The following is a 57,671-nucleotide window of genomic DNA, read 5'->3' on the forward strand; positions in this document are numbered from 1 at the left end:
GATGGCAATAAATAAGACTTAAAAAATTTTTCTAACATTCCTTTTCTTATTTCTGATGAATCTTTTGCTTTTTAAAGTACTTGCTGGTCTAAGCTTTAAGGTGACAATGAGTGAAAAAACTATCTTGTACCACCCTTGTTTTCATTATATGATTGACAAAAAATTGGAAAAGGTAAGAAATATTAATCATTATATTTTCTAGGTAGGACGTTTGTTCTACCTATTTTTATTTAGGAAAAAGTGCTGTTCAGGTGCAGTTATTGTTTTTTTAGAAATAATTTTCTTTTTGCTTCTTTGTTTGTATAAAATAATCTTACAAAGTTTTCTTTGGAGATTGTTAGGAAAAGGAGTAGGATATGAAATTTGGGAAACGGCATTATCGTCCTCAGGTAGACCAGATGGACTGCGGTGTGGCTTCATTAGCCATGATCTTTGGTTATTATGGAAGTTATTATTCTCTGGCTTACTTGCGAGAATTGGCCAAGACGACCATGGATGGGACTACAGCTTTAGGCTTAGTCAAGGTTGCAGAGGAAATTGGTTTTGAGACGCGAGCAATAAAGGCGGACATGAGCTTGTTTGATTTGCCGGATGTAACCTTTCCTTTTGTGGCTCATGCGCTTAAGGAAGGAAAATTGCTCCATTATTATGTGGTGACTGGGCAGGATAAGGACAGCATTCATATTGCCGATCCAGATCCTGGGGTAAAATTGACCAAGCTGCCACGTGAGCGTTTTGCGGAAGAATGGACGGGAGTGACTCTGTTTATGGCACCTAGTCCAGACTATAAGCCTCATAAGGATCAGAAGAATGGCCTGCTATCTTTTATCCCTATATTAGTGAAGCAGCGTGGTTTGATTGCCAATATAGTTTTGGCAACACTCTTGGTCACCTTGATTAACATTGTGGGTTCTTATTATTTGCAATCTATCATTGATACCTATGTTCCAGATCAGATGCGTTCGACGCTGGGGATTATTTCTATTGGGCTGGTCATCGTCTATATTCTCCAGCAGATCTTGTCTTATGCTCAGGAATATCTCTTACTTGTTTTGGGGCAACGCTTGTCGATTGACGTGATTTTATCCTATATCAAGCATGTTTTTCACCTGCCTATGTCCTTTTTTGCGACACGTCGTACAGGGGAAATCGTGTCTCGTTTCACGGATGCTAACAGTATTATCGATGCTCTGGCTTCGACTATTCTGTCAATTTTTTTGGATGTATCTACTGTCTTGATTATTTCAGTAGTTCTATTTTCGCAGAATAGCAATCTTTTTTTCATGAGTTTACTAGCTCTTCCTATCTACACAGTGATTATCTTTGCTTTTATGAAGCCCTTTGAAAAGATGAATCGGGATACCATGGAAGCCAATGCAGTTCTGTCTTCTTCTATCATTGAGGACATCAATGGCATTGAGACCATCAAGTCCTTAACTAGTGAAAGCTCCCGTTATCAAAAGATTGACAAGGAATTTGTGGATTATCTGAAAAAATCCTTTACCTATAGTCGAGCAGAGAGTCAGCAAAAGGCTCTGAAAAAAGTTGCCCATCTCTTGCTCAATGTCGGCATTCTATGGATGGGGGCTGTTCTGGTTATGGATGGCAAGATGAGTTTGGGGCAGTTGATTACCTATAATACCTTGCTGGTTTACTTTACCAATCCTTTGGAAAATATCATCAATCTGCAAACCAAACTTCAGACAGCGCAGGTTGCCAATAACCGTCTGAATGAGGTTTATCTGGTAGCTTCTGAGTTTGAGGAGAAGAAAACAGTTGAGGATTTGAGCTTTCTAGAAGGAGATATGGATTTCAAGCAGGTTCACTACAAATATGGCTATGGTCGAGATGTCTTATCGGATATCAATTTGACTATTCCGCAGGGTTCTAAGGTGGCTTTTGTGGGGATTTCGGGGTCAGGTAAGACGACCTTGGCCAAGATGATGGTTAATTTTTACGACCCAAGTCAGGGAGATATTAGTCTGGGTGGTGTCAATCTCAATCAGATTGATAAAAAAGCTCTGCGCCAGTATATCAACTACCTGCCTCAGCAACCCTATGTTTTCAATGGGACGATTTTGGAGAATCTTCTCCTTGGAGCTAAGGAGGGGACGACCCAGGAGGATATCTTGAGAGCAGTGGAGTTGGCTGAGATTCGGGAGGATATCGAGCGGATGCCACTGAATTACCAGACAGAATTGACTTCGGATGGAGCGGGCATTTCAGGTGGGCAACGTCAGAGAATTGCTTTGGCGCGTGCTCTCTTGACCGATGCGCCTGTCTTGATTTTGGATGAGGCGACCAGCAGTTTGGATATTTTGACCGAGAAGCGAATTGTCGATAATCTCATGGCTTTAGACAAGACCTTGATTTTCATCGCCCACCGCTTGACCATTGCTGAGCGGACAGAGAAGGTTGTCGTTTTGGATCAGGGCAAGATTGTCGAAGAAGGCACACATGCAGATTTGTTGGCTCAGGGTGGCTTTTACGCCCATCTAGTGAATAGTTAGAGAGGAAAAAAGATGCAATCAGAATTTTTAGAAAGTGCTGAGTTTTACAATCGTCGTTACCATAATTTTTCTAGTCGGGTGATTGTACCCATGTCTCTTCTACTTGTATTTTTGCTTGGCTTTGCAACTTTTGCAGAGAAGGAGATGAGTTTGTCTACTAGAGCTACTATCGAACCTGCTCGTATCATTGCCACCATTCAGTCTAGTAGTAATAGTAAGATTGTTGCCAACCATTTGGCTGAAAATAAGTTTGTCAAGCAAGGGGATCTTCTCGTTCAATACCAAGAGGGAGCAGAAGCAGTTCAGGCTGAGAATTATGCTAGTCAGTTGGACATGCTCAAGGATCAGAAGGTTCAACTGGAGTATTTAAAAGCAAGCCTTCAAGCAGGAAGTGATCAATTTCCTGAAGCAGATAAATTTGGCTATCAGCATAGTTTTTTAGATTATCTAAATCAAGCTGCTAGTCTGCGAAGTCAGGTTGAGCAACAAAATGCTAGTATATCATCTCAAAATGCAGCAGCCAGTGGTAGTCAGGCAGAGTTAGGTAATCTCATCGGTGAAACCCAGTCCAAAATTAAAGAATATCAGCAAGCCAAGTCTGCTATTCAAGCTGATGGAGTCTTAGAGAGTGATCATCCAGCTTATGCCATTTATCAATCTTATCAGTCAACAAAAGAGCAGGGATCGGAAGCCAAACAGCAGGCCTTGTCTCAGCTAGATGCTCAAATCACTCAGTTGGAGTTAACTCTTGCAGGTTATCGAGTACAGTATGCAGGTTCAGGAGCACAGCAAGCTTATGCCTCTGGATTGGGAAGTCAGTTGGAGTCATTAAAATCTCAGCAACTAGCCAAGGTAGGCCAGGAATTAACGCTCTTGGATCAGAAAATTCTTGAAGCGGAGTCGGGTAAAAAGATTCAAGGAAATCTTTTAGACAAGGGGAAAATTACAGCAACAGAAGATGGTGTTCTACATTTGAATCCTGAGCATAGTCGATCTACCATCATTCCAGAAGGAACTATCCTCGCTCACCTTTTTCCGCAGTTGGCTAGAGAGAGAAAAGCAAAACTAACAGCTTATATCAGTTCTAAGGAAGTGGCTGGTCTCAAGCATGGAAATGAGGTACGATTTACAACGGTAACGGATGCCAATAAGCAGCTAGTATTGACATCCAAGATTACGAATATCGATACCAGTGCGACTCAGACAGAAAAGGGCAATTTCTTTAAATTAGAGGCAGAGACGGATTTGAATGCTGAACAAGCAGAAAAACTTCGTTATGGACTTGAAGGTCGTTTGACTATGATTACAGGTAGGAAGAGTTTTTTACGCTACTATCTTGATCGTTTTTTGAAACAAGAATAAAGTTCTCATTCTAACTCAAATCAATCTTAGAAAATCGCAAATGAAAAATCATTTGCGATTTTTCTGTACTTTTTCAGATATAATATCAAATATAGTTCGTGAAATATTTGATTTTTAGTGTATGTTGTGTTAGAATGATGTAAAGTAATACGAAAGGCGAACAAGAAAATGTCCAGTAAACTTATTTATACGGGAAAAGCTAAAGATATCTATACTACAGAAGACGAAAATGTGATTAAGTCGGTCTACAAGGACCAGGCAACCATGCTAAATGGAGCTCGCAAAGAGACCATTGAGGGTAAAGGTGTGCTGAATAATCAGATTTCGTCTCTTATTTTTGAAAAATTGAATGCTGCTGGAGTGGCGACACACTTTATCGAACGTATTTCTGACACAGAACAACTCAATAAGAAGGTGACCATCATTCCTTTGGAGGTTGTTCTTCGTAACGTGACTGCAGGTTCTTTCTCAAAACGTTTTGGCGTGGAAGAAGGTTTGGACTTAGAAACTCCAATCGTTGAATTTTACTACAAGAACGATGATTTGGATGATCCATTCATCAATGATGAGCATGTGAAGTTCTTGGATATTGCCAATGATGAGCAAATTGCTTATATCAAGGGAGAAACACGTCGTATCAATGAATTGTTGAAAGATTGGTTTGCACAAATTGGTCTTCGTTTGATTGACTTCAAATTGGAATTCGGTTTTGATAAGGATGGCAAAATTATCTTGGCAGATGAATTTTCACCAGATAACTGCCGCCTTTGGGATGCTGAAGGGCACCATATGGATAAGGATGTTTTCCGTAGAGATCTGGGCAGTTTAACAGATGTTTATCAGGTTGTTTTGGAGAAGTTGCAGGGATTGAAGTAACCTGTTTGAAACGAAAAACCTTCGTCTTTAAAGAAAAGGGACTCAAGCTGAAAAGGTCTACTAGACCTTTTCACTCCGTAGAGATCTGGGCAGTTTAACGGATGTATATAAGGTTGTGCTGGAGAAATTACAAGGATTGAAGTAAAGTTTTACTTGATCTTCACTACAATCTTTAAGTAGAAATAGATAAAGGAACTAAAATGGATAAACGTATTTTCGTTGAGAAAAAAGCTGATTTTCGTGTCAAATCTGACTCTTTAGTAAAAGAATTACAGCATAATCTTCAGTTGAAAACCTTGAATGATTTTCGGATTGTTCAGGTTTACGATGTCTTTAATTTAGCAGAGGATTTGTTTGCGCGTGCGGAAAAACATATCTTCTCTGAGCAGGTGACCGATACTGTTTTGGATGAAGCTGCGGTTCAGGCTGATCTTGAGAAGGTTGCTTTCTTTGCTATCGAAAGTTTGCCTGGTCAATTTGACCAACGTGCGGCATCTTCACAGGAAGCTTTGCTTTTACTTGGTAGTTCAAATGATGTAACAGTGAACACAGCACAACTTTACTTGGTCAATAAGGATATTGATGCGAATGAATTGGAAGCTGTCAAAAACTACCTCTTGAACCCAGTGGACTCTCGTTTCAAAGATATCACTGTTGGCATTGCTAAACAGGAATTCTCTGAGTCTGATAAGACCATTCCAAACTTGGATTTCTTTGAAACTTATACAGCAGAAGATTTTGCACAGTATAAGGCAGAGCAAGGATTGGCCATGGAAGTGGATGACCTTCTCTTCATCCAAGATTACTTCAAGTCTATTGGACGTGTGCCAACTGAAACTGAGCTTAAGGTCTTGGATACTTACTGGTCTGACCACTGCCGTCACACAACTTTCGAGACTGAGTTGAAAAACATCGACTTCTCAGCTTCTAAATTCCAAAAACAATTGCAAGCGACTTATGACAAGTATATTGCCATGCGTGATGAGTTGGGACGTACGGAAAAACCTCAAACCTTGATGGATATGGCGACTATTTTTGGTCGTTATGAGCGTGCCAATGGTCGTTTGGACGACATGGAAGTGTCAGATGAAATCAATGCTTGCTCGGTTGAAATTGAAGTGGATGTCAATGGTGTGAAAGAACCTTGGCTCCTCATGTTCAAAAACGAAACCCACAACCACCCAACGGAAATTGAGCCATTTGGTGGGGCTGCTACCTGTATCGGTGGTGCTATTCGTGACCCATTGTCAGGTCGTTCTTACGTTTACCAAGCCATGCGAATCTCGGGTGCTGGTGATATTACAGTACCGATTGCTGAAACTCGTGCTGGGAAATTGCCACAACAAGTCATTTCTAAAACAGCTGCTCATGGTTATTCTTCATATGGTAACCAGATTGGGCTTGCGACGACCTATGTTCGTGAGTATTTCCACCCAGGTTTCGTTGCTAAACGTATGGAGTTGGGCGCTGTTGTCGGTGCGGCTCCCAAGGGTAATGTTGTTCGTGAAAAACCGGAAGCGGGCGATGTGATTATCCTTCTCGGTGGTAAGACAGGACGTGATGGTGTCGGTGGTGCGACAGGTTCTTCTAAAGTTCAAACGGTTGAGTCTGTAGAGACTGCTGGTGCTGAGGTTCAAAAAGGGAATGCCATCGAAGAACGTAAGATTCAACGCCTCTTCCGTAATGGTGAGGTCACTCGTCTTATCAAAAAATCAAATGATTTTGGAGCAGGTGGTGTCTGTGTAGCTATCGGTGAATTGGCAGACGGTCTTGAAATCGACCTCAACAAGGTGCCTCTTAAATACCAAGGCTTGAATGGTACAGAAATTGCCATCTCTGAATCACAAGAACGGATGGCGGTCGTGGTTCGTCCAGAAGACGTAGATGCCTTCGTTGCGGAATGTAACAAAGAAAATATTGATGCTGTTGTTGTTGCGACAGTGACTGAAAAACCAAATCTAGTTATGCACTGGAATGGAGAAACCATTGTCGACTTGGAGCGTCGTTTCCTTGATACCAATGGTGTGCGCGTGGTCGTCGATGCCAAGGTTGTGGACAAGGATGTTAAACTCCCAGAAGAACGACAAACAAGTGCTGAAACTCTTGAAGCAGACACCCTTGCGGTTCTATCTGACCTCAACCATGCGAGTCAAAAAGGTTTGCAGACCATCTTTGACTGTTCAGTCGGTCGTTCTACGGTCAACCACCCACTTGGTGGTCGTTACCAACTCACACCGACTGAGGCATCTGTACAAAAATTGCCAGTTCAACATGGTGTGACTCATACTGCGTCAGTCATGGCTCAAGGGTTCAACCCTTATGTAGCAGAATGGTCACCTTACCACGGTGCTGCCTATGCAGTTATCGAAGCGACTGCTCGTTTGGTTGCGACTGGTGCAAACTGGTCCAAGGCTCGTTTCTCTTACCAAGAGTACTTTGAGCGCATGGACAAGCAAGCTGAGCGTTTTGGTCAGCCAGTAGCTGCTCTTCTAGGTTCTATCGAAGCACAAATTCAACTTGGTTTGCCATCTATCGGTGGTAAGGACTCTATGTCTGGTACCTTTGAAGAATTGACGGTGCCACCAACCTTGGTTGCCTTTGGGGTGACGACGGCAGATAGCCGTAAGGTTCTTTCTCCTGAGTTCAAGACTGCTGGTGAAAACATCTACTACATCCCAGGACAAGCCCTCTCAGCAGAGATTGATTTTGACTTGATTAAGAAAAATTTTGCTCGGTTTGAAGACATCCAAACTGGCCACAAAGTGACAGCTGCATCAGCGGTCAAATATGGTGGTGTCCTTGAAGCTCTTGCCCTTGCAAGCTTTGGGAACCATATCGGTGCAGAGGTGATCTTGCCTGAACTTGAAACGGCCTTGACAGCTCAATTGGGTGGCTTTGTCTTCACATCTCCGGAAGAGATTTCAGGTGTTGCCAAGATTGGACAAACAGCAGCTGACTTTACACTTACTGTCAACGATGTAACGCTTGATGGACACAAACTTGACAGTGCCTTCCAAGGTAAATTGGAAGAAGTTTACCCAACGGAATTTGCACAAGCAACTGAGTTGGAAGAAGTTCCTGCTGTGGCATCAGATGCTGTCATCAAAGCTAAAGAAACAGTTGAGACACCAGTGGTTTACATCCCAGTGTTCCCAGGTACTAACTCTGAATACGATTCAGCTAAGGCCTTTGAAAAAGAAGGTGCGAAAGTCAACTTAGTACCATTTGTCACATTGAATGAAGAGGCTATTGTCAAGTCTGTTGACACAATGGTTGACAATATCGGAAAAGCCAACATTATCTTCTTTGCAGGTGGCTTCTCAGCCGCTGACGAACCTGATGGATCAGCTAAATTCATCGTTAATATCTTGCTTAACGAAAAAGTACGTGCAGCTATCGATAGCTTCATCGAAGGTGGTGGTTTGATTATCGGTATCTGTAACGGATTCCAAGCTCTTGTCAAATCTGGTCTTCTTCCATATGGTAACTTTGAAGATGCAAACAGTACTAGTCCAACTCTCTTCTACAATGATGCCAACCAACACGTGGCTAAGATGGTGGAAACACGGATTGCCAATACCAACTCACCATGGCTTGCTGGCGTGAAAGTTGGTGACATCCATGCCATCCCAGTATCACACGGTGAAGGTAAGTTTGTCGTGACAGCTGAGGAATTTGCAGAACTTCGTGACAATGGTCAAATCTTTACCCAATACGTTGACTTCGAAGGCAAACCAAGCATGGATTCAAAATACAATCCTAACGGTTCTGTCAATGCGATTGAAGGGATCACAAGTAAGAACGGTCAAATCATTGGTAAGATGGGACACTCAGAACGTTTCGAAGACGGTCTTTTCCAAAATATTCCAGGAAATAAAGACCAATATCTCTTTGCATCAGCTGTTAAATACTTTACTGGAAAATAGACTTTGCAGATTTTCTAATAGATAACCATCAGTAAATGTAAAATCAAGTAGATCTAACTTACGACAATTGCAAATGATTTATTGTTGCGAGTGAAACGAGCTTCTGCCGTATCATTCCGCTCTAGTATCGTTAAGGAATGATACACAAATAAAAATTAGGTATATAAAATGACATACGAAGTAAAATCTCTTAATGAAGAATGTGGTGTTTTTGGTATCTGGGGTCACCCAGACGCTGCCAAATTGACCTATTTTGGACTCCATAGTCTTCAGCACCGTGGTCAGGAGGGTGCAGGAATCCTCTCCAATGACCAAGGGAAATTGAAGCGTCATCGTGATATGGGGCTTTTATCAGAAGTCTTCAAAAATCCTGCGAATTTAGATAAATTGACAGGAACTGGAGCTATTGGACACGTGCGTTATGCGACTGCGGGAGAAGCTTCTGTAGACAATATCCAACCTTTCCTTTTCCGCTTTCATGATATGCAGTTTGGTTTGGCTCATAATGGGAATCTGACCAATGCAGAATCGCTCAAGCAAGAATTGGAACAAAGAGGAGCGATTTTCAGTTCAACCTCTGACTCTGAAATCTTGGCTCACCTTATTCGCCGTAGCCACAATCCAAACTTGATGGGTAAAATCAAGGAAGCACTCAGTCTTGTTAAAGGTGGTTTTGCTTATCTTTTGATGTTTGAAGATAAGTTAATTGCAGCGCTTGACCCAAATGGCTTCCGACCTCTGTCTATCGGGAAAATGGCCAACGGAGCGGTGGTGGTTTCCTCTGAAACCTGTGCTTTTGAGGTTATTGGTGCTGAATGGATTCGTGATTTGAAGCCAGGTGAGATTGTGATCATTGATGACAAGGGAATCCAGTATGATAGCTATACGGATGATACTCAGTTGGCGATTTGTTCTATGGAGTATATCTATTTTGCCCGCCCTGATTCTAATATCCACGGTGTCAATGTTCATACGGCACGTAAACGTATGGGTGCCCAATTGGCGCGTGAATTCAAGCATGAAGCAGATATCGTGGTCGGTGTGCCCAATTCTTCCCTCAGCGCAGCCATGGGATTTGCGGAAGAGTCTGGTTTGCCAAACGAAATGGGTCTTATCAAGAACCAATACACCCAACGTACCTTTATCCAACCAACTCAAGAATTGCGAGAGCAAGGGGTGCGGATGAAACTCTCTGCTGTTTCTGGCGTTGTCAAAGGCAAGCGTGTGGTTATGATTGATGACTCTATTGTACGTGGGACGACCTCTCGTCGTATCGTCCAGCTTTTAAAGGAAGCAGGGGCGACTGAGGTTCACGTTGCAATTGGAAGCCCAGCGCTAGCTTATCCATGTTTCTACGGGATTGATATCCAGACACGTCAGGAGCTGATTGCGGCTAATCATACGGTCGAAGAAACTCGCCAAATCATTGGTGCGGACAGTCTGACTTATCTTTCTGTTGAGGGGTTGATTGATTCAATTGGTATTGAAACAGATGCGCCAAATGGTGGTCTCTGTGTCGCTTACTTTGACGGTGACTACCCAACACCTCTCTACGATTATGAAGAAGACTATCGTAGAAGTTTGGAAGAAAAGATCAGTTTTTACAAATAGACAATAGATCCTCCATTAAAGAAAAGGAAAAATAAAATGGCAAATAAAAATGCGTACGCTCAATCTGGTGTGGATGTTGAAGCGGGTTATGAAGTTGTTGAACGGATTAAAAAGCACGTGGCTCGTACGGAGCGTGCAGGTGTCATGGGAGCTCTGGGTGGCTTTGGTGGTATGTTTGACCTTTCAAAGACTGGGGTTAAAGAACCCGTCTTGATTTCAGGAACTGACGGTGTCGGAACCAAGCTCATGTTGGCTATCAAATACGACAAGCACGATACTATTGGTCAGGACTGTGTGGCCATGTGTGTCAATGATATCATCGCTGCAGGTGCGGAACCCCTCTATTTCCTCGACTATGTGGCGACAGGGAAGAATGAACCAGCTAAACTAGAACAAGTAGTCGCTGGTGTGGCAGAAGGTTGTGTGCAGGCAGGCGCTGCCCTCATTGGTGGGGAAACGGCTGAAATGCCTGGCATGTACGGCGAAGATGACTATGACTTGGCTGGTTTTGCGGTCGGTGTGGCTGAAAAATCTCAAATCATTGACGGTTCAAAGGTGGCAGAAGGAGATGTTCTTCTCGGACTTGCTTCAAGTGGGATTCACTCAAATGGTTACTCCCTCGTTCGCCGTGTCTTTGCCAACTACACAGGTGAGGAAATCTTGCCAGAATTGGAAGGCAAGCAACTCAAGGAAGTTCTTCTTGAGCCGACTCGTATCTATGTCAAGGCTGTCTTACCACTCATCAAGGAAGAGTTGATCAACGGCATTGCCCACATCACAGGCGGTGGCTTTATTGAGAATGTCCCTCGCATGTTTGCAGCTGACTTGGCTGCTGAGATTGAAGAAGACAAGGTTCCAGTGCTTCCAATTTTCAAAGCCCTTGAAAAATACGGTGAAATCAAACATGAAGAAATGTTTGAAATCTTCAATATGGGCGTAGGGATCATACTGGCAGTTAGCCCTGAAAATGTAAGTCGTGTCAAGGAATTGCTGGATGAACCAGTCTATGAAATTGGTCGCATCGTCAAGAAAGAAAACGAAAGTGTCATCATCAAATGAAAAAAATAGCGGTTTTTGCCTCTGGTAATGGCTCGAATTTTCAGGTGATTGCCGAAGAGTTTCCAGTGGAGTTTGTCTTTTCAGACCATCGTGATGCCTATGTGCTTGAGCGTGCAGACAAGCTCGGTGTTCTGTCCTATGCTTTTGAACTCAAGGAGTTTGAGAGCAAGGCAGACTACGAAGCAGCCATTGTCGAACTCTTGGAAGAGCACCAGATTGACTTGGTTTGTCTAGCAGGCTACATGAAAATTGTTGGGCCTACTTTATTGGCAGCTTATGAAGGCAGGACTATCAACATTCATCCAGCCTACTTGCCAGAATTTCCAGGAGCTCATGGGATTGAGGATGCTTGGAATGCTGGCGTTGCTGAGAGCGGCGTGACCATTCATTGGGTGGATTCAGGTGTGGATACAGGCAAGGTTATCAAACAAGTGCGTGTGCCACGGTTAGCTGATGATACCATTGACAGTTTTGAAGAACGGATTCATGAAGCGGAATATCAGCTCTATCCAGAAGTGTTGGAATGTTTGGGAGTAGGGAGAAGATAAGAAGTAAATCAAGTTTTGATTGCGCAATCTTGCTAGGAGAAAAAATGATTGAACTGAAATTAGTAGATGAGAGCAGTTTTCAAGCAGTGCTGGATTTGAAAATATCTGAAGCTGACGAACGAGCACGTTTCGTGGCTCCAAATGTACGCTCTTTAGCTGACGCATGGCTCTATCGAGAGAATGGGGATGTGTTTCCAATGGCAATTTATTGGAATGAGCTTGTAGTTGGTTTTCTCCTGTTGGAAATAGATAAGGATGAAGCGGAATACTTTATCTGGCGGATAATGATTGGCCAGCAGTACCAAGGAAGAGGTTATGGACGAAAAGCCGTGGAATTTCTGATCAAAAAGGCTCAGATGGATAGCACTTGCAATCATATTATCGCAGATTATGTGGTTGGAAATGAAAAAATGAAGCACCTGTTGACTAGTCTGGGTTTTAAGGAAACAGGATTCATAGAAGAAAATAATGAAGTCGCTATGCGCTTGGACCTAAAGAAAGAGGAATAGAATGACGAAAAAAGCTTTAATCAGTGTCTCAAACAAAGAGGGCATTGTTGAATTTGCCCAAGAACTTAAAAAAACTCGGTTGGGACATCATCTCAACAGGTGGAACCAAGGTTGCCCTTGATAATGCTGGGGTGAGCACAATTGCCATTGATGATTCATATGATATCTTTGATTTAAAATTGGAGTCAGTGATTGTTGAAGACGGCTTCAAACGGAGGTATTTGTAATGTTAGAATCTAAAAAAACAACTCGATATGTATTTTATGCCTATCTGATGTTATTAACTTGGGGGATCTTATTTAAGTTTGAAACTAATCCTGAATTTATAGCATTTTTCTTAGCTCCAAGGTACATCAATTGGATTCCATTTTCAGAACCACTAATAGTAGATGGAAAAATTGTTTTTGCTGAAATGTTATTTAATCTGATTTCCTTTATTCCATTAGGTGTTTGTTTCCCTCTGATAAAAACTAATTTATCTAGTTTAAGAATAGTCGGGACAGGTTTCTTGATTAGTCTATTGTTTGAGTGCTCACAGTATATTTTGGCAATAGGTATAACAGATATAACGGATTTGGCTTTAAATACGCTAGGTGTCTGTGTAGGCTTGCTGATTTACCAAATGTTTATAAGAGTGTTCAAATCGCAGACTAGGAAATGGGTCAATATCTTAGGTATGCTTAGCCTTGGTTTTGTTTATCTTGTTTTACTGTTACTGCATTTAATTGGTGTTTAACTAATGATTAAAAAGGAGAATATAATGACTAAACGCGCTTTAATCAGCGTCTCAGACAAAGCGGGCATTGTTGAATTTGCCCAAGAACTCAAAAAACTTGGTTGGGAAATTATCTCGACAGGTGGGACCAAGGTTGCTCTTGACCATGCCGGGGTGGAGACCATTGCCATTGATGATGTGACTGGTTTTCCAGAGATGATGGACGGTCGTGTCAAGACTCTCCATCCAAATATTCACGGTGGACTTTTGGCTCGTCGTGACTTGGATAGTCACTTGGAAGCAGCTAAGGATAATAACATCGAGCTTATCGATCTTGTTGTAGTTAACCTTTACCCATTCAAGGAAACGATTCTCAAACCAGATGTGACTTACGCTGATGCAGTGGAAAATATTGACATCGGTGGGCCATCTATGCTTCGTTCAGCAGCCAAAAACCATGCCAGTGTAACAGTTGTGGTAGACCCAGTGGATTACACTGTGGTTCTTGACGAATTGTCAGCAAATGGTGAAACTACTTATGAAACTCGCCAACGTTTGGCAGCCAAGGTTTTCCGTCACACAGCGGCTTATGATGCTTTGATAGCAGAGTATTTTACAGCTCGGGTCGGCGAAAGCAAGCCTGAAAAACTGACCTTGACTTATGACCTCAAGCAAGCTATGCGTTACGGGGAAAATCCTCAGCAGGATGCGGACTTCTACCAAAAAGCCTTGCCGACAGACTACTCGATTGCTTCAGCCAAACAGCTCAACGGGAAGGAATTATCTTTTAACAATATCCGTGATGCGGATGCTGCCATTCGTATTATTCGTGATTTCAAAGACCGTCCAACCGTTGTGGCTCTCAAACACATGAACCCATGTGGAATCGGTCAGGCTGATGACATCGAGACTGCTTGGGACTACGCTTATGAGTCTGATCCAGTGTCTATCTTTGGTGGGATTGTCGTTCTCAACCGTGAGGTGGATGCTGCGACAGCTGAGAAGATGCACGGCGTTTTCCTTGAAATTATCATCGCACCGAGCTATACCGATGAAGCGCTAGCCATTTTGACCAACAAAAAGAAAAACTTGCGTATCCTTGCCTTGCCATTTGATGCTCAAGAGGCTAGCGAAGTGGAAGCAGAATATACAGGTGTTGTCGGTGGACTTCTGGTGCAAAACCAAGACGTTGTCAAAGAAAGTCCAGCTGACTGGCAAGTGGTGACCAAACGCCAACCAACAGAGACAGAAACGACAGCTCTTGAGTTCGCTTGGAAGGCTATCAAGTATGTCAAATCAAACGGAATTATCGTGACCAACGACCACATGACACTGGGTGTTGGTCCAGGTCAAACTAACCGTGTGTCTTCCGTACGTATTGCCATTGACCAAGCCAAAGACCGCCTTGACGGCGCTGTGCTTGCTTCTGATGCCTTCTTCCCATTTGCGGATAATGTGGAAGAAATCGCCAAAGCAGGTATCAAGGCTATCATCCAGCCAGGTGGGTCCGTCCGTGATCAGGAATCCATCGAAGCTGCTGACAAATACGGCTTGACTATGGTCTTCACAGGAGTGAGACATTTTAGACATTAAGAACGTTAAAGGGAAGAAAACAGTTTCTTTCCTTTTTTTGCTTTAAAAGCGAAACGAAACAAGATTAAAACGAACGTTTATGGTATAATATTAGTAAATAATTCGAAAAAGAGGTTGAAAGATGAAGCTGTTAGTTGTCGGCTCGGGTGGTCGTGAACATGCCATTGCTAAGAAGTTGCTTGAGTCAAAAGACGTTGAAAAAGTCTTTGTAGCTCCTGGGAATGATGGTATGACTCTGGATGGTCTGGAATTGGTAAATATCTCTATTTCCGAACATTCTAAATTGATTGAGTTTGCAAAAGCCAACGATATAGCTTGGTCATTTATTGGGCCAGATGACGCCCTTGCGGCTGGTATCGTGGATGATTTTAATAAGGCTGGTCTCAAAGCCTTTGGTCCGACAAGATTGGCAGCTGAGCTGGAGTGGTCCAAGGATTTTGCCAAGGAAATCATGGTCAAATACGGCGTTCCGACAGCAGCCTATGGCACATTCTCAGATTTCGAGGAAGCCAAGGTCTATATCGAAAAGCAGGGGGCACCAATCGTAGTTAAAGCAGATGGTTTGGCCCTTGGGAAGGGTGTCGTCGTTGCGGAGACAGTTGAGCAAGCCGTCGAAGCCGCTCATGAGATGCTTTTGGACAATAAATTTGGCGACTCAGGTGCGCGTGTGGTTATTGAGGAATTCCTTCAAGGAGAGGAATTTTCACTCTTTGCCTTTGTCAATGGTGATAAGTTCTCCATTATGCCAACGGCTCAGGACCACAAACGTGCCTACGATGGAGACAAAGGGCCTAACACGGGTGGTATGGGTGCCTATGCGCCAGTTCCACACTTGCCACAGAGTGTAGTTGATACAGCGGTTGACACCATTGTCAAGCCAGTCCTCGAAGGGATGATTAAAGAAGGTCGCCCTTATCTGGGAGTTCTTTACGCAGGGCTTATCTTGACAGCTGATGGACCTAAGGTCATCGAGTTCAACGCTCGTTTCGGAGATCCTGAAACTCAGATTATTCTGCCTCGTTTGACATCTGATTTTGCACAAAATATCACGGATATTCTGGATGGTAAGGAGCCAAATATCACTTGGACGGATAAGGGTGTGACTCTGGGTGTGGTTGTCGCATCCAAGGGATACCCGCTAGAATATGAAAAGGGTGTTGAATTGCCAGCCAATACAGAAGGCGACATCATCACCTACTATGCAGGGGCTAAGTTTGCGGAAAATAGCAGAGCACTGCTATCAAACGGCGGACGTGTCTATATGCTGGTTACCACAGCAGATACCGTTAAAGAAGCCCAAGACACTATCTACCAAGAACTTGCCCAACAACAAACAGAAGGCCTCTTTTACCGAACCGATATCGGAAGAAAGGCAATTAGATAAAGGTATAAAAAAGCGACGTAGTCGCAAAACACGATAATGGTCGCCGTGGTGAAAAGACCAGAACAATTTTTATTCTGGTCGGGGGAAACTTTGAGACCCTAGGCTCAAAGTTTAGGAATGAAACCGAAGATTTGCTTCCGTCCCCACCACCTAAGACCATTATCAAAAAAGAAGAAAAAGGAAAAATTATGACTAAACCAATTATTTCCATCATCATGGGCTCAAAATCCGACTGGGCAACCATGCAAAAAGCCGCCGAAGTACTAGACCGCTTCGGTGTAGCCTACGAAAAGAAAGTTGTCTCTGCCCACCGCACACCTGACCTCATGTTCAAGCATGCCGAAGAAGCGCGTAGTCGTGGTATCAAGGTCATCATCGCAGGTGCAGGTGGCGCAGCCCATTTGCCAGGTATGGTTGCTGCTAAAACAACCCTTCCAGTCATTGGGGTGCCCGTTAAATCACGTGCTCTTAGTGGCGTGGACTCGCTTTACTCGATTGTCCAGATGCCGGGTGGCGTACCTGTTGCGACAATGGCTATTGGTGAAGCTGGTGCGACAAATGCGGCTCTCTTTGCCCTCCGTCTCCTTTCAGTAGAGGATCAGTCTATCGCGACAGCATTGGCAGATTTCGCAGAAGAACAAGGAAAAATCGCAGAGGAGTCGACGAATGAGCTCATCTAAAACAATCGGAATTATCGGTGGCGGCCAGCTAGGTCAAATGATGGCCATTTCTGCTATCTACATGGGCCATAAGGTTATCGCGCTGGATCCTGCGGCGGATTGCCCGGCCTCTCGCGTGGCGGAGATCATCGTGGCTCCTTATAATGACGTGGATGCTCTGCGTCAGTTGGCTGAGCGTTGCGATGTCCTCACCTATGAGTTTGAAAATGTCGATGCCGATGGTTTGGATGCTGTCATCAAGGAGGGACAACTCCCTCAAGGGACTGACCTACTTCGTATCTCCCAAAACCGTATCTTTGAGAAGGACTTTCTTTCTAACAAGGCCAAAGTCACCGTTGCTCCTTACAAGGTTGTGACCTCAAGCCAAGATTTGGTAGATATTGACCTGTTGAAAAACTATGTCCTCAAGACGGCGACCGGTGGCTACGATGGGCATGGACAAAAGGTTATTAGTTCAGAATCAGACTTGGCAGAAGCCTATACACTAGCTGATTCAGCAGACTGTGTCTTGGAAGAATTTGTCAATTTCGACCTTGAAATTTCTGTCATCGTGTCAGGAAATGGCAAGGACGTGACAGTTTTCCCGGTTCAGGAAAATATCCATCGCAACAACATCCTATCTAAGACCATTGTGCCAGCTCGTATTTCTGATGATCTAGCTGAGAAAGCCAAAGCCATGGCTGTACGAATTGCAGAACAGCTTAACTTGTCTGGAACTCTTTGCGTGGAAATGTTTGCGACTGCTGATGACATCATTGTCAATGAAATTGCGCCACGTCCACACAATTCTGGTCACTACTCGATTGAAGCCTGTGACTTTTCACAATTTGATACGCATATCTTAGGTGTTCTTGGAGCAGCATTACCAGCTATCAAACTGCATGCACCAGCCGTTATGCTCAATGTTCTCGGCCAGCATGTCGAGGCCGCTGAAAAATATGTCACAGAAAATCCAAGCGCCCACCTTCACATGTATGGTAAAATAGAAGCAAAGCACAACCGCAAGATGGGACATGTGACTTTGTTTAGTGATATGCCGAATAGTGTGGTTGAGTTTGGGGAAGGGATAGATTTTTAGAGATAAATATGAAATTTGAGGTGGAATTATTAACTAAAAATATTAGCATTGTCAAACTTGATGAATTATTTCGTAGTTCAGAGATAATTAGTATTATTTCTAGTAACCACAGTGAAGTTGGTGATAAGAATGTGGAGGAGTATTCAATTGACTATAAGTGTTCTTACGAAAATGACGAATTTACGATAAATATCCAACAATGTAGAAGTGGAATAGTCGAAATTTCACTTAGTTATGAATATAGTAATTATAAATTGAAGTCGGCAAAAAAATTTGATAAGTTTCTTTCAAAGTTTAGAGAATTTTTAGGAAAAAATCATTTGAAGTATTCAATTCTATCTAATAGTTTGTCTATGTATTTTTCGAATAGGCTTTATCCTAAATTTCAAGTATATGAATCATTATTACGGAAAATTTTTGTATTAGCTTTGTCTCCACTCGAGGACGAGGATATCATAAGAATTATCAAGGGACAGACTAATGATAAATTAGATTTATCAAAAATTCATACAATAGAGTATATTGAAAGACTGCAGATAGCTGAACTCCATGCATTAATATTTGAAATAAATATAAATCCAGTTAATGACTTAACTATTCATTTTAAAGATTTTCAAAATAAAAATGAATATATTCTGAAAGAAATGATAAGAAATTCGCTTCCAATCACTATATGGGAAAAACATTTTATACCATTCACTAATAGTGAAGAAGTTGATGTACTCAAAAATAACTACGATAGAATAAGAGAGTACAGAAATGATGTTATGCATTTTCACACACTAACCTATAGGCGTTACAAAAAAATAGATTTGTTGTTGTCAGATGTAATTAAAGAATTAGAAGAGCTTGAATATAGTATGCTCGAGAAATGGGATTTTGAAGCAACTAGAAAACTTACAAATGATATTTTTGATCAAGAGTTTCTGGCTAGCTTATCATCTTTATCTAAAACAGTATCAGAAGTAATAAGACCAGCAATGGATAGGTTTTATGCTAACAATCTTGCTTTTAATAATGCGGTCAAATCTATGATGGAAGTGTTCCATAATATTCAAATACCTAAAATAGATTCTGGAATATTAAAGTCTATTCAAGGGCTATCTGATACTATTGGGCATTTAGATTTACCAAGCCCACTTAATGAACCTGATAGTGAAGAGAAGGATGAAGAATAGGTCTATCAATTTTGAAGCACAAAATTCTCTAATTTGGCTATTATTTCATCTCATCTAATAGTTTGATGTTCCTTAGTAAAGAGGTTGGTGTAAAAATTAAAAATTGCTATTATAAAGAAAAGATACAGGGAGTAGATTTTTAATGGAAAATAATTTTTTAGATTTTAGATTGGTAAATAATTTGTTGTTGCCATCAATTAATTATGTATCTAAAAATGATTTGAAAAAAAGAGATTTTTTAAGCATTTTATATGGAATTCTTTTTTTAATATTTGCATGTATATTTTTAGTTGTAGTTTATCAGCAGATAAAATCGTTTATTTTACAGCTAGCAGTAGAGTTTGCTAATCTATACTTTATAATAGATGCAATATTTTCAGGGAAGAGAGAGTTTTTACAATATGTACCATCAACTCAGAATGCAGATTCTCTCAAATTATTTTCTGAAATAATTTTTGATGAGTTAGTTTTGCTTTTTAAGATGTTGTTTCCAATGATAATTTCACTGGTTACAATGTTCTTGTTTAAGAAACAAAATTTTGAGTCGAAAGTATTTATTGCAATCTCAATAATTCTAATTTATACTCTAATCTTTGGAGTTTATTTTCAAGCAGCGTTAATTATTGTTTTATTTGGTATTTTAATTATTTTTCATCCTATTGGAAATGGTAAATATTATACTGTTGTGCAATATTTAAATTATTTTGAAGAAATTCTTTACAATTGGTGGGGGAGTCGCACAAAAAATAAAAAGAGTATAAAGAAAATCATATTTTTAATTATTCTTTTCATAACTATGAGTTATTGTCTGTTTAGATTATTTCCAGCCTTAGGGGTAGATTTTTCTTTACTTCTAACTTTATTAGTAGTATTTATTATATGGGTCTATACTGGAAGTGCTAGCAAAGAAATGAAATTATTAAAAAAATATTTATTTATAGTATATTTTTTGGATTTACTTTAATTGGGAATTTAGAAATCGGTTCTGATGTTTTAAAAATACCAGTATTATTTATTACTTTATTCTTTGCATTAGATCGGATTATTGCATTGTCAAAAGAAATGAAGGAAATAATTGTTGAAAAAAGTATATTGTATTATTATGAATACGAAACTATAGACAAATTACTTTTAATAAAAGAACTAATAAATATTGATATTTTACATGAAGTAGACGTGACTGAACTAGAATTGGCAAAACAAATAGCTATTAGAATTAAACTGGGTCTTTACCAAGAAGTTTTAAAATTATCAGATATTTATAAGAACAGAGAGTTTAAAAACTATCGTCAATTTGTAGAAGGAAATATTTTTTTCCTAACTTTTGATGAAACAACTTTTGATGATGCAGATTCTTTAAAATCTTTAAAAGAAAGACTGTCCAATATACTTGAATTAGAAGGACAAAATATTTTTTTACCAGAGTTATATGAAATATATGCAATAGTATTATTTAAATTAGATCAATTCAATGATGCTATAGAATATTTTAATGAAAACATAATGTATCTGAGCGAAGAATCGAGGTTAATGTACATTAAAGCATGTGAACAAGTTGAAGATATTAAACAAGCTGAATATATACGCCGAAATTACTAATGATGGAATTAAAGGAGAAACAACATGATCGACCGTTACTCTCGCCCTGAGATGGCGAACATTTGGAGTGAAGAAAATAAATACCGTGCTTGGCTTGAGGTGGAAATCTTGGCTGACGAGGCATGGGCTGAGTTGGGAGAAATCCCTAAGGAAGATGTGGCTTTAATTCGCGAAAAAGCGGACTTTGACATCGACCGTATTTTGGAAATTGAGCAGGAGACTCGCCACGATGTGGTGGCTTTCACGCGTGCGGTTTCTGAAACGCTTGGCGAAGAGCGCAAGTGGGTCCATTACGGCTTGACATCAACTGACGTGGTGGATACGGCCTATGGTTACCTTTACAAGCAGGCCAACGACATCATCCGTCGTGACCTTGAAAACTTCGCCAACATCATCGCTGATAAGGCTAAGGAGCACAAGTTCACCATCATGATGGGTCGTACCCACGGTGTGCACGCTGAGCCGACAACTTTTGGTCTTAAATTGGCGACTTGGTACAGCGAAATGAAGCGCAATATCGAGCGTTTCGAGCATGCGGCTGCTGGTGTGGAAGCTGGTAAGATTTCTGGTGCGGTTGGGAACTTTGCCAATATCCCGCCATTCGTTGAGCAATATGTATGCGACAAATTGGGTATCCGTGCCCAAGAAATCTCTACACAGGTCCTTCCTCGCGACCTTCACGCTGAGTACTTTGCAGTTCTTGCTAGCATCGCAACTTCTATCGAACGCATGGCAACGGAAATCCGTGGTTTGCAAAAATCAGAACAACGCGAAGTAGAAGAATTCTTTGCCAAAGGGCAAAAAGGTTCATCTGCTATGCCTCACAAACGTAACCCTATCGGTTCTGAGAATATGACTGGGCTTGCACGTGTTATCCGTGGTCACATGATTACAGCCTATGAAAACGTCGCTCTCTGGCACGAACGTGATATCTCTCACTCATCAGCTGAGCGCATCATCACACCAGATACGACCATTCTGATCGACTACATGCTTAACCGTTTTGGAAACATCGTCAAGAACTTGACGGTCTTCCCAGAAAACATGATCCGCAACATGAACTCGACTTTTGGTCTTATCTTTAGCCAACGTGCTATGTTGACCTTGATTGAAAAAGGCATGACCCGTGAGCAAGCTTATGACCTTGTTCAACCAAAAACAGCCTACTCTTGGGACAATCAAGTAGACTTTAAACCTCTTCTCGAAGCAGATCCAGAGGTGACTTCACGTTTGACACAAGAGGAAATTGATGAAATCTTCAACCCTCTTTACTACACCAAACGAGTGGATGATATCTTTGAGCGCCTCGGGCTTGGTGACTAATATTTTGTAATAGACCCACAAGCAAAATAGTTTTTATATCTAATGCAAAAAGCGAGACTTAAGTCCCGCTTTTTATCTTATATCAAAAGATTCATCTTTAATCTTTTTTCTTGCTAAGTCCGTAAGCTGTAAGAGCTGACATAAGACCAGTAGCAATTAACCATTCTGAACCTTGAGTTCCTGTTTCAGGTAGTTTTTTCTCTTTTGCTACAGGAGCTGGACCTTGAGGAAGAGCTTTATTTTCCTTAGCAGGAACAGTTGCTGGAGCTGGCTCGCTTGGGATTTCTAGTGTTGGTTTTTCTTCGGCGATGGCAGCTTGTCCATGTTCATCACCAGCATGAGTGACAGGGTTCCCCACTTCAATCACTTGAGTAACAGGTTCTTGCGCTACGACACTTGTAACCAATGTTCTAACTTCAGTTCCGTCTGCAGCCGTAGTTACAGAATAGAAATGACTACGACGACCGTTTACACCTTCAGTCACGATACGAGATTGTCCTTTAGGTAACTGATTAGTTTCACGAGTGATGGTTGTAAATGGAATTTCTTCATTTTGGATGTCAACTCTTGGTTTGTTTTCAGCGATAGTAGCTTGTCCTTTTTCATCACCAAGGTGAGTAACAGGGTTCCCCACCTCTACCACTTGGGTGATAGGTTCTAGGCTTATTTCACTGCTTACTAGAGTTTTAACTTCAGTTCCATCTGTAGCCGTAGTTACAGAATAGAAATGACTACGACGACCGTTTACACCTTTGATCACGATACGAGATTGTCCTTTAGGTAATTGATTAGTTTCGCGAGTGATGGTTGTGAATGGAATTTCTTCATTTTGGATGTCAACTCTCGGTTTTTCTTCAGCGATAGTTGCTTGCCTATGTTCATCACCAAGGTGAGTAACAGGGTTCCCCACCTCTACCACTTGGGTGATAGGTTCTAGGCTTACTTCACTGCTTACTAAAGTCTTAACTTCAGAACCATCAGCAGCAGTAGTCACAGAATAGAAATGTGTACGACGACCGTTCACACCTTCAGTCACGATACGAGATTGTCCTTTAGGCAGTTGGTCTGTTTCGCGAGTGATAGTAGTGAATGGAATTTCTTCCTCCTCAATCACGACACGAGGTTTTGCATCTGCCACAGGAGCAACTCCTTCTTCGTCGCCGACATGAGTGACAGGGTTGCCAACTTCTACCACTTGAGCGACAGGTTCTACTGTTACCTTAGAATCAAGGAGAGTTTCATGTGCTTCACCATTTTCAGTCGCGACAGAAAGGTAATTTGTACGTTCTCCTTTGACACCGACAGTGATGACTTTTTCTTGTCCTGCTGGAAGGTTAGGATTGTCTTTCTTAACGATTTCAAAAGGAATTTCTTCTGTCTTAACGAGAAGCTCTGGTCGGTTTTCAACAGCAGCAGGAGTTTCGCTTTCATCAAGACTTCCTGAGTGAGTGGCAGCTGGCTTAAGCCCTAGTCTAGCTGCTTTAAGATTAGCTACGAGGGCATCCAACTCAGCTTGTTTATTACGGTTAAGATTGTAGTTCAGAGCATCTTTAGCAGCTTTGAGAGCGTCGAGGCTTTCTGTGCTATATCCTTCTAAGTTTTCAGGGATTTGAGCAAGTTCTTCGCGTAGCGCTTTGTAGTCAGCACGGAAGTAGTCCTTGTTGTGGTCTGCAAAAGCAGTCATGAGTTCAAAGATTTCTTCTTCCTTGTATTCAGCGCTTGGTCTATCAGCCCAGATAGCTAACATACTACCAACAGTAGGTAGGTCAACTTCAGGGTATTTAGTTGATGCTAGTTGGTTAAATGGAGTTTTTTCAGTATTTTCAATAGCTTTCTTGAGGAAGCCACCACCATCTTCTGGTTTTTGACCGAGAATGTAGTACCAATCTCCATTAGTATTAAGGAATTTGTACCCCTTACTTGCTAGGTATTGAGGAGATGCAAGGTTGTAACCCCACCAGCCTTTAGACCAGTAAGAGATGATAACGTCTTTATCAAACTCAACATCATCCTTGTCTTCGTAGTAGAAGCCATCGTTAAAGGCCATTGGTTGCAAGCCTTTTTCTTTAGCCATGGCAGCTAGGCTATTAGAGTATTCAGCAAATTTGCCGTAGAGACCATACCACTTGAGGTAGTACCACCCTTGAGCATTGGTAGCATCGTTAGCATACTCATCTGTACCATAGTTGAAAATCTTAGTCTTGCCTGCAAAGAAGTCCATGTACTTGCCGATAAGGGCTTTTGTAAAGTTCATTGCTTCTTCGTTTTCAAGGTCCATAGTTGTTTTTGAAACCTTGTCAAAGTTAGCTTGAGGGTTTGCGATGCCTAATTTTTCCATAGCGACAAGCATAGCATCCATGTGGCCAGGACTGTTGATAGCAGGGATAATTCCAATGCCTCTATCCTTAGCATATTGGATAAGCTCAGTGATTTCAGCCTGGTTCAGAGTTGTTCCATTTGGATCGTCGTAGTAAGATTTTGTTCCTTCAATGATGGCATTTTTCACATCGTCACTAGCATAGGTCTTGCCGTTTGCAGTGATAGTCATGTCATCCAGTAGGAAGCGAAGTCCATCATTTCCAAGGAGGAGATGGATGTCAGAGTAACCAAGTTCGCTAGCCTTGTCAACGATACGTTTCAGCTGGTCTAGTGTGAAGTATTTACGTCCAGCATCGATAGAGATAACCTTGTTTTTCTCAAGTTTTTCAACTTCACGTTTGGCATCTTCTTCTTTTTGAGCTTCTGGTGTGAAGGTTAAGTTGCTAACAGCTTCTTGGAGTTTTGCAATCGCTTGATCAATAGTATCTTGTTGAGCACGGCTGAGGTTGCTATCGAGAGAACGGATAGCTTTTTCAGCTTCTTTAACGGCTGCAATACTTTCTTCTGTGTAGCGAGTAAGGTCTGTTGGAACTTCTTTCAAAGCTTGTTCAGCAGACTCGTAATCAGCAGCAAAGTATTCAGCATTTGAGTTTGCGAATTGACGCATGAGTTTGAAGAGACGAGATGGAGAGTAGCGAGCAGATGGAGTATCAGCCCAAGCAGCTACCATACCACCGATAATAGGAACGTCAGCTCCTTCAGTTTTTGGTACAGAAGTAATCGGTGTGCTCTTAATACCGTTCAATCCTTGATCTAGGTTATACCACCCTTGTCCGTCAGCATTACGGCCGAGAACGTAGTACCATGCATCATTAGTGTTAAGGATTTCGTGTCCTTTTTCAGCTAGTAATTTAGAAGAAGCGACATCGTAACCGCCCCAGCCACCAGTCCACATAGAGACGATGATGTCCTTGTCAAAGGTACCAAAACTTGTATCGCTATTATAGTAGATACCGTCGTTGAAGGCCATTGGTTTTAGACCGTGAGATTTGACGATACGAGCTAGGTCATTAGCATAGGCGATGAATTTGTCATAGCCCTTGTCTGGGAATCCATCTTCTGGATACCATTTATAGGCTTGAAGAACGCTCCATCCTTTAGCATCAGTAGCATCGTTAGCGTACTCATCCAAACCGATGTTGAAGATTTCAGATTTACCAGCAAAGTAGCTTGCATACTTGTCAATCAAAGCTTTTGTGAAGGCAACTGCTTTTTCATTGTCAAGGTCGACAGTACGTGCTGATTCTTTGCCAAAGTAGTTGAAGTTAGGTTTTTCAATACCAAGTTCTTTCATGGCATTGAGGATAGCATCCATGTGACCAGGACTGTTAACTGTTGGGATAAGGCCGATACCTTTATCTTTAGCATAGTTAATCAAGTCGGTCATTTGGCTTTCAGTTAGATGATTGCCGTTTGGATCGTTGTAGTAGGCATTTGTTCCGTTTTCAACAGCGCGTTTGACATCGTCGCTAGCATAAGTCTTGTCACCAACAGTTAGAGACATATCGTCAAGCATGAAGCGCAAGCCATCATTTCCAACCAAAAGGTGAAGATCAGTATAGCCATAGTGTTTTGCCTTGTCGATGATTTCTTTCAGTTGATCTGGAGAAAAGTATTTTCGCCCTGCATCGATTGAAACGATTTTCTTTTTAGCTAGTTTTTCATTGACTTGAGCTGCTTTCTCTGTAGCGACTACAGGAGCTTCAACTTTAGCAACTTCTTTGTTTTCTGCCTTTTCTGGTCCTGGCTGCTTAGCTTCTTCAGTTACTTCTGGTTTTGCTGGAGTTTCTTCGGTTGTAACAGTTTTTTCTACGATAGGTGCAGGAGTAGCTTCAACTTTTGGTGCTTCAGTGTTTGTTACAGGTGTCACTGGAGCTGCAGGAGCTACGGCTTCTGGTGTAGGACTAGTTTCAAGTTTTTCTTCGCTGGCCTGTGGAGACGATTCTCCTGCGGCTTGGATAGTAGGTTGATTCTCTGTTGTAGTAGGTACGACTCCATCAGCGGCAACAGCTTGCGCATGAAAGGCAAAGCCGATCAAGACAGAAGCGGCTCCGATTGCGTATTTACGAATAGAGAAACGCTGTTTATTTTCTGGTTTCATTAAATAACCTCCTAATTTATTGTTTTGGTAGCGTTTTCACAAACTGATTCCATTGTATTATCTGAATCTAGTAAAGTCAAGTATTTTAATAAAATACCTATAAAAAATATAAGAAGTTATTTAATTTGAACTGCTTTTCAATTTTTGCTCTGTTTTTAGTAAAATTTCTCCAAATTATAGTTTAAAGCCATTTGATATTTCCTACTAAAAGCTGGCGTGCTATAATGAAAAACAGAAAAGCCTGAAACAATTGTCTCAGACTTTTTAATGTTTAGTGATCGCGATCACATGAGATAAATTTAATCTTATAGAAATCAGAACGTTTGTAAGTTTCAATGTATTCCAACACTTGGCCAGTTGACTCAAGTTTAGTTGTCTTGGTTTGGAGAACAGTTGGGAACTGAGAGTCGACTCCTAGGATAGAAGCAGCATGTTCTGGAGTTGGAAATACAATTTCATTGATTTCTTCAAAATGCTCGTCATTCATGTGAATGTGGTAGTCCAATTTGAAACGATTATAGATAGAACTATAGTATTCAAGATTTGGATAATTTGCATTGATGTATTGTTCAGGGATATAAGATGTGTGGTAGATATAAGTAACACCGTTAGACTCACGGACACGTTCGATTTTGTAATAAAATTGATCGCCACGCAATCCTAATTTTTCTAAGTAGTTAAGATCGTTACCGCGTTCAATGGAAAGAACAGTGACTTTATCGTCCTTGGTTTCAAAAATTTCTACATCAGAAAATTCTACGAGTTTGTGCTTGCGAGCGCGAGCCACAAAGGTTCCCTTTCCTTGTTGGCGGACAATATAACCGTCTTTAGCAAGGTCGTTTAAGGCGCGAACAACAGTGATCGAACTTACGTCATACATTGCAATCAATTCTGCTTCAGTGTAGAACTTGTCGCCACTTGCAAATTGACCTGAAATGATTTTGTTTTTCAATTCATCTTTGATATATTGATACTTTGGAATTGCCATATTTTCACCTCATTTTTTCCTTCTCCATCTTCGATTTTATCATAAATGGTTTGAAAATGATAGTAAATAATGTAAAAAAATAAAATAATATTCTAAGTGATTGACTTACATATTATTTACGGTTATAAACTTATATATTTATGCTATCTGGATCGAAAATATTTAAGAAAAAAATTTTTTTTTACAAGAATTTTAGAAAACAATTCAGTAAAAAAAAGAAAAATTTTAAATAATTTTTGAAAAATCTATTGACAAGATGGATTCATTAGTTTATCATTTAATATAACAACAAATGAAAGCGCAAACGGAAAAGTATGGGGTGGTAAAATGACAAGGTTTAAAATTGAGGATGATTTTTACCTAGATGGGAAACCATTCAAAATTTTATCTGGTGCCATTCATTATTTTAGAATTCCTGAAGAAGACTGGTATCATTCATTGTACAATCTCAAGGCTTTAGGTTTTAACACTGTTGAAACATATGTCGCTTGGAATTTGCATGAGCCAACTGAAGGAAACTTCAATTTTGAAGGCAATCTTAATATTGACAAATTTCTTCAGACAGCTCAGGATTTAGGCTTGTATGCTATTGTACGACCATCTCCTTTCATCTGTGCAGAGTGGGAATTCGGTGGTTTACCAGCATGGCTTTTAAATAAAGACATGCGAATCCGTTCTTCTGATCCAGCCTTTGTTGAAATGGTAGGACGTTACTACGATCATTTACTTCCACGTCTTGTTTCAAGATTGTTGGATAATGGTGGTAACATCCTCATGATGCAGGTTGAAAACGAGTACGGTTCATACGGTGAGGACAAAACCTACTTGCGTGAGATTCGCCGATTGATGGAAGAACGTTCAGTGACTTGTCCGCTCTTTACATCTGATGGTCCATGGCGAGCAACTCTGAAAGCTGGTACCTTGATTGAAGATGATCTCTTTGTGACAGGGAACTTTGGTTCAAAAGCAAACTTTAACTTCTCGCAAATGCAAGAGTTCTTTGATGAGTATGGCAAGAAATGGCCACTCATGTGTATGGAATTCTGGGATGGATGGTTTAACCGATGGAAAGAACCAGTCATCACGCGTGAGCCAGAGGAGTTAGCAGAAGCCGTACATGAGGTACTAGAGCAAGGCTCTATCAACCTTTACATGTTCCACGGTGGAACCAACTTTGGTTTTATGAATGGTTGTTCAGCTCGAGGAACTATTGATTTACCACAAGTAACATCTTATGATTATGACGCTCTCCTTAATGAAGCTGGGAATCCAACTGCTAAATACATGGCAGTTAAGGAAATGATGGCAACTTACTATCCTGAGTATCCACAATTAGAACCGCTTTACAAAGAGAGTATGGAAGTTGAAAACATTCCACTGGTTGAGAAAGTTTCTCTATTTGAAACCTTGGATAGCCTAACAAGTCCAACTGAAAGTCTCTATCCTAAGAAAATGGAAGAGTTGGGACAGAGCTACGGTTATCTACTCTATCGTACAGAAGCTAGTTGGGATGCAGAAGAAGAACGCATCCGTATCATTGACGGTCGAGACAGAGCTCAGCTATTTGTAGATGGTAAATGGGTTGCAACTCAGTACCAGACAGAAATTGGTGAAGACATCTTCTATCAAGGAGAAAAGAAAGCGCTCTCTCGTTTTGATGTCCTGGTAGAAAATATGGGGCGTGTCAATTACGGGCATAAGTTCCTAGCAGATACACAACGAAAAGGGATTCGTACAGGTGTCTGCAAAGATCTACACTTCATGTTGAACTGGGAACACTATCCGCTTCCATTAGATAATCCTGAAAAGATTGATTTCTCAAAAGGATGGACAGAAGGACAACCTGCCTTTTACGCCTATGACTTTGAAGTTGAGGCTCCGAAGGACACCTACTTAGAACTATCTGAGTTTGGTAAAGGGATTGCCTATGTCAATGGCCATCATCTCGGACGTTTCTGGAATGTTGGTCCAACCTTATCGCTTTATATTCCGCACAGCTATCTCAAGGAAGGTGCTAACCGCATTATTATCTTTGAAACTGAAGGGGAGTATAAAGATCACATACACTTAACTCGTAAACCTACACTAAAACATATAAAGGGGGAAAATTTATGACAATTGTAGGATGCCGTATTGATGGACGTTTGATCCACGGACAAGTAGCAAACCTTTGGTCTGCTAAACTGAATGTTTCACGTATCATGGTCGTTGACAATGAAGTTGTTAACAACGATGTTGAAAAGAGCGGCTTGAAACTTGCAACACCACCAGGTGTAAAACTTAGTATTTTGCCAGTTGAAAAAGCTGCAGCCAATATCCTTGCTGGAAAATATGATAGCCAACGTTTGTTTATCGTTGCTCGTAAACCAGACCGCTTCCTTGGATTAGTGGAAGCAGGGGTACCGCTTGAAGCAGTCAATGTTGGTAATATGTCTCAAACACCAGAAACACGTTCTATCACACGTTCAATCAACGTTGTAGATAAAGACGTAGAAGATTTCCACAAATTGGCGGAAAAAGGTGTTAAACTTACTGCTCAAATGGTTCCAAATGATCCAGTTTCAGACTTTTTGAGCTTATTAAAATAGGAAAAAATTTTTAGGAGGTCATTGTTATGATACAATGGTGGCAAATTTTACTTCTCACTCTGTACTCAGCTTATCAAATCTGTGATGAGTTGACGATCGTTTCTTCTGCAGGTTCCCCTGTATTCGCTGGTTTCATTACTGGTTTGATCATGGGAGATTTGACAACTGGTTTGTTTATCGGTGGTAGCTTGCAGTTGTTTGTCCTTGGGGTAGGTACCTTCGGTGGTGCTTCTCGTATCGACGCAACTTCTGGTGCGGTTCTTGCGACAGCTTTCTCAGTTTCACAAGGTATCGAAACTGACCTTGCGATCACTACAATCGCTGTACCAGTAGCGGCACTTTTGACTTACTTCGACGTACTTGGTCGTATGACTACTACATTCTTCGCACACCGTATTGATGCTGCGATCGAACGCTTTGACTATAAAGCTATCGAACGTAACTACCTTCTTGGTGCGCTTCCATGGGCTGCTTCTCGTGCCCTTCCAGTATTCTTCGCGCTTGCTTTCGGTGGAGAATTCGTACAAGGTGTTGTAAACCTTGTTAAAGAATACCAATGGGTTGCAGACGGTTTGACTCTTGCAGGTCGTATGCTTCCAGGTCTTGGATTCGCTATCTTGCTTCGTTACCTTCCAGTTAAACGTAACCTTCACTACCTTGCTATGGGATTCGGTTTGACAGCTATGTTGACTGTACTTTACTCATACGTAACAGGTCTTGGTGGAGCAGTTGCTGGTATCATTGGCACTCTTCCTGCTGACGTTGCTGAAAAAATTGGCTTTGCAAACAACTTCAAAGGATTGTCTATGATCGGTATCTCTATCGTGGGTATCTTCCTTGCAGTTGTTCACTTCAAGAACAGCCAAAAAGTTGCTGTAGCAGCACCTTCTACACCATCAGAAAGTGGGGAAATTGAAGATGACGAATTCTAATTACAAATTAACAAAAGAAGATTTTAATCAAATTAACAAACGTAGCTTGTTCACTTTCCAATTGGGATGGAACTACGAGCGTATGCAAGCATCAGGTTACCTTTACATGATCTTGCCACAATTGCGTAAAATGTATGGAGATGGAACTCCTGAGTTGAAAGAAATGATGAAAGTTCATACTCAATTCTTCAACACTTCACCATTCTTCCACACAATCATCGCTGGTTTTGACCTTGCTATGGAAGAAAAAGATGGCGTTGGCTCAAAAGATGCGGTTAACGGTATCAAGACAGGTTTGATGGGACCATTCGCTCCTCTTGGAGATACAATCTTTGGTTCACTTGTACCTGCTATCATGGGATCTATCGCTGCAACAATGGCTATCGCTGGTCAACCTTGGGGTATCTTCCTTTGGATCGCAGTTGCAGTAGCGTATGACATCTTCCGTTGGAAACAATTGGAATTTGCATACAAAGAAGGGGTTAACCTTATCAACAACATGCAAAGCACTTTGACAGCTTTGATTGAAGCTGCATCTGTACTTGGTGTGTTCATGATGGGTGCTCTTGTAGCAACAATGATCAACTTTGAAATTTCATACAAATTGCCAATCGGTGAGAAAATGATTGACTTCCAAGATATCTTGAACTCAATCTTCCCACGCTTGCTTCCAGCAATCTTCACAGCATTCATCTTCTGGTTGCTTGGTAAGAAAGGTATGAACTCAACTAAAGCAATCGGTATCATCATTGCTCTTGCAGTTGGACTTTCATTCATCGGTAAATTTGTACTTGGAATGGGCGCATAATTTATGAGTAAATCATTGATTTTAGTGAGCCATGGACGTTTTTGTGAAGAACTAAAAGGTAGCACAGAAATGATTATGGGTCCACAGGATAACATTCATGCGGTAGCTCTTCTTCCAGAAGATGGACCAGAAGATTTCACTGCGAAATTTGAAGCTGCTGTCGAAGGTTTGGATGATTTCCTAGTCTTTGCTGACCTCCTTGGTGGAACACCATGTAACGTGGTGAGCCGCTTGATTATGGAAGGTCGTGACATCGAACTTTATGCAGGAATGAATCTTCCAATGGTGATTGAATTTATCAATGCAAGCCTAACTGGCGCTGATGCAGATTATAAAAATCGTGCTTCAGAGAGCATTGTCAAAGTTAATGATCTATTGGCTGGCTTCGATGACGATGAAGACGAATAAGGTGTAATAACAGAAATACTGTTAGAACATATTTCATAGAATATAAATGGGAATGGGGCTTACTCCCATTCCCATATTTTAAATAAAAAACAATATAATAATAGATTAGAGGGACTCAATGCTAGATTATACAAAAGAAGAATTGCTTGAGTTGGGGGCAGAAATCACAACTCGCGAAATTTACCAACAACCAGACGTTTGGAAAGAAGCTTTTGAAGCTTATCAAGCACGACGAGATGAAATTGCAGCCTTTTTACAAGGAATTGCTGACAAACATGACTACATCAAGGTTATCCTGACTGGTGCTGGAACTTCTGCTTATGTAGGTGATACTCTCGTTCCTTACTTCAAGGAAGTTTATGATGAACGTAAATGGAATTTTAATGCTATTGCGACAACTGATATCGTAGCAAACCCACAAACTTATTTGAAAAAAGATGTGGCGACTGTTTTGGTATCATTCGCGCGTAGCGGGAACTCACCTGAGAGTGTGGCAACAGTTGACTTGGCCAAGGCTTTGGTTGATGAACTTTATCAAGTAACTATCACATGTGCGGCTGAAGGGAAATTGGCTCTCCAAGCGCATGGTGATGACCGCAACCTCTTGTTGCTACAACCAGCTGCGTCTAATGATGCTGGCTTTGCTATGACTTCAAGCTTCACTTCAATGATGTTGACAGCACTTTTGGTATTTGATCCAACAGACTTTGCTGTTAAAGCTGAACGTTTTGAAGTGCTATCTAGTTTAGCTCGCAAAGTTCTTGACAATGTGGCAGATGTCAAAGAGTTGGTTGACCTAGACTTTAACCGAGTGATTTATCTAGGTGCAGGTCCATTCTTTGGTCTGTCTCATGAAGCTCAGCTTAAAATTTTGGAATTGACTGCTGGTCAAGTAGCGACTATGTATGAAAGCCCAGTTGGCTTCCGTCATGGTCCAAAATCTTTGATCAATGAAAATACAGTTGTTTTGGTATTTGGTTCAACCACAGACTACACTCGCAAGTATGATTTGGACTTGGTACGTGAAGTTGCAGGGGATCAAATCGCTCGTCGCGTAGTGCTTTTGAGTGATCAAGCCTTTGGACTTGAAAATGTGAAGGAAGTAGCACTTGGATGCGGTGGGGTTCTGAATGATGTTTACCGTGTCTTCCCTTACATCGTTTATGGTCAACTGTTCTCGCTCTTAACTTCGCTTAAAGTTGGTAATAGACCAGATACGCCATCACCTACTGGTACTGTAAACCGTGTCGTTCAAGGTGTTATTATTCACGAGTTTGAAAAATAAGGAGTTATTTATGAGTAAATTAACATTAAGCCCAAATAAACTTGCTTGCATGCAAAAACTCTCAGACGAGAATGGTATCATCTCAGCTCTTGCTTTTGACCAACGTGGTGCTTTGAAACGCCTCATGGCTCAATACCAAACAGAAGAGCCAACAGTAGCTCAAATGGAAGAACTTAAAGTGTTAGTTGCGGATGAATTGACAAAATACGCTTCATCAATGCTTCTTGACCCTGAGTATGGACTTCCAGCTACAAAAGCTCTTGATCCAAAAGCTGGTCTTCTCCTTGCTTATGAAAAAACTGGATACGACACAACAAGCACAAAACGTTTGCCAGACTGCTTGGATGTTTGGTCTGCAAAACGCATCAAGGAACAAGGTGCAGATGCTGTTAAGTTCTTGCTTTACTATGACGTAGATAGCTCTGACGAACTTAACCAACAAAAACAAGCCTACATTGAACGTATTGGTTCTGAGTGTGTAGCTGAAGACATTCCATTCTTCCTTGAAATTTTGGCTTACGATGAAAAGATTGCTGACGCAGGTTCTGCAGAATACGCTAAAGTAAAACCACACAAAGTTATCGGTGCTATGAAGGTCTTCTCAGACCCACGTTTCAACATTGATGTCTTGAAAGTGGAAGTTCCAGTTAACGTGAAATACGTTGAAGGATTTGGCGATGGTGAAATCGTTCATACACGTGAAGAATCAGCTGCTTTCTTCAAAGCTCAAGACGAAGCTACTAACCTTCCATACATCTACTTGAGTGCAGGTGTATCAGCTAAGCTCTTCCAAGAAACACTTGTCTTTGCCCACGAATCAGGCGCAAACTTCAACGGCGTTCTTTGTGGACGTGCAACATGGGCTGGATCTGTTGAAGCTTACATCAAAGATGGAGAAGCAGCAGCTCGCGAATGGCTTTGTACAACTGGATTTGAAAACATTGATGAACTCAATAAAGTACTTCAAACAACAGCTACTTCATGGACTGAACGTGTAGAAGCATAGATCAGAAATAGAAGAAACGACTTTTGTTAATAAAATATCTATGGTTTCTTGACAAAGGTGTCTGTAAATCATAAAATGAAACCATAGAAAGTGAATGCGCTTTCTATGGTTTGTTTACTTAATTGAATTAGAAAAAGGAGAGAAGGATGAAAGCATACACAGAACGTGTATTTGGGAAAGTTGATGGCAAGGATGTCCTCGCTTACCGTTTTGAAACGGAGGCAGGATACCAACTGGAAATCATGACTTATGGAGCAACAATTTTACGCTATGTAACTCCAGATAAGACTGGCAATTTTGCCAATGTTATCCTAGGTTTTGACGATTTTGAAAGCTATGTGGGAAATAGCCCTAAACATGGAGCAAGTGTAGGTCCAGTGGCAGGTCGTATTGCAGGAGCAACATTTGAACTCAATGGTAAGACCTATGATCTTGAAGTCAACAATGCTAGCAACTGTAACCACAGTGGCTCAACTGGTTGGGATTCTAACTTGTTTGAGCTAGTCGAAGTGAGTGACCATGGTTTGACTCTTTACACAGAAAGAACAGATGGGACTGGAGGTTTCCCTGGAAATCTTAAGATCTGGATTAGCTACAACTTGGAAGAAAGTGGTGCCTACGAAGTTAGCTACAAGGTGACGACAGACCAGGATACCTTGGTCAATCCAACCAACCATAGCTATTTTAACCTGTCAGGCGATTTCACTCAGACTGTTGACCGCCATGTCTTCCAATTGAACACTGAAGGCATCTATCCAATCGCTCCAGACGGCGTGCCAGCTAAAACACCGGATGCTAATCGTGATGTGGTCAAGCATATCTACAATGGAGCTTTGCTTAAGGATATTTTTGCAGACGAAGATGAACAAATCAAACTCGTATCTGGTTTGGACCATCCATTTGCTCTTCCTGCAGGACATGACAATGCTGGTTTCCTCTATGACCAAGGTTCAGGTCGCTTCCTGCTCTTCAAGACAGAGGCTCCTTGCTTTGTGGTCTACACAGCAAACTTTGTGGATGAGAGTGTCATCATCGCTGGTCAGTCAATGATTCAGCACAATGGGATTGCTCTTGAAGCGCAAGCTTTACCAGATGCTATTCATAGCGACCTTAAAGACCAAGTCATCCTCAAAGCAGGTGAAACATTCACCAGCAAAACTCGTTATGAGCTTGTTGTGAAATAATGATTGTTTTCTGAGTAAACCTATACTTTAACCGTTAGTTATTTACTAGCTGTTAGAATCTAGGTTTTTTGATTCTTGAAAAATAAGGAAATAATCTCAAGTTTAGAAGATAATTCTATATATCAAATATTCTTACTGAATAAAGATGATTGACTTATATTGATAGTTGAATGTGTCAATAATATCTAATAGATATATTTATATGATAGCTCTTTTGCTAAAAATAATGTATAATTAAAATGGAATAAATCTAGACTTTTGACTAAAAAATACTAGATTTTCATAAAGATTTTTTTGGGAAAACTCTCTATAGAGACTCGTGTTCTTGGTCAAAGTTATAAGGGGAAGATTAGCAATGGTATCAGTATCTGGAAAATTCTGTATATTTTCACATAAAAATAAGCAACATCAGCGCTTTTTTCAACTTTTACCCGATGGTCAAATCAAGGATATTGGTGGAACCGGTCAGAGGAGTTGACTACTGAGAGGCTGGATAAAATCATGAGTAAAGATATCTCAGCTTTCATCAGAGAATTTTTCCGCAAACTATAGAAAGCTAGTAGTGAATTGGGAATCCTACTGAAGAACCGTTTTTCATAACTTTGGAAAAGTATAAAGAGAAATATAAAAATGACAGAAAAATTAGTATAATTGTATCAGTTTACAACGTTGAAAACTACTTACGACAATGTCTAGATAGTATTCTCAATCAAACCTATCAAGATCTAGGGAAAAACTGTGCTGCCCTTAGATATTGTAGCCCATCAAGCAGAACTCTTTGATAAAGTAATCGCCCATGAAGAACCTCAAAAATGGTAGATGAAATTCGACAGATTTTATTAGTTAATAGAAAAAGAAAATAAACGTTAGATAAAAGGGATTGAAAAATGAAGAAAGCAATCGTACTTGGAGCAGATAATGGATATATGGATAAGGTGGAAACTACTATCAAGTCTGTTTGTGCTTATAACGATAATATAAAATTTTATGTTTTTAATGACGATCTACCTTCGGAATGGTTTCGTATTATGAATCAGCGATTGAAAGCTATTCATTCAGAAATTGTAAATGTAAAGATTTCTAATAATCATCTCCGAAAATATCGTTTACCAACGGCGCATTTATCATACGCAGCTTATTTTCGCTTTTTTATTCCAGACATACTGAAGGAAGATAAGGTTTTATATCTTGATTCGGATATTATTGTCAATGGAGATTTAACACCCCTTTTTGCAATAGATCTAGGTGATGGCCCAGTCGCAGCAGTTAGAGATGAATTGCAGCAAACAAATTTCAATTCAGGCGTTTTATTGATAAATAATGCCCATTGGAGAGAGCATGCGATTTCAACAAAATTGTTTGAATTAGCAGATCAGTACCATGAAGTTGAGTTTGGTGATCAAGGAATTTTAAACCGATTTTTTGTAGGGCAATGGAAAGAGCTAGACGTCAATTACAATTTTATGGTTGGAATGGATACTATTGCGACACGTTTTCAAAAAGATGAATGGTATGTAAAAGCGAATCAATATGAATCAGAGGTTTCTGTTATTCATTATACAGACGAAAAACCATGGTCAGCTGTATATAATAATCGCTTGGGAGATAAGTGGTGGTTCTTCTATGCTTTAGATTGGTCAGATATTATCTTACGGAAAGAGATTATCAAACATGGTTTAGATGAGCTTACAGAAAAAGAAAAATATCATACTGCAATCTTTACAAATGCTTGCGAGATGGAGCACTTGGAGTTTTTGATAAAAGCACTACCTGAGGTTCATTTTCATATTTTGGCTCATACAACTTTTGCCTCCCAAGTGGTCGATTTACAACGATATTTAAATGTGTCCATTTATCCACAGTTCAATCCTTATAATTTTGAAAATGTTCTTAGCAAAATCGATTTTTATTTGGATATCAATCATTTTAACGAAATTATGAATATCACTCAGGAGATTCATAAATTAGGGAAACCGATCTTTGCTTTTGATAATACCAGTAAGGACCCAACAGGAGGAAGTCAGATTTTTTCTTCACAAACTCCTGAAGCGATGGTAGTGGCGATTAAAGCTTACCTCAATTCGTTAGATAAATGAGAAAGTTTTAGTAGATAATCTAATCATTCGCTAGTTCACTTCTTTTATGGAGTCCATGCTTTGATGCTTGTGATTAGAGTTTAGTTTGGAGTTAAAGAATGCTTTACACTTTTAATCTTATGGTGGGTTTAGAACCAAATGGTGTAGATGTTGCTCAAGCATATCGTGGGAAGGTTTTTCGCGACTTGGACCTTCCTGCCAGTTTTGTTTTTACACAGGTCCCTCCTCGATTTAAATGGGACTATTACCTTTCTTTGGGTCATCTTGAGGAAGAAATCCTATTAGCACATATGTTGTTGACAGATCAGCGTGATATGAGCTTGGGGATCCGTATAGATGATATGAAGCAGCTCTTACACCTGACTGCTGAATATAAGGAAAATAATTGTGAAGTGATTTTTCAAGAACAAGATGGTGTGACTACCATTCTACATAAAAACAGTCTAAAACCGGATTATGTGGATTATGTAGATTATTATGTATTTGGTCGTTTACTTCGTAGAGAACATTATGGTAAGAAAAAGCTGTTCACAGAATTTTTTACAGCAGTGGATGCTGGATTTGGTATAGTAGCTAGAGTTGTTCGCCGACTGTTTCATAATAGAGATGGTTCCATAGCCTTTGAAGAGATTAAGAAAGAACCAGGTGAGGATACTGAAGCAGTTTATCGGTGTGGATCGGAGTGGTTCTATAGTGAGTCTGAATTTTTAGAGCGAGCCTTATCAGAGTTGCAGTTTAGTAAAGAGGATCATGTATTTATTGATCGTCTAGAGAATCTTCCCTTCACATCACCTCTTTTACGTTTAAAAGGAGAAGCAAGATTATCCTGTGTTGTGCACTCTATTCATTATTGGGGAGATCAGATCAATTCTGAATACTATCACCTTTTTCAATATGCCGAGGAATTTGATGATATTTTAGTATCAACGCAATCACAGAAGGATGAATTGGAAAAACATTTAGCATTACTAGGGAAAACTGGTCAAGTTCGCGTTCTTCCAGTAGCTGCCCTAGAACAGTTGCAATTAGCTGATGAACGAAAACCTTATTCTGTGATGATTGCCGTGCGGTTTGAACGCCGAAAACGGTTAGACTTAGCAATCAAAGCCATCGTTGCTTTTCATGAAATTTTTCCAGACGTCAACTTAGATATCTATGGGCAAGGGATGCTATGGCAGGATATTGAAGCAGAGATTGCCAATCTAGGAGCACAAAATTATATCCATCTTAAGGGGCATCAGACAATTTCAAACCGTTTCAAAGAGTATGAACTTTATTTGGCTACCTCGGAATGGGAAACTTTTGGTATAACTTTATTAGAAGCAATTGGTTCTGGACAAGCTCTTGTTGGTTTAGATGTACCATATGGAAATCAGACCTTTATTCAAGAGGGTAAAAATGGTTATTTAGTTCCTTTTGCTGCTCGTTCGGATGAGGAAATTGTGGTTGATTTAACAAAAGCTTTAGAGAAAGCCTTCAAACAAATCAAACAGCTGAGGGAAGGATCTTACCGCTTGGCTGAAGAATATTTATCAGACCGCATAATAAAACAATGGTATGAATTTTTGACTAGAGAATGGAAATAAAAAAGAAATGATGTATTATTATCTGACAAGGGAATGGTCTTCAGATGACGATCGCCTAAAAAAAGATTTAGAACTTATGGGGAAGAATCTGAAATCATTAACGATTAACAATATTTTTACTAGTTTTTTTTCTAATCATGAAAGTTCAAATCCCTTACACATGACTCAACTTCCCTTACCTCGATTTTGGGAGGTTCTTTCTACAGGTGATATCGTAGCGGAAGGAAATAAAAAAGGGAAGATTTACTGCTATCCTCAGTGGCCACAAATGGTGGAGGTAGTCGAATGGTATGATAACAAAGGTATTTGTTGTGCAAAAGATCATTATGATTTATCGGGAACTTGTTTTCAGAGAGAAATTTGGAGTGGTGGAAAAAAAGAGATAGACATTTATGGTCAGGAAAATCAAGAGCAACTCTATCTTTTTTCATCTCATAATCGTGCACTTTATCGAGAAGCAAACGGTCGGGAACAGGGCCTTTCTTCAATTGATGAAGCAAGAAAACTGATTTTAGATAAACAATTATCTACATGTGATTGTTTAGTATTATCAGATATAAACTTGCTTAGGGATATGCCTAACCTCTCATCTAATCAGATAATGTTTTATATAAGAGAAGAGTTATCTGTCGAAGATATTTCGTATTTAAAAGATCGTTGTGGGAAACTACTGACTCGAGATTTGAAATTAAAGACAGACAATATGAATCTTCCCCTGATTTATCTACCAACGTTTCTTGGGGCCTTTAGGGAGTTTCGCCCGCATATTTTAATTTTGACAGATACGCAAGAACTAGAGCAAATTGAAGTCCTTGTATCTGCCCTACCGAATTTTGAATTTCATATTGCTGCGCTAACAGTAATGGGAGGGCGTTTATTAGATTTGGATTGTCATGCAAATGTTCATCTCTACCCAGGCCTGTCTAGAGAGATATATGAGAAACTTTTACAAACGTGTAGCATTTATCTGGATATTTCTCATGCGCAGGAAATACTTGATGGTAGCCGTACAGCTCTTGAAAATGGCATGGTCCTTTATGCTTTTAAGGACACGTGTCACCAACCAGAGTTTTATGTTACTGACCATGTGTTTCCAAGGGATGGTGTAGCAGAGATGATTGACGAATTATCTCAACTTGTAAATCCAGAAAAATATCAATCTGCTTATGATAAACAAAAGATGAATCCGTACTTAGTGACCAGGGAAGAGTTGAAGTTACTTTTTTAAATAACGGATAAATAAGGGAAGTGTCGTGAAAGCTTTAGAATAGATCTTCCTAGATAAAGATAACAATAACTATATAGCGTTTAGCTTAGTATTTCACTTGCTGACAATTTGTATTTCAATCATCAACTTAGTATGGAGAAATATAATCAAGAGTTTGTGGCTAAGAGGATATGATTGTATCGATTCAGAAATATTTGAAGAAACTAGACTAAAAATTGAGTAAAGAAAGAAATAAAAATAGAAAAAATAAGTGTTATCGTCCCTGTTTATATGTCAGAGGCTTATCTTGAAAAATGTTTAGATAGCATTCTTCAACAAACTTATCAAAATCTTGAAGTTATTTTAATCAATGATGGTTCAACAGATGGTTCGGCAGCTATTTGTCAACGATATAAAAATCAAGATGCGCGTGTTAAAGTTTACCATAAGCCAAATGGAGGAGTTGCTTCCAGTCGCAATCGTGCTTTGGAAGCTGTGACAGGTGATTACATTGTCTTTGTGGATAATGATGATTGGCTAGAGTTAGACCATATCCAAAGCCTTTATGATTTATTGAAAAAAACGGATGCAGATATTACAATTGGTAATTTCACTCAGTTTATTGAAGATCAGGGGAGTTTTTTAATCCATGTAGGTGCAGATAACTATTTTGAACAAGTGTACAGTCCTTTTGATTGGTTCTATCATCAATATGACGGAAAGTATAATCTTAGTCAATGTTTTACAGTTCCGTGGGCAAAACTCTATAAAGCAGAGCTTTTCAAAGACATTGTCTATCCAACGGATCAGAAGGTAGAGGACGATTATACGACCTATAAGGTTTACCTTCAAGCAGATAAGATAGCCTATATGAATAAAGCCATTTATATTCATAGAAAACGCTCTACAAGTGTGACTAGAACAGTTAATCTTGCAGATGTTTATCCTTTAAAGAGTATTGAAGAGCGTCTGACTATTTTGAATCTGATTGGGGCACCTCAGGAGTTGTTGGATAAGGAAATTCAGGCTTATAAATGGCGATTATCCATTCATGAAGAAGAATCATTGAAACGCGGAGATATGGAAGCTTATCAACAGATTTTGGTGAAAAAAGCTATTGAGACCAAGCGTCGGTGAGAGCGATAGGATTTATAGACTAGTTGATTAAAGAAAAATAATTAGTACAACTTATTGTAAAATAAAAAAATTCTCTGAAGTCATTTGATTTCAGAGAATTTTTTCTTATTCTTCATCTGGTGTGAGAATCATCGGAATGATGATTGGTTCACGTTCAGTATTTTCGTAAAGGAATGGTCGAATAGCGTTTACGATGGCGCCATTGACAGATTGGATGCTGGCATCTTTGTTTTTCAATGCGATACGAATAGCATTGAAAAGGATACGTTGGCTTTGGCGAATCAAGTCGCCAGACTCTCTCATGTAGACAAATCCACGGCTGAGAATATCTGGTCCAGATAGAATCATCTGAGACTTGAAGTCAACGGTTGCGACAGCTAGAACGACACCGTCTTCAGATAAATCACGACGATCTTTGAGGACAGCAGCGCCGATTTCACCGATACGATTTCCATCGACATAGATATCCTGAGCGTTGAAATGACCAGCGATGCGGGCAGAATTTGCAGTGAGGGCAAGCACATCACCATTGCTCATGATAAAGATATTGTCCTTCTCTACGCCAGTATCCACCGCTAGCCCAGCGTGAACTTTCTGCATGCGGTATTCACCGTGAACAGGCATGAAGTATTTTGGCTTAATCAAGCGGAGCATAAGTTTTTGCTCTTGCTGACCACCGTGTCCAGATGTATGGATGTTGTTAATCTTACCATGGATTACTTCAACACCAGCTTCAGAAATGATGTTAATCAATTTGTTAACGCTAGTGGTGTTTCCTGGAATTGGACTAGATGAGAAGATAACAGTATCGCCAGGTTGGAGTTGCACTTGACGGTGGGTTCCGTTGGCGATACGAGAGAGGGCTGCCATAGGCTCGCCTTGACTACCTGTACAGAGGATCAGAATTTCTCCTGCAGGGTAGTCTTTGATTTCATTTGGCTCGATAAAGGTTCCCTTAGGAGCTTTTATGTAACCAAGCTCAATTCCGTTGACAATGGCCTTTTCCATAGAACGACCAAAGACAGCGATTTTACGCCCAGTCTTAACAGCAGCTTCCGTTGCTTGTTGGAGACGGAAGATATTTGAGGCAAAGGATGCAAAGATGATACGTCCCTCGATACCTTGGATGATCTTCATGATTGACTGGCCGACAACCTTTTCAGAGTTTGTAAAGGTTGGCACTTCAGCATTGGTCGAGTCAGAGAGTAAGCAAAGCACTCCGTCTTCACCTAGGGCTGCCATACGGTGCAAGTCTGCAGGTTCCCCAACTGGTGTAAAGTCAAACTTGAAGTCTCCCGTACAAACGATTTTCCCTTGAGGTGTATGGATGACGATTCCCAATGGCTCTGGAATCGAGTGGGTTGTTCTAAAGAAAGTTGCTTTAAGATTTTTAAAGGTCAACTCCGTGTTGTGGTTGATTTCGTGAAGTGTAGCATTGCGCAAAAGTCCATGCTCTTCGAGTTTGCCACGGATTAAGGCAAGAGCCAGTGGACCTGCATAGATAGGGATATTTGCTTGCTTGAGCAAGAAAGGAATCCCACCAATATGGTCCTCGTGTCCGTGTGTAATCAAGAGAGCCTTGACGCGGTCGATATTTTCGACAATGTAAGAGTAATCAGGGATAACGTAGTCGATACCAAGCAAGTCATCTTCTGGGAATTTAATCCCTGCATCAACGATGATGATTTCGTCTTGATATTCGATACCATATGTGTTTTTTCCGATTTCTCCTAGACCACCAATGGCAAAAACGCCGACTTCTTCTGGTTTAAGAGTGTAGGCCATATTAGAACTCCGTAATTTCGAATGCGCCAGTTTCTTTTTCGTAGTCTAGCAATTTGTCAGACAAGAGTTCGATATACTCGATATTATATTCTGGACGATTTTCTTCGACAAGCTGGCGGGCAGCGATACGTCCTTCAAGTTCTGAATTAGCATCGATGTCCAAGTAGAGTGAGCGTGTTGTTTCACGACGTGGGCTACGGTCTTTTGTTTCTTGATAAAAAACTTTGTAAATCATATGTTTCCTTTCTGCTTTCAGGTCAGCTATATTCAAAAATGCTCAGTTTGAAGCTGGTTTGATTCCAGTTCATTTTTTGTCTTTATTGACCTTGATTCGTTACAATTATCTCAATTATAACATAAAAAGGGGAATTAGTAAAAGCAGGAAACATGAAAGTAAGGAGCTTGAAATGGGTTTCATTTTACCTTGTATAAGTATTTGAAGCCATCAGATGCAAGTGCTATAATAAAGTTAGAAAAGAGGTTTTTCTTGATTAAGGAGGACTAGCTATGCTTGATTTTATGTTTCACCTATTTGGATGGAAATTCTACATACTGCTACAACTGTTTGTGATCCTTTTCGTTAGATGATGATTTTGAAATATTTGCCTTTAGAATTGGAGAAAGGAGGCTCTCTATGTTTCAACTAGCTATCGCGATTCGTCTCTTGGTATTTGCTGTTTTTGTTGCCTGTGTTTATGGTGGCAATCTACTATTTGTTCGGCTGGAATATAGAAAAATAGCTTTACACTGGAAAATTCTCTTTGTAACACTGTATTCTATTTTCCTCCTTCTTGTAACCTATGTGGTCTGGTTTGTATTTTACTTTGGCTTGAATACTTAAGTACTTGTCCTGTCAATTTGGCAGGACATTTTTGTTTCAAGACAAAGAAAATTCCCATGCGTCAGCTTTTGTAGTATAATAGTAAGCAGACAAAAAGATAGGAATGTGTTATGAAAGTATTAGCTTTTGATACGTCCAGCAAGGCTCTTTCTCTAGCTATTTTAGAGGACAAGCAGCTTCTTGCCGAGACGACTATTAATATCAAGAAAAATCACAGTATCACTCTGATGCCTGCTATCGATTTTTTGATGGCAAGTTTGGATTTGACACCCAAGGATTTGGATCGAATCGTAGTGGCAGAGGGGCCAGGTAGCTACACAGGTTTGCGAATCGCAGTAGCGACTGCCAAGACTTTGGCTCATACTCTGAACATCGAGTTAGTTGGGATGTCTAGCCTTTTAGCCCTGGTGCAGAGCCAGCAGGAAGGTTTGGTTGTCCCATTGATGGACGCACGCCGTAACAATGTGTATGCAGGATTTTATGAAAATGCCCAGCCAGTCTTTCCAGAAGCGCACCTATCTTTTGAAGAGGTGTTAGAAAAAGTCAAGGATGCTGAGCAGGTAACCTTTGTCGGAGAAGTTGGAGCCTTTGTGGATCAAATCCAAGAACAATTGCCACATGCCAACTACCAAGAAACCCTGCCAAATGCAGCTAATCTTGCTCTTTGGGCCTGGGACAAGGAAGCAGACTCCTTGCATGATTTTGTGCCGAATTACCTTAAGCGTGTCGAAGCTGAGGAAAACTGGCTCAAGAATCACACCGAGTCTGGCGAGTCTTACATTAAACGCCTATGATAGAGATCAAACGAATCCAACAGCGACCTGACTTGGCCCAAGCCATCTATGCTGTTATGGCAGATGTTTATCCAGTTAGTCCTTGGACTCTGGAACAAATCCAAGCAGACCTGTCTCAAGACCAGACTTGGTATGCTCTAGCTTATGATGGGGAAGAAGTGATAGGTTTTTTAGCTGTTCAGGAGAATCTCTTTGAAGCAGAAGTCCTGCAAATCGCTGTCAAAAAAGCCTATCAGGGTCAGGGGATTGCGTCAGCCTTGTTTGCTCAATTGCCGACGGATAAGGAGATTTTTCTCGAAGTCAGAAAGTCAAACCAACGAGCGCAAGCATTTTACAAGAAAGAAAAAATGGCGGTCATCGCTGAGAGAAAGGCCTACTACCATGAACCAGTCGAGGACGCCATTATCATGAAGAGAGAAATAGATGAAGGATAGATATATTTTAGCATTTGAGACATCCTGCGATGAGACCAGTGTCGCCGTCTTAAAAAACGATGACCAGCTCTTGTCCAATGTCATTGCTAGTCAGATTGAGAGTCACAAACGTTTTGGGGGCGTAGTACCAGAAGTAGCTAGTCGTCACCATGTCGAAGTCATCACAGCCTGTATCGAGGAGGCGCTAGCAGAAGCAGGAATTAGCGAAGAAGATGTGATAGCTGTTGCTGTTACCTACGGACCAGGCTTGGTCGGAGCCTTGCTAGTTGGTTTGTCAGCTGCCAAGGCCTTTGCTTGGGCTCACGGACTTCCACTGATTCCCGTTAACCACATGGCTGGTCACCTCATGGCAGCTCAAAGTGTCGAGACTTTGGAGTTCCCCTTGCTGGCTCTTCTAGTCAGTGGTGGGCACACAGAGTTGGTCTATGTTTCTGAGGCTGGTGATTACAAGATTATTGGTGAAACCCGAGATGATGCGGTTGGTGAAGCCTATGACAAGGTCGGTCGTGTCATGGGCTTGACCTATCCAGCAGGTCGGGAGATTGATGAGTTGGCTCATCAAGGGCAAGATATTTATGATTTCCCTCGTGCCATGATTAAGGAGGATAATCTGGAGTTTTCATTTTCAGGTTTAAAATCTGCCTTTATCAATCTTCACCACAATGCCGAGCAAAAGGGAGAAAGCTTGTCCAAGGAAGACCTGTCTGCTTCCTTCCAAGCAGCAGTTATGGATATTCTTATGGCAAAAACCAAGAAGGCTTTAGAGAAATATCCTGTTAAAACCCTAGTCGTGGCTGGTGGTGTGGCAGCTAATAAAGGTCTTAGAGAACGTTTGGCGGCTGAAATCACCGATGTCAAGGTTATCATTCCACCTCTGCGCCTCTGTGGAGACAATGCAGGTATGATTGCCTATGCCAGCGTCAGCGAGTGGAACAAAGAAAACTTTGCAGGCTTGGAGCTAAACGCCAAACCAAGTCTCGCTTTTGAAACTATAGAATAGAAAGTCAGCTTGAAGCTGGCTTTTTAACTCCGGAAAATGTCAGAATATTTTGACACAACCGTAAAAATGATGATATAATATGTAAAAATTAGGAGGTGGTCAGATGATTGAGAGAATGGAATTAGGAGAATTTTATAAGGAATTGCGATTGGCTAGAAAACTCAAGCAGTCAGATGTAGCTTGTGATGGACTGACAGCATCCCAGCTATCCAAGTTTGAACTAGGGCAGTCCATGTTGTCTGCGGATAAACTGATCCTAGCTATCCAAGGGATAAATGTGACCTTCGACGAGTTTGGACACAAGCTTAATAATTACCAGGAATCCCCACATATGCGAATCGGTCGAAAGATTGTAAATCGTTTTACCCATCAAGATATAGCTGGCTTAGAGAAACTATTAGAGGAAGTCGAGCAAGAACAGATGGCGCAGACCTATCGTCGTTTGAATGCTATTGTGATAAAAGATGCTATCCATTCCTTGGATAAAAACTATCCGCTAGAAGAAGAGGATAGTGAGTTTTTGACTAGCTACCTCTATGCTATCGAGTCTTGGACCTGGTTTGAACTCTATCTTTTTTGCAATACCATGCCCTTCTTGAGCAACCAAGATCTAATCTTTTTATCAACCTCTTTACTTGAAAAATCCAAGGAATTTAAAGAGTTAGTACACAATCGATTGTATATGAAACAAGGGCTGTTAAATATCATCTCAGAGCTCATGGAGCGCAAACTTTTTTCTTATATCCCAACCTTTGAAGCCGAGCTGAAGAGTATGCTCCGTCCATACGATGTTTTTGAGAAATTATTGTGGCAGTTTTTAAAGAAGATGAGCATTTTCCTTCAAACTAAGGGAAGTAATCAAAAAGAGATTGAACACTTTATCCAATCTCTGCAAATATTAGAAAACCCACAATTAACAGCCATTTTTGAATTACGTTTACAGCAATATAAAGAGCTTATCGATTAGTTAGAAATGGCAAAATAATAATAATCTCAGCAACGATTGTCAATAATGTTAAAATTTGTTTCTTCATATTTCTCCACTCCTCATTAGTAGTAACTTTATTATACCAGGGAAGTAATCAAATTCACCAAAATCGCAAATCTGAAATTTCTATAAGAAAAAATATCAAATATGCGATTTTCTAAAATAAGCCAATTTCCGTGTTATACTAACCTTGTAAATCATTTGAAGCAAATCCTAGGTCGCAGAAGTGGTTTACAAAAAAATAATCAAGGAGAAAAGAAATGCATAATCTAATGGAACTTGAATTGTTACCTGAAGAGCCAGTAATTACTGTATCACGCGAAGTTTGTAAGTGGACTTGCTCATTTACTGCTCTTTAAGAATAACTGGTTAAAATTAAGGATAGTTGATTACTAATTAACTATCCTTAATTTCATTTCAGAGATAATGTATTTATTATATTTATGGATAGATTACAAACAATGCTGAATAAAATACAAGTTGATACTTACCATAAAAATGGATGGTTATTTGTGAAGTATAGTAACAATAAACTTACACAGGGATGGAAACTTCATGTAAGCAGTCAACTAAAAGACGCTTGTAATATTTTTTATATTGTTGCACAAGAGCTGGAAAAGGAAAGATGTAACTACAAAGTTCTAGATTGTTTGGATGAGTTAAAAAAATTAAATTCTCCTAGGGAAGTTTCTCCTACTGCAAATAAGTTTATCACTATATATCCGTCTAGTAGGAAGCAGGCCAAACGAATAATATTAAATCTAAAAGAAAAGTTAGAAAAATATAAAGCTCCAAGGATTTTATCAGATTTTCAATGTGGTGAGTATTCTCCAATACATTATAGATATGGTGCGTTTAAAGCAATTAAAAATTACAATTTTTCTGAAAATAAAATTGTCTACATGATGAAAAATAGTAGAGGAGAATTAGTAGAAGATCTGAGATTAAGTTATCCATATTTGCCAGAAGGGGTTAAGGATTTATTTACTGATATGGAAAAAAATAAATTATTTAAACCCTCCCCGGAAATCCCAGAGAATCACCCTTTAAATCACTATAATATCGAGTGTATTCTAAAAAAATCCAATAGAGGAAATGTTTACAGAGCTATAGAAAAAAGTAGTAATCAGAAAGTGATAATAAAACACGCACGGCCATATGTTTATAGTTGGAATGATGGTTTCTCTGCAATTGATGAATTAAAGAGTGAAGCAGAAAATTTAAAAGTATTTCAGGACAAGTCCTATACAACAGATTTAATTGAAGAGTTTTATGTCAATGAAGATTACTTCGTAGTACAGAAGTTTATACCAGGATATAATTTTTTTGATTTAAAAAATATTGATATCGAAAAAAATGTAATCATTAATAATATAATTGATATTATTAATGATATTCATGCTGAGGGATATTTAGCAGTGGATATTTCTCCAACAAACTTTATATTGGATGATTTTGGTCGTGTTAGGTTAATAGACTTAGAAAATTTTACAAACAAAAATAATACTGTTAGAAGAGCTGCTACAAAATTCATGATAAATACTGATTGTTCCTCAAAAATCTGTACTATTCAACAGGATTATTTTGCACTTGCAATGTTGAGTTTTGCCATTATGCGCGAGCATGTTTTACTATTTGAAGGAGAGGACGTCTTATTAAATATAACTGCTTTAGATAAAATCAAGTCTTGTATGTATATTGAGAAAGAAATTGGTAACATAACTAAATCGCAATTTAACTGGTTGATGTATTTATTGAATTTAAGTGAACAAGAGAAGTTAGACCGATTCGAGAAGATGAAGTATATAAACGATTTTGAAGATAAAAATATAGATTTTCATTTAAAGAAAGTTGATTCCTCATTCGATTTTCAAATTGAAAATGAAAAGCTTATTAACTATCTTCTTTCATTAAATATGAATAGAGAAAGCAGGATACTAAAGTCAAATGAATTTGGAGAATTTGTTAGTCCAGTATCGTTTCAACATGGCTTATCAGGATATTTGTTTTATTTATCACACATGAGAGACATTTATGATAATGGTAGAATTATCGAGTGGCTTATATCTGAAGGAAATCAAAATAAAGGAAATGTGTATTTAAATGGTTGTTCAATTTTATTTGGTTCTTCCGGATATCTTTGGGTATTATTAGAGTTCTATAAAAAAATTACCAGCAACAATCCAAGTAGAGAATTGATCATAGATAAAATTAGAGATATTTATAAAGACTTGATGAGTAGTTATCAAAAAGTTGAAGTATTTGACTTTGCTTTAGGAAAGTCAGGTATTTTATTGAGTCTTATGAAATACTGTATAAATTTCAATGATGTCGATAGTATGAAATTTATTAGAGAAAAAATAGAGGAGTTATATTCATATTTTGTAGATGAGATACGAAATGTTAATAGTTTAAAAGAATGTAATTTTGCACATGGTCTAGCTGGGATTGCATACGTAATTTCAATTTATAATTCGGAATTTGAATTTAAGGCAGCTTACGAAAATAGTATTAAGGTATTCAATAATCTGTTAGAAAATTTGTTAGAAAATGAATATAGTAGACTAAATGCAACTCCTACAAATTTAGAACTATCGTGGTGCGAAGGAACTTCAGGAATCTTACTTTATTTTGAGTTATTATATGATAAAAGGTATTCAAAAATAATTTCAAGGTTTCAACAACTTGCTTTTAAATTCAATCTTATCCAGTCAAGTTGTTATTGTCATGGTTTATCCAGTTTGTTGCAAACTCTAAACTATCAGGATAAATTAAATTTACGTGAGAATGTGATTGAGATTTTATTAAGTAGATCCAAAAGAGATAAAAATGGTATTTTGGTATTTGAATGTGAAGAAAGTTCAGATACATTATTTGATTTTGGTATCGGAAATCTAGGGATTTATTGGTCTATCCTTGGGGAAAGATTCCCATTTGAATTTAAAAAGGAGTTACGATGAAAGTATTTCTTCAAAATAGAGATTTTAGGCAATTAACCATCAACCAGTGGATCTCAACGGTTGGGGATACGATTTTTTATCTGGCCTTTTTGAATTATGTGGCAGATGCATCTTTTGCCCCTTTGGCGATTTTACTCATTACGATTTCAGAAACCCTTCCTCAAGTTCTACAAATCTTTCTGGGAGTTTTAGCGGATTTTCAACATCATCGTGTCCTAAAATATACAATTATTAGTTTTGCAAAATTTTTGCTTTACTCTATAGTGTCCCTATCGCTTTCAGGGCAGTCCTTTTCCTTGTTATTAGTAGCATTTATTTGTCTGATTAACCTCTTGTCTGACACATTGAGTTATTTTTCAGGCGCCATGCTCACTCCGATTTTCATTAGAATTATTGGAGAAGACCATCTGGCAGAAGCTATTGGATTTAAACAGTCAACTGTTAGTTTAGTGAAAACAATCAGTAATATTTTAGGAGGAGTCTTATTAGGTATTCTATCCATCCAGTTTATTTCCTTACTGAACGCTCTTACCTTTTTAATCGCATTTTTAGGTATCCTATTCATAAAAAATGATCTCTTGAAAGTAGAAAAAACGATTAGCTATCAAGAAGGACTCTCTGTAAAATCCTTTTGCCAGCATTTGGTCCAGTCATCGAAATTGATATGGAATATGAATCATGTGCTCTTGGTTTTGTTTATTATCTCTATTAGTCAAGCAGTGATAAATGTTACAGTTCCTGTTTCTACTCTGTTTTTGAGGAATCAGCCCTTTTTGAATTTACAAACAGGTCAATCTCTTGCCTTGCTATCCACTCTTGAATTAGCAGCCCTTATTGTCGGAAGCCTTGTAAGTGCCTATCTGAAAAATACGATTGCTATAAAAACAGCCCTCTATGCCTCGCTTGTCATCCAGTTGCTTCTTCTAGTAGGATTTGCCACAGTTCGTTTTGACTGGATTCTCATCTTTAGTGCTTTGGACGCCTTTTTCGCAGGTGTTCTCTCTCCTCGACTACAGGAACTCGTTTTTAAACAAATACCTGAGGAGTCAATGGGAGCAGTTCAATCCTCTATCGGCGCCATTACGGTTGTTTTACCTAGCTTATTTACAATAGCTTTGGTAACCATTGCTACTAGCTTTGGAACTCTGGCAGTTAGCCTTGTTTTATTGCTATTCCTTCTAGTTGCCTTTGTCATGCTCTTGAATATTCGTGAAAGTATTTAACGGAGAATTTGTATAATATATGTTTGAGACTGGCCTCCCAGTCTTTTTCTGTTCTTGTCAGTCAGCAGACTTTTTTCTATTTCACGAATATGTTATAATGATGTTTGCTGTGACTGTTTGGAAAGCAGTTGCTGAAGGAATGATTAGTGAGGAAATCTATGAAAGAAAAAGGATTTTGGGAAGGTGTGCAGGCTGCGGTGCCGACTGCTCTGGGATATGTCAGCATTGGCCTTGCTTGTGGGATTATCGGTTCGCCCTATGTGACACCACTAGAAATGGGTCTGATGAGTCTCTTTGTTTATGCTGGGAGCGCTCAGTTTGCCATGATAGCTTTGATTGCAGTTCAAGCTCCAGTAGCTGCTATTGCGATGACGGTCTTTTTGATTAATCTGCGTCTCTTCTTGCTGAGTTTGCATGCATCGACCTATTTTCGCCATACCAGTCTTTGGCACAATATCGGTATGTCCAGCCTCTTGACCGATGAGACCTATGGCGTTTTGATGGGCGAGTTGGTGCATACGGATAAGGTTAACCCCATGTGGATGCACGGGAACAACCTTAACAGCTATGTAGCTTGGTTTTTCGGAACTGTTGTCGGAACTGCTCTAGGTGGACTTCTACCAAATCCAGAAATTTTTGGCTTAGATTTTGCCCTAGTGGGGATGTTTATTGGAATTTTTACTTCCCAGTTTCAGATTATGCAAAAACGGATTCCTTTGCGCAATCTCTTCATAATTTTAGCAGTTGTAGCTGTATCTTTCTTTTTGCTCTTGACGGTGGTGTCTCAGTCATTAGCTGTCTTGTTTGCGACCTTGCTAGGTTGTACCATGGGGGTGGTCTTGGATGATCAGTAAGTATATTTTATTAGCAATTGTCTTTTCTGGCTTGGTGACTTGGATTCCAAGAATGATTCCTTTCATCCTAGCCAAGTACAAGGGTCTGCCGCCTATCGTAGAGCGCTTTTTGAAATTTCTACCAGTTTCTATTATCTTTGCCTTGATTTTATCAAGCGTGGTGACAGGAAAAGTTGGAAGTTTCCCGCAGATAAAGTGGTTAGACTTTTTAGCAGTCTTTCCAACGGCTTTTGTAGCCTTTCGCTATCGCAATCTGGTAGGGACTGTTCTCTTTGGGGTGGTCTTGATAGCAGTCCTACGTTTGGTCTTTTAATCAGCCATAAAGAAAACCTATCACAAATATAGAAATCATATAATAGCGTAATTCCTTTTTTTCTGTTAAGATAAGATTGTATTCTATTTTGGAGGAAATATCATGAAAAAAATCGTTAAGTATTCATCACTTGCTACCCTAGGGCTTGTAGCCGCAGGTGTATTGGCAGCTTGCTCAGGTGGTGAAAAGAAAGATGCAGCATCTGGTGAAGCAACATCTGATAAGAAAGAAATTGTCGTAGCAACTAACGCATCACCAAAACCATTTAACTATGAAGAAAACGGAGAGTTGACTGGTTTTGAGATTGAGGTCGTTCGCGCCATCTTTAAAGACTCAGACAAGTATACTGTCAAGTTTGAAAAGACAGAATGGTCAGGTATCTTTGCAGGTCTTGATGCTGATCGTTACCAAATGGCTGTTAACAACATCAGCTACACTAAAGAACGTGCAGAAAAGTATCTTTACGCAGCACCAACTGCTAAAAACCCTAATGTTCTCGTAGTTAAGAAAGATGATAACAGTATCAAGTCGCTTGATGATATCGGTGGAAAATCTACTGAAGTCGTTCAAGGAACAACATCAGCTAAACAATTGGAAGAATACAACAAACAACACGCAGATAACCCAACTGTCCTAAACTACACAAAAGCTGACTTCCAACAAATCATGGGACGTTTGAGCGACGGACAATTCGACTACAAGATTTTTGATAAAATCGGTGTAGAAACAGTTATCAAAAACCAAGGTTTGGATAACTTGAAAGTCATCGAACTTCCAAGCGACCAACAACCTTACGTTTACCCACTTCTTGCAAAAGGTCAAGATGAATTGAAATCATTTGTTGACAAACGCATCCAAGAACTATACAAAGACGGAACTCTTGAAAAATTATCTCAACAATTCTTTGGTGGTTCTTACCTTCCAGCAGAAGCTGATATTAAATAAATTTTTAAATCATCCATTCTCTGGTAGATGGATGATTTTCCATTCTGTAGGTATATAGTTTCAAACTATAGGTCTTCCTATCTATTAACAATTTGCGAAATCAAATAAAGTATGAGATACTATTACGGTATTATTTTTAAAGGAGAACGAATCATGAAAATTAAAAAATGGTTAGGCGTAGCAGCTATTGCTACAGTAGCAGGCCTTGCACTTGCAGCTTGCGGAAATTCAGACAAGAAAGCAGACAACACAACTACAGTTAAAATTGCGACTGTTAACCGTAGCGGTTCAGAAGAAGCACGCTGGGACAAAGTCCAAGAATTGGTTGAAAAAGACGGAATTAAATTGGAATTCACAGAGTTTACAGACTACTCACAACCAAATAAAGCAACTGCTGATGGTGAAGTAGACTTGAACGCTTTCCAACACTACAACTTCTTGAACAACTGGAACAAAGAAAACGGTAAAGATCTTGTAGCGATTGCAGATACTTATATCTCACCAATCCGCCTTTACTCAGGTAAAAACGGAGAAGAAAACAAGTACACTAAAGTGGAAGAAATCCCAGATAACGGTGAAATCGCAATTCCAAACGATGCTACTAACGAAAGCCGTGCCCTTTACCTTCTTCAATCAGCAGGTTTGATTAAATTGGATGTTTCAGGAACTGAACTTGCTACAATCGCAAACATCAAAGAAAATCCAAAGAACTTGAAAATCACTGAGTTGGATGCTAGCCAAACAGCTCGTTCATTGACATCAGTTGATGCAGCAGTTGTAAACAACACTTTTGTTACAGAAGCAAAATTGGACTACAAGAAAGCACTCTTTAAAGAGCAAGCTGACGAAAACTCAAAACAATGGTACAACATCATCGTTGCGAAAAAAGATTGGGAATCATCACCTAAAGCTGATGCAATCAAGAAAATTATCGCAGCTTACCACACTGACGAAGTGAAAAAAGTCATCGAAGAAACTTCAGACGGCTTGGATCAACCAGTTTGGTAATAAACACAGGGAGGTGGGAGAGATTTTTTCCACCTCTTGCTTTTATATAGAGACTAAAGAAAAGGAACATCCACTTGTATTGATTCCAAAGGTACAAGTCCTAGTAGAAAGGTAGAGAGAAAATGGTTTTCCCTAGCCAAGAAGAACAAATTGAAAAGTTTGAAAAGGATCATGTGGCGCAACATTACTTTGAAGTTTTGCGGACCTTGATTTCTAAAAAATCAGTCTTTGCCCAACAAGTCGGCTTGAAAGAAGTGGCTCGTTATCTAGGCGAGATCTTCAAGCGTGTAGGTGCAGAGGTCGAGATTGATGAGAGTTATAGGGCACCCTTTGTCATGGCGCATTTTAAAAGTTCACGCCCAAATGCCAAGACTATCATTTTCTACAACCACTATGACACAGTACCTGCGGATGGCGACCAAGTCTGGACAGAGGATCCATTTACGCTTTCTGTCCGTGATGGCATCATGTATGGACGCGGGGTTGATGATGACAAGGGACATATCACTGCCCGCTTGAGTGCTCTTAGAAAATACATGCAGCATCATGATGATCTACCAGTCAATATCAGTTTCATCATGGAAGGCGCAGAGGAATCTGCCTCTATGGACTTGGACAAATATCTAGAAAAACATGCGGACAAGCTTCGTGGTGCAGATTTATTGGTCTGGGAACAAGGAACCAAAAATGCCTTGGAACAGCTAGAAATCTCTGGTGGGAACAAAGGAATTGTGACTTTTGATGCCAAGGTCAAGAGTGCCGATGTGGATATCCACTCTAGCTATGGCGGTATTGTAGAGTCAGCGCCTTGGTATCTGATTCAAGCCTTGACTAGTTTGCGAGCTGCAGATGGACGTATTTTAGTTGAGGGCTTGTACGATGAGGTTCAAGAGCCTAATGAACGAGAGTTAGCCTTGGTTGAAACCTATGCTCAACGCAATCCAGAGGAAATCAGCCAGATTTATGGCTTGGAATTGCCACTTTTACAAGAGGAACGTACAGCCTTTCTAAAGCGTTTCTTCTTTGAACCAGCACTCAATATCGAAGGGATTCAGTCTGGTTATCAGGGGCAAGGAGTTAAAACGATTCTACCAGCAGAGGCTAGTGCCAAGCTAGAAGTTCGTTTGGTTCCTGGCTTGGACCCACATGATGTTTTGGATAAAATCCGGAAACAACTAGACAAAAATGGCTTTGATAAGGTAGAATTATACTATACCTTGGGTGAGATGAGTTATCGAAGTGATATGAGTGCACCATCTATTCTCAATGTTATTGAGTTAGCCAAGAAATTCTATCCACAGGGCGTATCTGTCTTGCCGACTACAGCTGGGACAGGACCTATGCATACGGTCTTTGATGCTTTAGAAGTACCTATGGTTGCCTTTGGTCTAGGAAATGCTAATAGCCGAGACCATGGTGGAGATGAGAATGTACGAATCGCCGATTATTACACCCATATTGAATTAGTAGAGGAGCTGATTAGAAGCTATGAGTAGAGATATTATCAAGTTAGATCAGATCGATGTGACTTTTCACCAAAAGAAAAGAACCATCACAGCGGTCAAGGATGTGACTATTCACATCCAAGAAGGGGATATCTACGGAATCGTTGGATATTCTGGAGCAGGGAAATCAACCCTAGTTCGTGTTATTAACCTCTTGCAAAAACCATCTGCAGGTCGAATTACTGTAGATAATGATGTAATTTTTGATGGTAAGGTCACCTTGACGGCGGAGCAGTTGCGTCGTAAACGTCAAGACATCGGGATGATCTTCCAACACTTTAACCTCATGAGCCAAAAGACAGCAGAGGAGAATGTAGCCTTCGCCCTCAAACACTCTGGACTCAGCAAGGAAGAAAAGAAGGCTAAAGTAGCTAAATTGTTGGACTTGGTTGGTCTTGCGGACCGTGCCGAAAACTACCCTTCACAGCTTTCTGGAGGTCAAAAACAACGTGTGGCTATTGCGCGTGCCTTGGCAAATGATCCAAAAATCTTGATTTCAGACGAGTCAACTTCAGCTCTTGATCCAAAGACAACGAAACAAATCTTGTCACTCTTGCAAGAATTGAACCGTAAACTAGGTTTGACCATTGTCTTGATTACACACGAGATGCAGATTGTCAAAGACATTGCTAACCGTGTGGCAGTGATGCAGGATGGCCGCTTGATTGAAGAAGGTAGCGTTCTTGAAATCTTCTCTGATCCTAAGCAACCATTGACTCAGGACTTTATCTCAACTGCGACAGGTATTGATGAAGCTATGGTCAAGATTGAGAAACAAGAAATTGTAGAGCACTTATCTGAAAACAGCATTTTGGTACAACTCAAGTATGCAGGCGCTTCTACAGATGAGCCGCTTTTGAATGAATTGTACAAGCACTACCAAGTAACAGCCAATATTCTCTATGGAAACATTGAAATTTTGGATGGTACTCCTGTGGGTGAACTTGTGGTTGTCTTGTCAGGGGAAAAAGAAGCCTTGGCAAGCGCTCAAGACGCCATCCGTCAGGCTGGTGTGCAACTAAAAGTATTGAAGGGAGGACAGTAAGATGGCAGAATTGATTAAAGCATACTTACCAAACGTCTACAAGATGGGTTGGTCTGGTCAGGCTGGCTGGGGAACGGCAATCTACTTGACCCTTTATATGACGGTTCTTTCCTTCATCATCGGAGGTTTCCTAGGGCTGGTTGCAGGGCTTTTCCTTGTCTTGACAGCTCCAGGTGGTGTCTTGGAAAATAAAGTTGTTTTCTGGATTTTGGACAAGATTACCTCTATCTTCCGTGCGGTGCCATTCATCATTCTCTTGGCTGTCTTGTCCCCCTTCTCTCATCTAATCGTAGGGACAAGTATCGGACCAAATGCGGCTA

Annotated in this window: 49 protein-coding genes and 1 pseudogene (2 of these 50 only partly in view); 46 read left to right on the forward strand and 4 right to left on the reverse strand. The window is 40.0% G+C overall.

The window, feature by feature from the left end:
• The 19 genes and pseudogenes from RRU92_RS02345 to purB form a co-directional block, all read left to right on the forward strand.
• Positions 1-15 carry the final stretch of a hypothetical protein gene (locus RRU92_RS02345; protein ID WP_315640244.1) on the forward strand. It extends 222 nt beyond the left edge of the window, so 15 of the gene's 237 nt are visible here — the last part of the coding sequence; the start codon falls outside the window, past its left edge; the stop codon is at positions 13-15.
• 341 nt (positions 16-356) lie between these two features.
• Positions 357-2,510: a peptide cleavage/export ABC transporter ComA gene (gene comA / locus RRU92_RS02350; RefSeq protein ID WP_315640245.1), complete on the forward strand. Its 2,154-nt coding sequence runs from the start codon at positions 357-359 to the stop codon at positions 2,508-2,510.
• A gap of 12 nt (positions 2,511-2,522) precedes the next feature.
• Complete coding sequence (locus RRU92_RS02355; RefSeq protein WP_315640246.1) at positions 2,523-3,872, forward strand: HlyD family secretion protein; 1,350 nt, start codon at positions 2,523-2,525, stop codon at positions 3,870-3,872.
• 168 nt (positions 3,873-4,040) lie between these two features.
• The gene (gene purC, locus RRU92_RS02360; RefSeq protein WP_315640247.1) at positions 4,041-4,748 is read left to right on the forward strand and encodes a phosphoribosylaminoimidazolesuccinocarboxamide synthase; all 708 of its coding nucleotides are present in this window, start codon (positions 4,041-4,043) and stop codon (positions 4,746-4,748) included.
• A gap of 200 nt (positions 4,749-4,948) precedes the next feature.
• A complete protein-coding gene (locus RRU92_RS02365; protein WP_315640248.1) occupies positions 4,949-8,674 on the forward strand; it encodes a phosphoribosylformylglycinamidine synthase in 3,726 nt (1,241 codons plus the stop codon).
• Between the two features lie 168 nt (positions 8,675-8,842).
• Entirely contained in the window at positions 8,843-10,285 is a 1,443-nt protein-coding gene (gene purF, locus RRU92_RS02370; protein ID WP_315640249.1) for an amidophosphoribosyltransferase, read from the forward strand.
• A gap of 36 nt (positions 10,286-10,321) precedes the next feature.
• Complete coding sequence (purM, locus tag RRU92_RS02375; RefSeq protein WP_315640250.1) at positions 10,322-11,344, forward strand: phosphoribosylformylglycinamidine cyclo-ligase; 1,023 nt, start codon at positions 10,322-10,324, stop codon at positions 11,342-11,344.
• Positions 11,341-11,892: a phosphoribosylglycinamide formyltransferase gene (gene purN, locus RRU92_RS02380; protein ID WP_315640251.1), complete on the forward strand. Its 552-nt coding sequence runs from the start codon at positions 11,341-11,343 to the stop codon at positions 11,890-11,892. The genes purM and purN overlap by 4 nt, the downstream gene beginning before the upstream one ends.
• Positions 11,893-11,936: 44 nt before the next feature.
• Positions 11,937-12,401 (forward strand): GNAT family N-acetyltransferase, encoded by a 465-nt coding sequence (locus RRU92_RS02385; RefSeq protein ID WP_315640252.1) that lies wholly within the window; start codon positions 11,937-11,939, stop codon positions 12,399-12,401.
• Between the two features lies 1 nt (position 12,402).
• Positions 12,403-12,556: pseudogene (locus tag RRU92_RS02390) on the forward strand (bifunctional phosphoribosylaminoimidazolecarboxamide formyltransferase/IMP cyclohydrolase); the annotation flags it as partial.
• 71 nt (positions 12,557-12,627) lie between these two features.
• Complete coding sequence (locus tag RRU92_RS02395) at positions 12,628-13,137, forward strand: VanZ family protein (RefSeq protein WP_315640254.1); 510 nt, start codon at positions 12,628-12,630, stop codon at positions 13,135-13,137.
• 24 nt (positions 13,138-13,161) lie between these two features.
• A complete protein-coding gene (gene purH / locus RRU92_RS02400; protein WP_315640255.1) occupies positions 13,162-14,709 on the forward strand; it encodes a bifunctional phosphoribosylaminoimidazolecarboxamide formyltransferase/IMP cyclohydrolase in 1,548 nt (515 codons plus the stop codon).
• Between the two features lie 121 nt (positions 14,710-14,830).
• A complete protein-coding gene (purD, locus tag RRU92_RS02405) occupies positions 14,831-16,093 on the forward strand; it encodes a phosphoribosylamine--glycine ligase (protein WP_315640256.1) in 1,263 nt (420 codons plus the stop codon).
• Positions 16,094-16,281: 188 nt separating this feature from the next.
• Positions 16,282-16,773: a 5-(carboxyamino)imidazole ribonucleotide mutase gene (gene purE, locus RRU92_RS02410; protein ID WP_315640257.1), complete on the forward strand. Its 492-nt coding sequence runs from the start codon at positions 16,282-16,284 to the stop codon at positions 16,771-16,773.
• The gene (gene purK, locus RRU92_RS02415; protein ID WP_315640258.1) at positions 16,760-17,851 is read left to right on the forward strand and encodes a 5-(carboxyamino)imidazole ribonucleotide synthase; all 1,092 of its coding nucleotides are present in this window, start codon (positions 16,760-16,762) and stop codon (positions 17,849-17,851) included. The genes purE and purK overlap by 14 nt, the downstream gene beginning before the upstream one ends.
• Positions 17,852-17,859: 8 nt before the next feature.
• Positions 17,860-19,029 (forward strand): hypothetical protein, encoded by a 1,170-nt coding sequence (locus RRU92_RS02420; RefSeq protein WP_315640259.1) that lies wholly within the window; start codon positions 17,860-17,862, stop codon positions 19,027-19,029.
• Positions 19,030-19,171: 142 nt separating this feature from the next.
• On the forward strand, positions 19,172-19,993 hold the full coding sequence (locus tag RRU92_RS02425; protein ID WP_315640260.1) for a hypothetical protein: 822 nt from the start codon (positions 19,172-19,174) through the stop codon (positions 19,991-19,993).
• 86 nt (positions 19,994-20,079) lie between these two features.
• A complete protein-coding gene (locus RRU92_RS02430; RefSeq protein ID WP_315640261.1) occupies positions 20,080-20,628 on the forward strand; it encodes a hypothetical protein in 549 nt (182 codons plus the stop codon).
• A 24-nt stretch (positions 20,629-20,652) separates the two neighbouring features.
• Entirely contained in the window at positions 20,653-21,951 is a 1,299-nt protein-coding gene (gene purB / locus RRU92_RS02435) for an adenylosuccinate lyase (RefSeq protein WP_315640262.1), read from the forward strand.
• A gap of 97 nt (positions 21,952-22,048) precedes the next feature.
• On the opposite strand, the gene RRU92_RS02440 is transcribed toward purB, so the two are convergent.
• Both RRU92_RS02440 and RRU92_RS02445 read right to left on the reverse strand, forming a co-directional pair.
• A complete protein-coding gene (locus RRU92_RS02440) occupies positions 22,049-26,431 on the reverse strand; it encodes a G5 domain-containing protein (protein WP_315640263.1) in 4,383 nt (1,460 codons plus the stop codon).
• A gap of 271 nt (positions 26,432-26,702) precedes the next feature.
• A complete protein-coding gene (locus RRU92_RS02445) occupies positions 26,703-27,419 on the reverse strand; it encodes a GntR family transcriptional regulator (RefSeq protein ID WP_315640264.1) in 717 nt (238 codons plus the stop codon).
• A gap of 327 nt (positions 27,420-27,746) precedes the next feature.
• Between RRU92_RS02445 and RRU92_RS02450 the strand changes: the two genes are divergently transcribed.
• From RRU92_RS02450 to RRU92_RS02510, 13 genes are all read left to right on the forward strand, one after another.
• Complete coding sequence (locus tag RRU92_RS02450) at positions 27,747-29,534, forward strand: beta-galactosidase (RefSeq protein WP_315640266.1); 1,788 nt, start codon at positions 27,747-27,749, stop codon at positions 29,532-29,534.
• Positions 29,531-30,007: a PTS system mannose/fructose/N-acetylgalactosamine-transporter subunit IIB gene (locus RRU92_RS02455; RefSeq protein WP_000156977.1), complete on the forward strand. Its 477-nt coding sequence runs from the start codon at positions 29,531-29,533 to the stop codon at positions 30,005-30,007. The genes RRU92_RS02450 and RRU92_RS02455 overlap by 4 nt, the downstream gene beginning before the upstream one ends.
• A 26-nt stretch (positions 30,008-30,033) precedes the next feature.
• Positions 30,034-30,939 carry a PTS mannose/fructose/sorbose/N-acetylgalactosamine transporter subunit IIC gene (locus RRU92_RS02460; protein ID WP_000616985.1) on the forward strand — a complete coding sequence of 302 codons (906 nt, stop codon included), beginning with the start codon at positions 30,034-30,036 and terminating at the stop codon, positions 30,937-30,939.
• Positions 30,926-31,747 (forward strand): PTS system mannose/fructose/sorbose family transporter subunit IID, encoded by an 822-nt coding sequence (locus tag RRU92_RS02465; RefSeq protein WP_049509363.1) that lies wholly within the window; start codon positions 30,926-30,928, stop codon positions 31,745-31,747. Before RRU92_RS02460 ends, RRU92_RS02465 begins: the two co-directional genes overlap by 14 nt.
• Positions 31,748-31,750: 3 nt before the next feature.
• A complete protein-coding gene (locus RRU92_RS02470; protein ID WP_075229687.1) occupies positions 31,751-32,155 on the forward strand; it encodes a PTS sugar transporter subunit IIA in 405 nt (134 codons plus the stop codon).
• 118 nt (positions 32,156-32,273) lie between these two features.
• Positions 32,274-33,440: an SIS domain-containing protein gene (locus tag RRU92_RS02475; RefSeq protein WP_315640272.1), complete on the forward strand. Its 1,167-nt coding sequence runs from the start codon at positions 32,274-32,276 to the stop codon at positions 33,438-33,440.
• A 10-nt stretch (positions 33,441-33,450) separates the two neighbouring features.
• Positions 33,451-34,446 carry a tagatose-bisphosphate aldolase gene (gene lacD / locus RRU92_RS02480; protein WP_315640273.1) on the forward strand — a complete coding sequence of 332 codons (996 nt, stop codon included), beginning with the start codon at positions 33,451-33,453 and terminating at the stop codon, positions 34,444-34,446.
• Between the two features lie 146 nt (positions 34,447-34,592).
• A complete protein-coding gene (locus RRU92_RS02485; RefSeq protein ID WP_075232296.1) occupies positions 34,593-35,630 on the forward strand; it encodes an aldose epimerase family protein in 1,038 nt (345 codons plus the stop codon).
• A 602-nt stretch (positions 35,631-36,232) separates the two neighbouring features.
• A complete protein-coding gene (locus RRU92_RS10330; RefSeq protein WP_371607937.1) occupies positions 36,233-36,412 on the forward strand; it encodes a glycosyltransferase in 180 nt (59 codons plus the stop codon).
• A gap of 105 nt (positions 36,413-36,517) precedes the next feature.
• The gene (locus RRU92_RS02495; RefSeq protein WP_075232297.1) at positions 36,518-37,726 is read left to right on the forward strand and encodes a glycosyltransferase family 8 protein; all 1,209 of its coding nucleotides are present in this window, start codon (positions 36,518-36,520) and stop codon (positions 37,724-37,726) included.
• A gap of 98 nt (positions 37,727-37,824) precedes the next feature.
• Positions 37,825-39,312, forward strand: coding sequence for a glycosyltransferase (locus RRU92_RS02500; RefSeq protein ID WP_075232298.1), 1,488 nt, complete (start codon positions 37,825-37,827; stop codon positions 39,310-39,312).
• Positions 39,313-39,319: 7 nt separating this feature from the next.
• Complete coding sequence (locus RRU92_RS02505) at positions 39,320-40,540, forward strand: hypothetical protein (RefSeq protein ID WP_315640275.1); 1,221 nt, start codon at positions 39,320-39,322, stop codon at positions 40,538-40,540.
• Between the two features lie 237 nt (positions 40,541-40,777).
• A complete protein-coding gene (locus RRU92_RS02510) occupies positions 40,778-41,656 on the forward strand; it encodes a glycosyltransferase family 2 protein (RefSeq protein ID WP_315640899.1) in 879 nt (292 codons plus the stop codon).
• Between the two features lie 105 nt (positions 41,657-41,761).
• On the opposite strand, the gene rnjA is transcribed toward RRU92_RS02510, so the two are convergent.
• On the reverse strand, positions 41,762-43,441 hold the full coding sequence (gene rnjA / locus RRU92_RS02515; RefSeq protein WP_000331998.1) for a ribonuclease J1: 1,680 nt from the start codon (positions 43,439-43,441) through the stop codon (positions 41,762-41,764).
• Position 43,442: 1 nt separating this feature from the next.
• Positions 43,443-43,676: a DNA-dependent RNA polymerase subunit epsilon gene (locus RRU92_RS02520; RefSeq protein WP_315640276.1), complete on the reverse strand. Its 234-nt coding sequence runs from the start codon at positions 43,674-43,676 to the stop codon at positions 43,443-43,445.
• Positions 43,677-44,075: 399 nt separating this feature from the next.
• Here RRU92_RS02520 and RRU92_RS02525 point away from each other — a divergent pair, with 399 nt between their 5' ends.
• The 14 genes from RRU92_RS02525 to RRU92_RS02590 all read left to right on the forward strand — a co-directional run.
• Positions 44,076-44,282 (forward strand): hypothetical protein, encoded by a 207-nt coding sequence (locus RRU92_RS02525; RefSeq protein ID WP_315640277.1) that lies wholly within the window; start codon positions 44,076-44,078, stop codon positions 44,280-44,282.
• A 110-nt stretch (positions 44,283-44,392) separates the two neighbouring features.
• Positions 44,393-45,076 carry a tRNA (adenosine(37)-N6)-threonylcarbamoyltransferase complex dimerization subunit type 1 TsaB gene (tsaB, locus tag RRU92_RS02530; RefSeq protein WP_315640279.1) on the forward strand — a complete coding sequence of 228 codons (684 nt, stop codon included), beginning with the start codon at positions 44,393-44,395 and terminating at the stop codon, positions 45,074-45,076.
• Positions 45,073-45,510, forward strand: a complete 438-nt coding sequence (gene rimI, locus RRU92_RS02535) for a ribosomal protein S18-alanine N-acetyltransferase (RefSeq protein WP_315640280.1) — start codon at positions 45,073-45,075, stop codon at positions 45,508-45,510. The genes tsaB and rimI overlap by 4 nt, the downstream gene beginning before the upstream one ends.
• Complete coding sequence (gene tsaD / locus RRU92_RS02540) at positions 45,500-46,510, forward strand: tRNA (adenosine(37)-N6)-threonylcarbamoyltransferase complex transferase subunit TsaD (RefSeq protein WP_315640281.1); 1,011 nt, start codon at positions 45,500-45,502, stop codon at positions 46,508-46,510. Before rimI ends, tsaD begins: the two co-directional genes overlap by 11 nt.
• A 103-nt stretch (positions 46,511-46,613) precedes the next feature.
• Entirely contained in the window at positions 46,614-47,477 is an 864-nt protein-coding gene (locus tag RRU92_RS02545) for an XRE/MutR family transcriptional regulator (protein ID WP_315640282.1), read from the forward strand.
• Between the two features lie 464 nt (positions 47,478-47,941).
• Positions 47,942-50,458: a lanthionine synthetase LanC family protein gene (locus tag RRU92_RS02550; RefSeq protein WP_315640283.1), complete on the forward strand. Its 2,517-nt coding sequence runs from the start codon at positions 47,942-47,944 to the stop codon at positions 50,456-50,458.
• A complete protein-coding gene (locus tag RRU92_RS02555; RefSeq protein WP_315640284.1) occupies positions 50,455-51,681 on the forward strand; it encodes an MFS transporter in 1,227 nt (408 codons plus the stop codon). Before RRU92_RS02550 ends, RRU92_RS02555 begins: the two co-directional genes overlap by 4 nt.
• A gap of 158 nt (positions 51,682-51,839) precedes the next feature.
• A complete protein-coding gene (locus tag RRU92_RS02560; protein ID WP_315640285.1) occupies positions 51,840-52,535 on the forward strand; it encodes an AzlC family ABC transporter permease in 696 nt (231 codons plus the stop codon).
• On the forward strand, positions 52,525-52,848 hold the full coding sequence (locus tag RRU92_RS02565) for an AzlD domain-containing protein (RefSeq protein WP_315640286.1): 324 nt from the start codon (positions 52,525-52,527) through the stop codon (positions 52,846-52,848). Before RRU92_RS02560 ends, RRU92_RS02565 begins: the two co-directional genes overlap by 11 nt.
• Before the next feature lie 102 nt (positions 52,849-52,950).
• Positions 52,951-53,793, forward strand: coding sequence for an amino acid ABC transporter substrate-binding protein (locus RRU92_RS02570; RefSeq protein WP_315640287.1), 843 nt, complete (start codon positions 52,951-52,953; stop codon positions 53,791-53,793).
• A 153-nt stretch (positions 53,794-53,946) separates the two neighbouring features.
• Complete coding sequence (locus RRU92_RS02575; protein WP_315640288.1) at positions 53,947-54,801, forward strand: MetQ/NlpA family ABC transporter substrate-binding protein; 855 nt, start codon at positions 53,947-53,949, stop codon at positions 54,799-54,801.
• Positions 54,802-54,923: 122 nt separating this feature from the next.
• The gene (locus tag RRU92_RS02580) at positions 54,924-56,297 is read left to right on the forward strand and encodes a M20 family metallopeptidase (protein ID WP_315640289.1); all 1,374 of its coding nucleotides are present in this window, start codon (positions 54,924-54,926) and stop codon (positions 56,295-56,297) included.
• Complete coding sequence (locus RRU92_RS02585) at positions 56,290-57,351, forward strand: methionine ABC transporter ATP-binding protein (RefSeq protein ID WP_315640291.1); 1,062 nt, start codon at positions 56,290-56,292, stop codon at positions 57,349-57,351. The genes RRU92_RS02580 and RRU92_RS02585 overlap by 8 nt, the downstream gene beginning before the upstream one ends.
• A 1-nt stretch (position 57,352) precedes the next feature.
• Positions 57,353-57,671: the start of a methionine ABC transporter permease gene (locus RRU92_RS02590; RefSeq protein ID WP_004250431.1), read on the forward strand. It continues 374 nt past the right edge of the window; the window shows 319 of its 693 coding nt (coding positions 1-319); it begins with the start codon at positions 57,353-57,355; the stop codon falls past the right edge of the window.

The sequence above is a fragment of the Streptococcus sp. DTU_2020_1001019_1_SI_AUS_MUR_006 genome (assembly GCF_032340315.1).
Lineage (GTDB): Bacteria > Bacillota > Bacilli > Lactobacillales > Streptococcaceae > Streptococcus.

Excerpts from the sequence above, each read along its gene's own strand:
- comA (WP_315640245.1), top strand. The coding sequence starts at position 357 with ATGAAATTTGGGAAACGGCATTATCGTCCTCAGGTAGACCAGATGGAC.
- RRU92_RS02355 (WP_315640246.1), top strand. The coding sequence starts at position 2,523 with ATGCAATCAGAATTTTTAGAAAGTGCTGAGTTTTACAATCGTCGTTAC.
- purC (WP_315640247.1), top strand. The coding sequence starts at position 4,041 with ATGTCCAGTAAACTTATTTATACGGGAAAAGCTAAAGATATCTATACT.
- RRU92_RS02365 (WP_315640248.1), top strand. The coding sequence starts at position 4,949 with ATGGATAAACGTATTTTCGTTGAGAAAAAAGCTGATTTTCGTGTCAAA.
- purF (WP_315640249.1), top strand. The coding sequence starts at position 8,843 with ATGACATACGAAGTAAAATCTCTTAATGAAGAATGTGGTGTTTTTGGT.
- purM (WP_315640250.1), top strand. The coding sequence starts at position 10,322 with ATGGCAAATAAAAATGCGTACGCTCAATCTGGTGTGGATGTTGAAGCG.
- purN (WP_315640251.1), top strand. The coding sequence starts at position 11,341 with ATGAAAAAAATAGCGGTTTTTGCCTCTGGTAATGGCTCGAATTTTCAG.
- RRU92_RS02385 (WP_315640252.1), top strand. The coding sequence starts at position 11,937 with ATGATTGAACTGAAATTAGTAGATGAGAGCAGTTTTCAAGCAGTGCTG.
- RRU92_RS02395 (WP_315640254.1), top strand. The coding sequence starts at position 12,628 with ATGTTAGAATCTAAAAAAACAACTCGATATGTATTTTATGCCTATCTG.
- purH (WP_315640255.1), top strand. The coding sequence starts at position 13,162 with ATGACTAAACGCGCTTTAATCAGCGTCTCAGACAAAGCGGGCATTGTT.
- purD (WP_315640256.1), top strand. The coding sequence starts at position 14,831 with ATGAAGCTGTTAGTTGTCGGCTCGGGTGGTCGTGAACATGCCATTGCT.
- purE (WP_315640257.1), top strand. The coding sequence starts at position 16,282 with ATGACTAAACCAATTATTTCCATCATCATGGGCTCAAAATCCGACTGG.
- purK (WP_315640258.1), top strand. The coding sequence starts at position 16,760 with ATGAGCTCATCTAAAACAATCGGAATTATCGGTGGCGGCCAGCTAGGT.
- RRU92_RS02420 (WP_315640259.1), top strand. The coding sequence starts at position 17,860 with ATGAAATTTGAGGTGGAATTATTAACTAAAAATATTAGCATTGTCAAA.
- RRU92_RS02425 (WP_315640260.1), top strand. The coding sequence starts at position 19,172 with ATGGAAAATAATTTTTTAGATTTTAGATTGGTAAATAATTTGTTGTTG.
- purB (WP_315640262.1), top strand. The coding sequence starts at position 20,653 with ATGATCGACCGTTACTCTCGCCCTGAGATGGCGAACATTTGGAGTGAA.
- RRU92_RS02440 (WP_315640263.1), bottom strand. The coding sequence starts at position 26,431 with ATGAAACCAGAAAATAAACAGCGTTTCTCTATTCGTAAATACGCAATC.
- RRU92_RS02445 (WP_315640264.1), bottom strand. The coding sequence starts at position 27,419 with ATGGCAATTCCAAAGTATCAATATATCAAAGATGAATTGAAAAACAAA.
- RRU92_RS02450 (WP_315640266.1), top strand. The coding sequence starts at position 27,747 with ATGACAAGGTTTAAAATTGAGGATGATTTTTACCTAGATGGGAAACCA.
- RRU92_RS02455 (WP_000156977.1), top strand. The coding sequence starts at position 29,531 with ATGACAATTGTAGGATGCCGTATTGATGGACGTTTGATCCACGGACAA.
- RRU92_RS02460 (WP_000616985.1), top strand. The coding sequence starts at position 30,034 with ATGATACAATGGTGGCAAATTTTACTTCTCACTCTGTACTCAGCTTAT.
- RRU92_RS02465 (WP_049509363.1), top strand. The coding sequence starts at position 30,926 with ATGACGAATTCTAATTACAAATTAACAAAAGAAGATTTTAATCAAATT.
- RRU92_RS02470 (WP_075229687.1), top strand. The coding sequence starts at position 31,751 with ATGAGTAAATCATTGATTTTAGTGAGCCATGGACGTTTTTGTGAAGAA.
- RRU92_RS02475 (WP_315640272.1), top strand. The coding sequence starts at position 32,274 with ATGCTAGATTATACAAAAGAAGAATTGCTTGAGTTGGGGGCAGAAATC.
- lacD (WP_315640273.1), top strand. The coding sequence starts at position 33,451 with ATGAGTAAATTAACATTAAGCCCAAATAAACTTGCTTGCATGCAAAAA.
- RRU92_RS02485 (WP_075232296.1), top strand. The coding sequence starts at position 34,593 with ATGAAAGCATACACAGAACGTGTATTTGGGAAAGTTGATGGCAAGGAT.
- RRU92_RS02495 (WP_075232297.1), top strand. The coding sequence starts at position 36,518 with ATGAAGAAAGCAATCGTACTTGGAGCAGATAATGGATATATGGATAAG.
- RRU92_RS02500 (WP_075232298.1), top strand. The coding sequence starts at position 37,825 with ATGCTTTACACTTTTAATCTTATGGTGGGTTTAGAACCAAATGGTGTA.
- RRU92_RS02505 (WP_315640275.1), top strand. The coding sequence starts at position 39,320 with ATGATGTATTATTATCTGACAAGGGAATGGTCTTCAGATGACGATCGC.
- rnjA (WP_000331998.1), bottom strand. The coding sequence starts at position 43,441 with ATGGCCTACACTCTTAAACCAGAAGAAGTCGGCGTTTTTGCCATTGGT.
- RRU92_RS02520 (WP_315640276.1), bottom strand. The coding sequence starts at position 43,676 with ATGATTTACAAAGTTTTTTATCAAGAAACAAAAGACCGTAGCCCACGT.
- RRU92_RS02525 (WP_315640277.1), top strand. The coding sequence starts at position 44,076 with ATGTTTCAACTAGCTATCGCGATTCGTCTCTTGGTATTTGCTGTTTTT.
- tsaB (WP_315640279.1), top strand. The coding sequence starts at position 44,393 with ATGAAAGTATTAGCTTTTGATACGTCCAGCAAGGCTCTTTCTCTAGCT.
- rimI (WP_315640280.1), top strand. The coding sequence starts at position 45,073 with ATGATAGAGATCAAACGAATCCAACAGCGACCTGACTTGGCCCAAGCC.
- tsaD (WP_315640281.1), top strand. The coding sequence starts at position 45,500 with ATGAAGGATAGATATATTTTAGCATTTGAGACATCCTGCGATGAGACC.
- RRU92_RS02545 (WP_315640282.1), top strand. The coding sequence starts at position 46,614 with ATGATTGAGAGAATGGAATTAGGAGAATTTTATAAGGAATTGCGATTG.
- RRU92_RS02550 (WP_315640283.1), top strand. The coding sequence starts at position 47,942 with ATGGATAGATTACAAACAATGCTGAATAAAATACAAGTTGATACTTAC.
- RRU92_RS02555 (WP_315640284.1), top strand. The coding sequence starts at position 50,455 with ATGAAAGTATTTCTTCAAAATAGAGATTTTAGGCAATTAACCATCAAC.
- RRU92_RS02560 (WP_315640285.1), top strand. The coding sequence starts at position 51,840 with ATGAAAGAAAAAGGATTTTGGGAAGGTGTGCAGGCTGCGGTGCCGACT.
- RRU92_RS02565 (WP_315640286.1), top strand. The coding sequence starts at position 52,525 with ATGATCAGTAAGTATATTTTATTAGCAATTGTCTTTTCTGGCTTGGTG.
- RRU92_RS02570 (WP_315640287.1), top strand. The coding sequence starts at position 52,951 with ATGAAAAAAATCGTTAAGTATTCATCACTTGCTACCCTAGGGCTTGTA.
- RRU92_RS02575 (WP_315640288.1), top strand. The coding sequence starts at position 53,947 with ATGAAAATTAAAAAATGGTTAGGCGTAGCAGCTATTGCTACAGTAGCA.
- RRU92_RS02580 (WP_315640289.1), top strand. The coding sequence starts at position 54,924 with ATGGTTTTCCCTAGCCAAGAAGAACAAATTGAAAAGTTTGAAAAGGAT.
- RRU92_RS02585 (WP_315640291.1), top strand. The coding sequence starts at position 56,290 with ATGAGTAGAGATATTATCAAGTTAGATCAGATCGATGTGACTTTTCAC.